Raw genomic sequence first — 41038 nt, 5'->3', positions numbered from 1 at the left:
TTACATACTCTTATGTTGGAGAAGCTTTAGAAGTAGATCTGAGCAAAGATCTTTAGTCTTTTTGTTTGTCTTTTCTTAACAATCCTTTTAAATAATTAAGTTTCATCATTGCTTCAATAGGAGTGAGTGCATTGATATCAATTTTGTCAAGCTCATTTTTTACCCTTTCATAAATTGGATCACTGGTGTCGAACATTTTTAGTTGGATGTTTACTGGCGCGTTAGAAGGTAGGCCTTCTCCATTTTGCATTCCAGTTCTTTGCTTTTCCAATTCTTCAAGAATTTCATTTGCACGAGAAACAACATCCTTTGGAATACCTGCTAAATGGGCTACATTTATTCCAAAGCTATGTTCGCTTCCTCCGGGTTTTAGTTTTCTCAGAAAAATTATCTTGCCTTTATGTTCTTTTACACTTACATTAAAATTTTTAACTCTTTTCAGTGAATTGGCAATTTCATTCAATTCGTGATAATGAGTAGCAAATATTGTTTTAGGCTTGAATTTATTGTGATGAAGGAATTCGGTGATAGCCCATGCTATTGAAATTCCATCATAAGTACTGGTTCCTCTACCAATTTCATCAAGCACAATCAGGCTTCTGTTCGAAATATTATTCAGAATACTTGCTGTTTCTATCATTTCCACCATAAAGGTAGATTCACCTAAAGCAAGATTGTCGGAAGCACCAACTCGGGTAAATATTTTATCAATTATACCAATACGCGCTGAGCTTGCAGGAACATAACATCCTATTTGAGCCATCAGTACAATTAAAGCTGTTTGACGCAATACAGCAGATTTACCAGACATATTTGGACCAGTAAGTATGACAACCTGTTGGTTGTTGTTGTTTAAGTAGATGTCGTTTGGGATGTACTCCTCTCCTTCTTTTAAACTTTTTTCAATAACTGGGTGTCGGCCATCTCTAATATCAATCACAAAGCTTTCATCAATATCCGGGCGCGAGTAATTATTTTTTTTCGCAAGTGTTGAAAAGGAAAGCAAGCAATCCAAATTAGCAATCAAATATGAATTTTGTTGTATAGCCTGAATATAATCAGAGAGTTCGAAAACCAATTTCTGGTAAATATCTTGCTCAATTGCCAGGATTTTTTCTTCAGCATTCAGGATTTTTTCTTCATAAACCTTCAGCTCTTCTGTAATGTATCGTTCAGCATTCACCAGAGTTTGCTTTCGATGCCATTCTTCAGGAACCTTGTCTTTATGCGAATTTGTTACCTCGAGATAGTACCCAAAAACATTATTAAAGCCAATTTTCAAAGAACTTATTCCTGTTTTGGCAAGCTCTCTTTCTCTAATCTTTACCAAGTAATCCTTTCCTGATTTTTTTAATTCTTTCAGTTCATCCAGATTTTCAGAAACCCCCTTACGAATTAAATCTCCTTTATTAATTTGAGCAGGAGGTTCATCTTCAAGTGTTTCATGTATTTTCTTTCTTATTTCTAAACATGGATTTAACTTGTCTGAAATCTTTTTGAGTGGGCTGGAATTAGTCTTTTTTAGCAAAGAAATAATTTGTTCAACTCCCTCTAGTGACTTTTCGATATGCAAAATTTCTCTGGGATTTACTTTTCGTAGAGCAACTCTTGATATGAGCCTTTCCAAATCACCCATTTTTGAGAGAATTTCACTAAGGTTACTTGATAAATCTTCTTTTTTAAGCAGAATCTTAACGATTTCTTGCCGATCCTTAATGGCGTGAATATCCTTTAATGGCATAACCATCCATTTTCGAAGCAAGCGCCCTCCCATTGGTGTTAGGCTTTGATCTAAAACTTCAAAAAGAGATTTTCCTCCTACTTGGATGCTTGTCAAAAGTTCAAGATTTTGAATTGAGAAACGGTCTAGCCAAACAAAACGATCCCTTTCAATCCTACTTATTTGGTTTATATGCTTGAGGTGATCATGTTTATTTTCAGATAAATAATGAAGAATTACTCCGGCTGCACAAACACCATTTCGAAGATTGTCAATTCCAAATCCTTTTAAGCTTTTTGTTTTGAAATGATTGAGCAATTTTTCTTCAGCAAAATCAAAACTAAAAAGCCAGTCCTCGAGTAAAAAAGTAAATCTTTTTGAATTAAAAAGCTGCTTATAAACCTCCTGTTTGCTCTTTGAATAAATAATTTCAGAAGGATTAAAGGTGTTAACCATGTTTTCAACATAATCAGCATCCCCTTCAGTTAGCAAGAATTCACCGGTTGAGAGGTCAACAAATGCCAGTCCGATTGTACCTTGTGAGAAGCTAATAGATGCTAAGAAATTATTCTCCTTATTCTCCAGAATTTTGTCACTGATCGAAGTTCCCGGTGTAACCATTTCAGTAACACCACGTTTCACAATTTTTTTAGTTGTTTTCGGATCTTCAAGCTGTTCACAAATCGCTACCCGATGCCCCGACTTGATTAGTTTCGGTAAATAGACATCAACGCTATGATGTGGGAAGCCAGCAAGCTCAACATGGCTGGAACCATTCGCTCTTTTTGTTAAAACAATCCCAAGAATTTTTGAAGCCTTAATTGCATCTTCACCAAAAGTCTCATAGAAGTCGCCAACTCGAAAAAGAAGAATTGCATCTGGGTGTTTTGCTTTAATGGCAAAATATTGCTTCATAAGAGGTGTTTCCTCAATCTTCTTTTTTGCTCCCAAGTGAATTATTTTTTATACTACTTTTGCTTAAAGAATTTCAAAATTAAAATAATAAAGCTGAATGAAAAAGCTGAAAACAACAGAACTGAAAAGACCGAGCATTGGAGACTATAAATTAAGGAGAAAATTGCCTGTTGTGATCATTATGGACAACATTCGTAGCATGCACAATGTTGGATCTATATTCCGAACATCGGATGCTTTTCTTATTGAAAAAATTATTCTCTGCGGTATTACACCACAGCCTCCGCATCGGGATATTCAGAAAACAGCTTTAGGCGCAACGGAATCGGTTTTTTGGGAGTATTCAAAAGATATTTATCAAACAATATTAAATCTTAAAGAAGATAATTACCATATTGTTGGATTGGAGCAAGCTGACAAACAAATTCAAATTGAAGATTTTATTCCAAATCAGAACATAAAATATGCAATAATTCTTGGCAATGAAGTTTCGGGAATTAGTGACAATATAATGAACTTACTTGATTTGTGTGTAGAAATACCACAGGAAGGCACCAAACATTCTTTAAATGTAAGTGTAGCAGCAGGCATCATGATTTATCATGTTTACCAACATCTCAAAAAAAAGGCCTTCACAAAGGAAGGCCTGTAATTATTTGTTTAATTTGATATTATTCAGTAGGTACTTCTTCAAAATCATCAATTGATTCTTCCATGTCAGTATCGACTGGAGGTTCAATGGAACCGCTAATAATTTCAAACTGGACTCTTCTATTCAATCTATTGGCATCAGCAGATCTGACATCTGTTAAAGGCTCTGTTGCTCCCTTGCTAACAGCTTCGAATCGAGAAGCATCAACACCCTGCAAACTGAGCAAATTAATAACAGCCTGAGCTCTTCTTAGTCCTAAGGAATGATTGTAATCTGCAGAACCAACAGGATCAGTATAGCCAATAACACGTAAGTTAGCACCAGTATTATTCTTCATTGCTTCAGCAACCAGACTCAAGTGGGAAAGGAATTCTGTTTTAACAGAAGCATTGTCAAATGAAAAGAATATGGCAGGTAAAAATCCCAAAGATCCACCACGGATACCAGACATTGAGCCTTTACCTCCAATGGGTACACCCTGGAAATTCACAAGCATATCTTTGTCAGTATTTGGATCCAGGTCACGATGATCAGGAACACCATCTTCATCGGTGTCAATTGAAATCCCCTCTTCATTAACAATTGCGCCTACATCTGAAAATGGTTCTTTGTCGAGATAATCAGCAATACCATCTCCATCAGTATCTAAAGCTTTTCCATTTACATCAACCTTCACTCCTTCTGGAGTTTCAAGATCTTTGTCAAAATAGTCGGAAACACCATCATTGTCAATATCACTGCTAAGCAAAGAAATTTTTCTTTTATTTTCAAGAGTCACTTTATAATGCATGGCAGCAGGGTTGTCAAACCAATAAACATTGTTCAAGGCACCTAGTCTAATATTGATTCCTAGTGTGGTAAAAAGTAAAATGTCGTTATTAGCTGATAAACCATAAGTTAACCTGTCAAACCTCTGTCCATCTAACAAATCATTGTCGCAAAAAGAAGCCTTGGATTCTAAGGATAAATCTATTCTGCTCCCCAATTTGAATCGTACACCTATTCCACCATTGATATTGGCCAACATAGTATGACTTAAAAATTGTGGATCTGGTGCAAATCCGTTTCCATCAGGATTGCCATCAGCTGCTGTTTCGTATTCACGATCCAACATGGCAGATACTCTGTCCTGAGATTCAGATTGATTAATATTTCCCGCTACATAATCATTGTATACTGTGCTAAAACTATATAGAGAGCCAAAACTGTTAAGTTGGTCTGTATATGTTTTGAACATGAGCCCACCAGCCCCTATAAATAGAAAATAATTAACACGAGGGTCTTCTTTCATGCGAAAATCGTTGAAAGCAAAATTGTAGACAACATGAAAGTTTGCTTCGTAAAATGTCATCTTATAATTGTAGTAAGTGTATGCTGGTGTAGGGGGATTGTTGAAAAAATTAATAGCTGCATCATTAACCCCATTTAATGCAGGATTGCTCTGAATCATATTGGCATTGGCGTATTTTCTGTCGACACCAAAAGCAAATCCATTGGATGCTTGAAAACGCAATTCCAGGTTATTGCTAACCGCCTTTTTGATATTAATACCGTAGCCATAAGCCATGTATTCGGGATTCACATCGCCAAAAACAATTGGAACACCACCAAATACACCAATTGACCAGGATTTATTAATTGCTGTTTTTTGGCTTACAGTTTTCTTTTTAATCTTTCCTGGCTTCTCATCTTCCTGAGCTATGACAATAAATGATGTCATCAGAATTGCCATGAGACAAAGTAATGTTTTTGTTTTCATTTTGTTCTCTTTTTTAATTATCAAATTATTACACTTATTAACAAGAAATTCACTATATCATTAAGTATAAAAAACATACGTGCAACTTGCCATCACAATAAGTGTGGATAACTATTTCTACCAAATTATTATTCAAAAGGGAATTGAATAATAATTCAATATTACAAATAATTTAATATAAAGCGCGTATTCCGCTTATTTTTAATTCTTATGGCGCTTTTCGAATATTAACTTTGAAATAAATAATTCTTATGATCTTTGCAGCAAGAAATAGATCATGGAATATCCCTCAAATATAATCAAGGAACTAGTAGATGCTTTTGTAAAATTACCCGGAATTGGCAAAAGGACTGCATTACGAATGGTATTAAGTCTTTTAAAGCAAGAAGAAGAGGATGTTAAAAAATTGGGAGAACTTGTTCTTCGAATGAAAACAGATATTCAGTTTTGCCAAAAATGTCATACTATTTCAGATAATAAATTGTGCCATATTTGTAGTGATAATAATAGAGAAAGTAATGTAATTTGCATAATTGAAGATCATAGGGACTTAATTGCAATCGAGAATACTAAGCAATTTAATGGTCTTTATCACGTTTTAGGTGGAGTTGTTTCACCAATTGATGGAATTGGGCCTGAAGATTTAAAGATTGACTCTTTTGTAGATCGAGTTAGAAAAGATAAACCAAAAGAAGTTGTTTTTGCTTTAAGAGCGACTATGGAAGGCGACACAACTATGTATTATATTTCCAATTTATTAAAAGAATTAAACATCAAGGTGTCAGCAATTTCCAGGGGTATTTCAATTGGTGGAGAATTGGAATTTGCAGATGAAGTAACACTCGGCAGATCAATTGTTAACAGAACAAACTATACTTTATAGACCAAATGAAGCTATCCGTAATCATCGTTAATTATAATGTAAAGTTTTTTCTGGAGCAATGCCTTCTCTCAGTCAGAAAAGCTTGTGAACAATTGGCAACCATAAACGAAAATTTCTCATCTGAGGTTTATGTTGTCGACAATAACTCTGTAGACTCTTCGATATCCATGCTTGAGGAAAAGTTTCCAGAGGTCATACTCCTTAAAAATGATGTAAATAAAGGTTTTTCTGCAGCAAACAATCAGGCATTGGAAGTTGCAAAAGGCGAATACCTGCTGTTATTGAATCCTGATACAGTAATTGAAGAGACTACTTTTTCTGAAATTATTACCTTCATGGATCAGCACCCAGATGCAGGAGGACTAGGCGTTAAAATGATAGATGGATCTGGAGCCTTTCTTCCGGAATCGAAGAGAGGACTTCCAAACCCGAAGACGGCTTTTTATAAAATATTTGGCTTATCGGCACTTTTCCCTAAATCTCGCAAATTTGGAAAATATCATTTGGGTTATCTTGATAAAAATGAGATAAATGAAGTTGAGGTGCTGTCGGGTGCATTTATGCTACTTAGAAAATCAGTAATTGATAAGATCGGATTTTTAGACGAGTCGTTCTTTATGTATGGAGAGGACATTGATTTATCTTATCGGATAATTAAAGCAGGTTATAAAAATTACTATTTCCCACTTACTCAGATCATACATTATAAGGGAGAAAGCACAAAAAAAAGTAGTGTAAACTACGTTTTTACCTTTTATCGAGCCATGATAATTTTTGCCAGCAAGCACTTCTCCAGTAAAAATGCAAAGCTGTTTTCTTTTTTAATCAATTTGGCCATTTACTTTAGGGCCTCAATTTCAATATTCAGACGCGTTTTGCAAAAGGCAGCTCTGCCAATTGCTGATTTTATAACCATCTTTGGTGGTCTTTACATTGTTAAACTGATCTGGGAATCGAATTTAAAGTTTGGCCATGGAAGGCCATACCCCAAAGAACTGGTTTTATATATTTTCCCCATCTACATATTAATCTGGATGTTAAGCCTCCTTTCAACAAAAGCATATCGAAAGCCTTTTTTTCCAAAGAATATTTTAAGAGGAGTGTTGCTTGGAACCTTAACAATATCAGCTTTTTATGCGTTTTTTGAAGAGTCTTTTCGATTTTCAAGAGCGATAATAATTTTAGGGACATTCACCTCATTTATTATTACCTATATCAACCGTATTGTTGCATCATATATTGAAAACAAAAACGTTAACCTAACCTTTACCAGAGAAAATAGAATTGTAATTATAGGTTCAGTTAAAGAGGGAGAACGCGTACATAACCTTCTCCAGAAAAGCAGCCTGCAACATCGATTTGTTGGTTTTGTATATCCTGTTTTTAATGACAAGAAAGGGCTAAATTACTTGGGCAACATTGAGCAAATTAATGAAATCGTTAAAATTCATAAGGTCGATGAATTGATTTTCTGCGGGAAAGACATTCCGTCTTCTCGAATAATTAAAACGATGTCGTTGTTGGAGAATAAAGATGTTGTCTATAAAATAGCACCTGATGAAAGCTATTTTATTATTGGGAGTCACAGCAAGAATAATTCAGGAGACCTTTATACGATTGATATTCGATTGGAATTGGCCACTCGAAGGAGTAAAGTGAATAAGCGCTTTTTTGATATCGGATTTTCCTTTCTTCTTCTAATTGGCTCTGTATTTTTTATATTGAAGCAGCAAAATAAGAAAGCGTTTTTCAAGAATATATTCAATGTATTAATAGGCAGGAAAACCATTGTTGGATATACTACCAATGCTAGAATTGTTGATCTTCCGGCTTTAAAACCTTCAATTCTAACAACAGCTTTCTTGAAATCAAATACAACTTTGTCAAGCGAAGACTTGAATGAACTGAACTTACTTTATGCCAGAGACTATTCTGTCAAAAAAGACCTGATTATTCTCAAAAGGGGAATAAAAAAACTCGGAAACTAAATAGTATCCGAGTTCATAAAATATAATTCGCTGATTATTATCCTAAATAAGCTTTCAGGATTTTGCTTTTTGTTGATTTCCTAAGTTTCTTCAACGCTTTTTCTTTGATTTGTCTAACGCGCTCACGGGTTAGTTTTACTTTGTCACTAATATCTTCATATGAATGAGGTGGGTTTCCTTCTAAACCGAAATACAGTTTAACAATTTCTCTTTCCTTCTCAGATAAAATGGAAACAACTCTTGAAATCTCTGTTTGCAACGATTCATGAATCAAACCTTTGTCTGGTTCAGGCTCATGGTCATTTGGAAGAATGGTTAATAAACTTGCATCTTCTTCTTCATTAATAGGTGCATCTATTGACAAATGCTTGCTTGATGACGAAAGTGTTGAAGCAACTTCCTGTGGAGTTAATTCCAACTGATCGGCAATTTCAAAATCAGTTACCTTTCTTTCAAATTTTTGCTCTAATGCAACAGATGTTGCTGAAATCTTACTTAATGATCCAACTTTATTCAGTGGCAAGCGAACCAACCTGGATTGATCAGCCAAAGCTTGCAGTATAGATTGACGAATCCACCATACGGCATAAGATATAAATTTAAAACCACGGGTTTCGTCAAAACGTTGAGCGGCTTTAATTAAGCCCATATTCCCTTCATTAATCAGATCACCTAAAGTTAAACCTTGGTTTTGATATTGTTTTGCAACCGATACAACAAAACGTAAATTAGCATTTACAAGCTTTTCCAAAGCCCTCTGATCTCCTTTTTTGATACGTATAGCTAATTCCACCTCTTCAGTTGGTGTAATCATCTCGACTTTCGAAATCTCATTGAGATATTTATCTAAAGACTTATTTTCGCGGTTTGTAAATTGTTTGCTAATTTTTAATTGTCTCATATTATATCCTTAAATTACAAATTAAATGATTGATGGGATTTTTGCTCTGATTTACAAGCAAAAATTCTTCCAATTAATACAGTTTTACTTAGTGTGGGGAAATAAATTATGCGGATATTGCTAGTTATTTTATTCATATAGCAAATTGAAAAGGGCTGCAAATATATAAATAGTTTTCATTTATACAAATAAAGAATTTAATAAATAATGATTGAGCAGATAAAAGTATTAGTAAAACAAGTCGAAACGTTCGAGCCAAAGGAGATGTCTGAAATAGAGGCTTTTCGCATAGAATACTTGGGTAGAAAAGGAATTATTCAAGATTTATTTCAAAAATTCAAAAATTTAGATGCTGATATTAAGCGAGAAATTGGGAAACCGCTCAATGAACTTAAACAATTAGTTACTTTAAAAATTGATGAGTTTCAGGAGAAGTTGAAAGATAATGAGCAAGAAGATACGTATAATAATATAGATATTTCTTTGGATGGTCCAGCTATTAAGTTGGGTTCGCGGCATCCGGTTTCTATTGTTAAAAACCAAATAGTGGATATATTTTCCCGAATTGGGTTTACACAATCTGTTGGTCCTGAGGTTGTGGATGACTGGCACAATTTTACCGCACTCAATTTTCCGGCAGATCATCCCGCAAAAGATATGCAGGACACTTTTTTCATTCAAAGGGATCCCGATTTTTTATTGCGCACACATACATCTTCAGTTCAGGTTCAAGAAATGCAAAGGTATAAACCACCTATTCGAACAATTTCAATTGGTCGGGTTTACAGAAATGAGACGATATCCTATAAATCGCATGTACAGTTTCACCAAATTGAGGGACTTTATATAGAGAAGAAGGTTTCCTTTTCAGATTTGAAACAAGTATTGTATTATTTTGTTAAGCAATTCTTTGGTGATAGCTTTGAAGTTCGATTCAGACCTTCTTTTTTCCCTTTTACAGAGCCCAGTGCTGAAATGGATATTCGGGCAAAAAATGGAGATGGCAAATGGATGGAAATTCTTGGCTGTGGAATGGTTGATCCTAATGTGTTATCAAATTGTGGAATTGATCAAGAAATTTATACTGGATATGCATTTGGAATGGGCATCGAGCGAATGTCGATGTTAAAATATGGCATAAAAGATATTCGTGTGCTCTATGAAAATGATATTCGGTTTTTGGAACAGTTTATAGCAGAAAGATAAATGAAAGCAGTATTTCTTACAAAATATGGGAATTCCTCAGATGTTTTTGAAATCAGAGAAACGGCTATTCCTGAGCCAAAAGGAACAGAGGTATTGGTAAAGGTAGAAACATTCGGACTCAATTTTGCCGATGTGATTGCCAGAAGAGGCATGTATGGGGAAGCGCCAGCAAATCCATGCATATTAGGCTATGAGGTGGTTGGTCATATTGAGAAATTAGGGACTGAGGTTACTACATTGAAAGTTGGGCAAAAAGTTGTTGGATTAACTCGTTTTGGAGGTTATGCTGAATATGCTTTAACAGAAGAAATGGCTGCTGTTGTAATTCCAGAAGAAATGGATAATGGAGTTGCTACTTGTTTAGCCACTCAATATGCAACAGCTTATTATTCTGCCTATATTTTGGGAAATTTACAGGAAAACGACCACGTATTGATTCATGCTGCAGCAGGAGGTGTAGGCATTGCTCTTACACAGCTTGCAAAGCTTAGAGGTTGTGTTACATATGGAACTACCAGCTCCGCTGAAAAGATAGCGTTTATTAAAAAATCGGGCATTGACTTTCCAATAAATTACAAAGACCATCTATTTGAGGAAGAGGTTTTAAAGCTTAATATTAACAGAAAGCTAGATGTGATTTTTGATCCAATTGGAGGCAAAAATTTCAAGAAAAGCAAGTCGGTTTTGGCAAATGGAGGAAGAATAATTACCTATGGAGCCTCTGATCAACTGAAGGGAAAAAAGGGTTTTCTGAATAACATGCGTTTGCTATTTGGATTTGGATTTCTTCATCCCGTTTTTTTAATCATGTCGTCAAAGTCGGTTTTGGGCGTCAATTTGCTTCGCATTGCTGAAAATAGACCTGACCTTTTGAATAAAAGCATGAATGCAGTGGTTAATCTTGTAAAAGAGAAAAAATTGAGTCCGCATGTTGGAGCAAGTTATCATATAAATGATATTGCTATTGCTCACGATTTATTAGAAAGTCGGAAGTCAATAGGTAAGGTGGTTGTAAATTGGTCAATATGAAAGAAGAGGGATTTCCAAAAAGTTTTATCAAAAGGATGACGCTCAAATTAGATAAGGAGTTTCCATCTTTTTTAGAATCATTAAGTCAAGAGTCCATTATTTCAGTTCGCACAAATCCCCAAAAACCAACAAATCAGTTTGCTCAAGAAGAAAAAATTCCCTGGAATGAACACGGCTATTTCCTAAACAAAAGACCTGAGTTTGTATTTGATCCATTGATTCACGGTGGTGCATATTATGTGCAGGAATCTTCTTCAATGCTTTTTGCTCATGCAATAGATTTTTCCAAAGATTTAAAAATCTTGGACTTATGTGCTTCACCTGGTGGAAAAAGCACTTTATTGCTTTCAAAAATGTCTAAGAATAGTGTTCTTTTCAGTAATGAATTGGTTGGGAAAAGAGCTGAAATATTAAAAGAGAATCTGATTAAATGGGGGAATTCAAATATTGTTGTCACTTCAAACAGGTCTGCATCATATGCATCATTCAACGCTTTTTTTGATATTGTTTTAGTAGATGCGCCCTGTTCGGGCGAAGGGATGTTTAGAAAGAATAATAGAGCCTTACAGGAGTGGTCTGAAAATAAGGCATTTGTATGTTCTATTGGCCAAAAAGATATTTTGGATGAAGCCATTAAACTAGTCAGAAATAATGGTCTATTAATTTATTCAACATGCACCTATTCTGAAGAGGAAAATGATCAGATTGTCAAATGGTTTTATAAGAAATACAAATCAATTATACAGCCTATAACTATTCAATTGAAAGATGAATGGGGTGTCGTGAAGGAAAATGTACTTCATTTTGACGAGAAAAATCAAGAAGTGTATCGTTGCTATCCTCACAAAATCAGGGGTGAAGGGATGTTTATTGCTGCTTTTAAAGTAAGTAGTCGAATGCAATCTGATTTGCCCAAACAAAAAAGAAATAGCCAACTCTTTAAAGGCTTGTCAAATATTGATCAGAAAAAAGTAAATGTTTTTGTTAAACCTAATAAGGATTTTCAAATTCGGCAACATTTGGATAGAATTTATGCATTACCAACGCGTTATTTAAATGAAATTGGACTTGCTGCATATAAACTGAATATTGTTTTACAAGGAACATATATCGGCAGTTTTAACAAGAAATCTGGTGATTTTATCCCAAGTCATGATTTGGCAATGAGTAATTTAATGAAGGAGGATTTTCCCTTTGTTGAATTAGAATTGAAAGATGCCTTGCATTACTTAAAAAAGATGGAGACAAGCATTAATCCGAACAACTTACCACTGGGTTGGATTATAGCCAAGTATAAAGGCTGCAACTTGGGTTTTTTAAAAAATAATAAAAGCAGACTAAGTAACTTCTACCCAAAAGAGTGGTCAATTCGAAAAAATCTTCCCAATTGGGAATTAATGAAAAAGTGAAAAATTCATACTTTTGTAGTCAAAATTAAGAAAAGTGTTTAAAGTTCTTCTAACCATACTATCCATTTGGGTTATTTACCGTTTCGCAAAAGCGATACTTGTTCTATTACAATTTAAGAATTCGCAAAGAGTAGATCAAAATAGATCGAGAAAGCAAAAAGGGGATACCTTCATTAAATATGTTCCCAAAAACAAAAATAGTAGTCAGGGAGGTAAAAATAAAATTGAATACACTGATTACGAAGAGGTAGACTAGGGTTTGTTAACCATAAAGAATCGGAGCTCACGATCTGTTTCAGTTTCTATCTCTAGTGCATACATTCCATTTTTAAAAGCTGAAAGATCAATCTGAACTGGGTTTATGTTGTTCACAGAAATATTTAATAACATTTGGCCTATTGTGCTCATTATACGAATTCTTTTTATATCCTGTCCTGAGACATAAAGCTTGGATGATGCAGGATTGGGATAGACTCTTATCTCTGTTTGGTCTTTTGTCAAGTTTTCAATACTATTAAAAACCTGTCCGCCTTGAGTCAAGGTGTAAATCTCATTTACATTAAGATTATCAAAACGTTCCTTAATGGGAGGCTGTGTTGGCCATGTGACCATTATTGAATCGATAGTAGGGTTATAACCTAAACCAAAATGTAGACGATAAGGTTTTTGCATTTTTTGACCCCTACCAGCACAAACTTCCTGTGTTAATATTTTACCATCAACATATACACTGGCACGAGCCCCTATTGAATATTTATTTGCTGTTTTACTTTTTAGATCCAATTCAATCCATCGTCTACTATTGTATTGGTTGTTTTTAAAAAGCCTGAATTTTCCTGCAATTGCACCAGCCAGGTCAAGTCGTCCATCATTATCGTAATCCAACCAAACCAAATCTGTTCCGGTGTTAATGCCCGACAAGCCATATTTAAAAGTTTCTAATTTAAATGAATTGTCTTCTTGCTGCTCATACATATCAATGTATCGGCAACCATAAAATACGGTGAGCAAAACATCGGCAAGGCCATCGTTGTTAACATCTCCCCAGGCTCCTCCAGCATGTGTTTCTTCCAGCTCAAAGCCAATATCTGATTTCAAGCCGGAGTAATTATTATATTGTCCAATCAAATCAGTAAACTCAAAATCTGGCGCACCCTTGTTACGATAAATTGTGGTGCCACGATGGTCATAATCGCCAATAAATCTGGGGTGAGCAAATTGGGGTAATAATAGGTCTAGATTGCCATCGTTATCAAAGTCATACCAGTCAACTCCAGTTCCATGATTTGAGCCGGTATTGTTTTTATCAATTCCCTTAACCTGACAGATATCAGTAAAACTCCCATCACCATTGTTTCTATAAAACTCATCCGGTTGAAGGAAATAATTGGTAACAAACAAATCAAGATCGCCATCATTATCGAAATCTATCCACTGAGACCCCCTGCTATTGCGGTTTCTTTCTACAACATAATTGGCAGGATCCCATGTACGGCCAGGCCAGTTCCAGTTTCCATCATATTCAGGGTAAATGACATTCGTATTATCTGTGAAATTGTTGCTTCCTGTATTATAAAAGAAATAGTTAAGCTCTGGTTCTGGATATGTTTTCCAAAGTTGTGAAACAAATAGGTCAGGATAGTTGTCGTTGTTAATGTCAGCAAAGCTGAAGGAAAGAAAAGCTTTAAATTCAGGAAAATTGAGAATTATTTCAGTAAATATATTTCCATTATTAATAAGCAATACGGAGGTATCTGAACCAAAAAGAAAAATATCTAAATCGCCATCATTGTCGTTGTCAACAAATGCATTTGCCACAACCGCAGAATAGGGATTAACTATTCCAAGCTGATGGGAAACATCTTCAAAATTTCCATTTTTTAAGTTCTTATATAGCCTGCCCCTGATCAGTAAATCAACAAACCCATCATCATTGTAATCCGCAGCAGCAATAGTTGAATTAGAAAGATTTTCGTCAATTCCAGCTGTTAAGGTAACATCCAGGAATATTTGCTGTGATTCTTTATCTGGATATTCCAAAATTACATCAATTGCAAATGCCCGATTAAAATTTGAAAGTAAACGATATTCACCGGCATTATTTATCCCATACTGATAGTAATAATCTCCACCTGAACTTGACTTGCAACTATAAGGATGATTGGTTCTGTCGGTTACAATACCGGCTCCATTAAAAGCATTAAAAAGCAAGAAGAACTGTGTGTTATTCATTTTTATGAACGGACTATCCAAAGCAACATAAACCTGTTCTTTGCCATCTTGCAACTTTGTAACAGTGATTGTAGGAACAATATTGTTTTTCAAACTAATCAAAGCCACCCCACCTTCGTGGCCTAAAAAATTCAGATTTACTGTTGATCCTGCCTCACCCATTAAGGTTATTTCAAAACCTTTAATTATTGCAGGTTTGGGGAGGTCAAATCGGGCTAGCTGATTGGGATGGGTTGTTGTATTATAATAGTTCGTTAAAACATTTTCAGGATCGTGCATCCGTAAAGTGTCATTATTAGCTTGTAAACTTCCATGTATTAGAAGTGTCAATAATGAAATAACAAATAAGCCTGATTTCATGGCTATTATTTTTCGTTAAGCTTTAAAAGCACCTTCGTTTTAATTTCTTCAAATAATTCAGGATTGTCTTTCAACAGGCTCACAACACTATCGCGCCCTTGCCCCAGTTTTGTTTCTCCATAGCTATACCAAGAACCGCTTTTCTTAACAACATCAAAATCTGCAGCGAGGTCAACTATTTCCCCTTCTCTGGAAATTCCTTCTCCATAAATAATGTCGAATTCAGCGAGTCTGAATGGTGGTGCAACTTTGTTTTTTGCAACCTTTACACGCGTTCTATTTCCTAAAAATGCATCTCCAGATTTTAGGGTTGCAATCCTTCGTATATCCAGGCGAACTGATGCATAAAACTTTAGTGCATTACCGCCCGTGGTTGTTTCGGGATTACCATAAACAACTCCAATTTTGTCACGTAGCTGATTAATAAAAATGCAAATACATTTTGTTTTGCTTATTGAAGCCGTTAGTTTTCGTAAAGCCTGCGACATCAAGCGAGCTTGTAAACCCATTCGAGAATCGCCCATATCTCCTTCTACTTCTGCTTTGGGTACCAAGGCAGCTACAGAGTCAATTACGATAATATCGATGGCTCCTGAGCGGATTAAATGATCCGTAATATCAAGTGCTTGCTCTCCATTATCTGGTTGGGAGATTAATAGATTATCAATATCAATTCCTAAATTTTCTGCATAAATTTTATCAAATGCATGTTCTGCATCAATGAAAGCTGCTAAACCACCTTTTTTTTGTGTTTCAGAAATAGCATGCATAGCCAGCGTTGTTTTTCCTGATGACTCGGGGCCATATATTTCAACGACTCTTCCCCTGGGCAAACCACCCACACCTAGTGCGATATCAAGACCCAAAGAGCCAGTTGAGATCGCTTCAACTTTCGTAATAGCATCATCACTCAGTTTCATAACAATACCTTTACCATATTGTTTTTCTAAAGAGGATATTGTAAGATTTAATGCCTTTTCTTTTCCTGAATTGTCAGTTGTCATATTTATATTTTTTGCTATTTCGAATTAATATTGAGTTGCAGTAGCTGAAAGCTTAAACCGCTAAATTACAATTTTTTATGATAAACTATTGAAGAGGAGTTCGAAAAAAAACGAAAGCTTTGGCAGGATTAACGTTCGACAAAAATCTGACAGATAAGTTAGATGTGTTTATTTTTGAAATACTTACAAACTGGGGTAGCAGGACAGTGCTCGCATTTGGGTTTTCTTGCCTGACAAATATAACGCCCATGTAGAATTAACCAATGATGGTAGTCATGTAGCTTTTCAGTTGGAATTATTTCAAGCAATTGTTCTTCAACTTGTAATGGTGTTTTTGATGCTTTGACCAAACCAATTCGTTGAGCAACGCGAAAGACATGTGTGTCAACAGGCATTGTCGGAATATCAAAAGCTACAGAGGCAACTACATTTGCTGTTTTGCGGCCCACACCAGGCAATTTTTGCAAATCAACAAGCGATTTAGGAATCTCTCCATTAAAACTATCCATAACAGTTTTTGCCATTCCAACTAAATGCTTGGCTTTGTTATTAGGATAACTACAACTTTTAATAAAGAAAAAGACTTCTTCAACCTTTGCATTTGCCATGCTCTCAAGAGTTGGGAAATGGTCAAATAATGCAGGGGTAATCAGATTCACTCTTTTATCGGTACACTGTGCCGACAAAATTACGGCAACTACAAGCTCATAAGGATTAACATAATCCAGTTCCGTTTCAGGAACCGGATCATGCTTCTCAAATATGTCTATTAGCTTTAATGCAAGTTCTTTCCGTTTTTGCATAGAATATAGCTAACGTGTTTGGTCAAACTAATGATTTATTTTTCAGGAATAGCTTCAAGAGTAGCGACTAAGAAATTCCAGAATTTTCCTACTGTCTCAATATTTACCTTCTCATCAGGTGAGTGTGGGAAACGAATGGTTGGGCCAAATGAAATCATATCCCAATTTGGATAACCATCTCCTAGAATACCACATTCCAAACCAGCATGAATAACTTTTACTTCAGGAATTTTACCATAATTTTTGTTATAAACATCACTCATCGTTTTGAGAATAGGAGAATCCATATTGGGTTTCCAACCTGGATATTCGCCTTTAAGTGTTACCGCTGCTCCAGCTAATTCAAATAAGGCAGTCATGCGTTGTGCCAAGTCTTTTTTGGCTGAATCTACTGAACTTCTCATGAGGTTCATTACCTCTGCTTTACCACTACCGATATTGTAAATTGCCATATTGGTTGACGTTTCAGGAACACCAACACCATCACTCATTCTTATAACACCATGAGGGCAGGCGTATACAGCATTTAAAATTCTGCTTTGGTCGGCATCTGCCATCACTTTTGCAGGCATATCTGTAGCTATTAATTCAAGACTCATATTTGGCTCAGTGACTGAAAGTTCAGCTTTTGCTGTAACGCTATATTTTTCGAAACAAACCTTAACATCTTCAACTTTGTCAGATGGCACTACAACTATAGCGAATGATTCTCTTGGTATAGCATTTCTAAGGCTTCCACCTGTAACCGTTGCGACTTTTAAGCCATGCTCTCTTTGTGCATGCCACAAGAAACGGTTTAATACTTTATTTGAATTGCCTCGACCTAATGGAATATCCATTCCTGAATGTCCACCTTTAAGACCGGTAACTTTAATTTCAAAAGCAGTATATCCTGCAGGGACACTCTCTTCATTATATGTAAATTGAGCTTCACAATCTTCACCACCAGCGCAACCAACATACAGTTCGCCTTCGTCTTCTGAGTCCATATTGATGAGAATATCACCAGCTAAAATACCAGGTTCTAATCCAAAAGCACCTGTCATGCCTGTTTCTTCATCAATTGTAAATAAGGCTTCAATAGCAGGATGTACTAAGTCAGTTGCTTCTAAAACAGCCATTGCAGCAGCAACACCCATTCCGTTGTCAGAGCCCAATGTGGTTCCATTTGCAGTTACCCAACCATCTTCAATCATTGTTTCGATTGGATCAGTTTCGAAGTCGTGATCTTTATCTGAGTTTTTTTGTGGAACCATATCGAGGTGGCCTTGTAAAACAACTACCTTTTTGCCTTCCATACCTGAGGTTGCAGGTTTTTTGATTATCACATTTCCCACCTTGTCAACAATTGTTTCAAGACCAAGGTCTTCACCAAATTTCTTCATGAATTCAATGATGCGTTCTTCTTTTTTAGAAGGACGAGGAATTTGAGTCAGGCTGTAAAAATGTTTCCAGATTGCCTTAGGCTCCAGATTTAATATTTCGTTACTCATATGCTATATTTTAAATGTTAGTGAGTTTATATTAAACAAAATACCTGCCTTTAATTAAAAGCAGGTATTTCAAATTATTTATTTCAAAAGCTATTTTTTAATATTCGGTAACTCTAAACCATAGCCTTTTCGTTTATCCTCTGCTTTAAGCCAGAATGCAATAAAAAGTGCTAAAAATGTTAGAGCAACAAAAATGGTCCAGGTTTTTTGATAATTATAGTTAAGCTTTATTTTGCTTTCCTTAACTATTTCCATACCCTTGCTAATAGCAACTTCTTCTAATTTATTCAAGGCTGCTAAATCTTTTTCATCAATTTCACTAATATCTGTAATATCCATTGTTGATACATACTCATTGACCACAAGTTCAATTTCAGTTGAAATTTTTTGTTTTAGTGCCTCTTTATCGTATTCTATGACTTCTTCCTGAGGTGATTCTGCAATTACCTTATCAACTAAATCTCCTCCAGATGATTTGGCTAATATTTTAATGGCAGCCAGATCAATTACATTTCCTTTTGCATCTGTTACTCCAATAAACGGACTGTCCTCCAAGGCAGTAGTGTAGGCTTCTGCATAGGTGTCAATAACCAGCGTTTTATCAGGAACAATGGTTGGGTTGGTAGAGTTTAAAACGATTCCTACTAATAATGGAATACCCCAAAGCCCAAAATTCTGAACCCAAAAGATTAGTGCAAATGCACTTCCCAATTGTTTTTCAGGAATAATTTTTGGAACTGATGGCCACATTGCTGATGGTACTAAAGAAAATGCAATTCCCAGTAGCAGAACATTAAAGAATGCAACAACAACACTGTCAACAAATGGAAGATAGAATATTGCGTGAACGACAATCAACAACACAGCACCAATAATCATTATTGTGGCGCCTTTCCCCTTTTTATCATAAATACTTCCAAAAAACGGAGTAAGCAACATGGTTCCAAAAGGAACAAGGCTAGGTAACAATCCTGCCCACTTAACTGAAACACCAAACTTGTTAACCATTAAATCGGGTCCGTATTTATAGAATGGAAAAACGGCAGAATAGAATAATACACAAAGTATTGCAATCAACCAGAAACCACGATTTTTAATAATCAATCCGAGATCAGAAATTTTAAAATCATCTTCTTTAGATTTAATTTTTCCAACATCAAGTTGCTTGTCAAGTTTTCTGTCGATAGTATTATAATAAATGAAGCCCATTAATCCAAGTATCAGGAAAATAATAACAATTAGTATTGTTGTAGGGACATCATATTTATAGGCGATTTTTGCGCCAAATGCTAAAGGTGCAAACGAACCTAAACGAGCAATAGCTACCTGCATTCCCATTGCAAGCGCCATTTCCTTTCCTTTAAACCACTTTGCAACAGACTTTGAAACTGTAATACCAGCGTATTCAACTCCAACCCCAAATAGAGCAAATCCAAATCCTGCCCAAAATACCTGTGTGGTTATTTCAAGTTTTAGAATCGACATGGTTACTTCTGTACTTCCAATTAATCCTTTAAAGGCAGCATATTTAATAATACCACCAGCAATCATTACAAGAACTGAAGCTATAGTGCTAAAGCGAATTCCAAACTTATCCAGTAAAATTCCTACAATGATAAGCATGAAAAGAAATACGTTGAATAATCCATATGCACTGGTAATAAAACCAAAGTCGGAACTATTAATTCCTGATCTCTCCAGAATTGGTTTAAGCGGAGAAATAACTTCGGTAAACATATAACCTGCGAACATGGTAAAAGATAGAATAATCAAAGCAGACCAACGGGCTGACTTAGAGTCTCTAAGTGTTTGTTTAATAATTTCAGTCATAAAGCTGTTTTATAGAATTGTTCTTAAAAAAAAGAAAGCGCTAAAATAAGATTAATAATTGACTCATTCGTTAAAATAGAAGTATTAATCGATCAGATTAGTATATATGTTGTTTTATAAAGTAAATCCGAAAACCATGTATATGCGTTCCCGCTTTGGATTCACAATAAGAGAGGAATAAACTGGCAATGAAAACTTGCCTGAAACAGGAATTTCTCGACTGGCTGTCAATCCAATATTTGTGAATCCGGGTCCATCCAAATAGAATCCTTCTCCTCCTCTCAATATGGCATCTTCAAAATTAACTCCATTGAGATTGAAGCCTGCAAATACATCAATAGTTGTTTTTTTTACTTCGAATGAATACGTTATTTCACAATAAGTTGAATAGCCATTTTTTGTATTCATTTGATGCACACTATCATTGAGATTCCATGTTGAGTCTGAAAATACTTTATCAGCACCATAAACAAATGTGTTTGCAGCAATTGCTATTGGAAATTTCGAAGACCCATTAAATGCCAAATTTGCTTCTAAAACATGTCCTGTGTTATTATTCCAGTTAAAATATCCCTGATCAATACTTGCCATATCGGGAAAGAAATAGTCGGTAATTCCTATGCTAAAAAGCTCATCTAAAAATGAGTAAGAAATATACAAATCAGCTTCCTGATAGCTTCCTGAAACAGCATATGCACCCCAAAATCCAAACTCAAGATTGCCATTTTGAAAAGTTAAACTTGGTTGTATAGATGGAGATCCTCCGAAATCAATTCCTCGCCAAACATATCGACTTACAATATCTGCAGATGGATTAATGTCCCATTTGCTTGAGTCTTGTGCCTGACTGACTGTAGAAAAAGCGAGAAAAATGATTAATAAATTCAGTTTCATGAACCTGATTAATTAAGTGAATCAAGGATGTTTTCATCAACTATGTTGGGTACTGTAACTTTCAAATCTGGATTCAATTCCATAGCTCTTTTTATGGCGAAAATAGCGCCTTCATTTCTGGCCCAACTTCGTCTCGAAATACCATTATTTACATCCCAGAAAAGCATGTTTTTAAGTCTTCTGTCTGCATCTTTACTTCCATCGAGTAGCATTCCAAACCCACCATTGATCACTTCACCCCAACCAACTCCACCACCGTTGTGAATAGAAACCCAAGTTGCACCTCTAAATGAATCGCCAATCACATTTTGGATAGCCATATCGGCTGTAAAACTTGAGCCGTCATAAATATTTGATGTTTCCCTGAAAGGAGAATCGGTTCCAGACACATCATGATGATCGCGACCCAATACAATAGGTGCTGTAATATCACCTGCTTGAATGGCATTATTAAATGCTTCAGCAATTTTCATTCGGCCTTCTGCATCTGCATATAGAATTCGGGCTTGTGAGCCAACTACAAGTTTGTTTTCCTGTGCTCCTCTAATCCACTGAATATTATCAGCCATTTGCTGCTGAATATCTACTGGAGAGTTCTTCATAATTTCTTCTAAAACTTCACAGGCAATACTATCTGATTTTTGAAGATCCTCTGGTTTACCAGAAGTACAAACCCAACGGAAAGGCCCAAATCCATAATCAAAACACATGGGACCCATTATATCCTGAACATAAGAAGGATATTTAAAAGTGATTCCATCCTCAGCCATGATATCTGCACCAGCACGGGATGCTTCCAGTAAAAATGCATTTCCATAATCGAAGAAATAGCTTCCTTTTGCCGTATGTTTATTAATGGCATCTGCATGACGCCTTAAACTTTCCTGTACTTTTTCTTTGAAAAGTGATGGATTTTCAGCCATCATTTTGTTTGATTCTTCGAGGCTTAATCCGGCAGGATAATAACCACCATCCCATGGATTGTGCAGGGATGTTTGATCTGATCCCAATTCAACATATATATTTTCCTGATCAAATTTTTCCCAAACATCGACTATGTTTCCGTTATAGGCTATTGAAACAACCTCTTTTTCCTCTTTTGCTTTTGTAACTCTAATGCAAAGCTCATCAAGGTCTGAAATAACTTCATCAACCCATCCCTGCTCATGGCGTTTCCATGTGGCATCTGGATTTACTTCGGCCGTAACAGAAACAACGCCTGCTATATTTCCTGCTTTGGGTTGAGCTCCACTCATGCCGCCCAATCCAGCGGTTAAAAATAACTTCCCATAGGTTCCCTTATCATCAATTTTCCTACATGCATTCAAAACAGTAATGGTAGTTCCATGAACAATTCCCTGAGGTCCGATATACATATATGAGCCCGCAGTCATTTGTCCGTATTGTGAAACGCCTAATGCATTGAATTTATGCCAATGTTCAGGTTTAGAGTAATTTGGAATCACCATTCCATTTGTTACGACAACCCGAGGAGCATCTTTGTGTGAAGGAAACAAACCCATTGGATGACCAGAATACATGGTTAACGTTTGCTCTTCTGTCATTTCAGCCAGATATTTCATGGTGAGTAGGTATTGCGCCCAATTCTGAAAAACAGCCCCATTGCCTCCATAGGTAATGAGTTCGTTGGGATGCTGTGCAACCGCATAATCAAGATTGTTGTTGATCATGAGCATAATGGCTGCAGCTTGTTGGCATTTTGCAGGATAATCTCCTATGGGTCTGGCTTTTATCTCGTAGGTTGGACGAAAACGATACATATAAATGCGACCATAATTTTTCAATTCTTCTGCAAATTCCTTGGCCAATATTTCGTGATGTTTTGCTGGAAAATAGCGTAATGCATTTTTTAATGCCAGTATTTTTTCTGTATCTGATAAATAGTCAGGACGGTTTGGTGCATGGCTAACCTTTTCATCAATTCCCGGATGTGTTGGTAATTCCTCTGGAATTCCTGTTAGAATTGCTTGCTGAAACTTACTCAAATTCATCTTCTTTTATTTAAAACCGATTCATTTTTCAGGACGAATTTAAATAACTAATCATGTAATAATGAAAGCATTTGCTAATTTTGAAAGACTTTTAATCAACATTTATAGCAGGTCAATGAGCAAAAAGAAAAAGAACAAATCCAAACCTCTGGGAGGAATTATGTATTCAACAGATCCTGATTTTGAATATGATAATTTGAATGAGGAAGACGAGGAAACACTTGCACCTCAACAACAAAATTTAAAAGTTCTGCTTGATAGGAAACAAAGGGGAGGCAAGGTTGTTACACTTGTAACGGGCTTTATTGGCAGCGAAGATGATTTGACCGATTTAGGAAAAACGCTCAAAAGCAAATGTGGAACAGGCGGTAGTGTGAAAGATGGAGAGATACTGGTACAGGGTGAAAAGCGTGACAAGGTAATGCAGTTACTTTTGGATATGGGCTTTAAGGTGAAAAAGGCTGGAGGGTAAATTGTCTTAAACTATGATTATTATGATTGAATGAATACTATGATTAAAAAGGAATATCCTGATAGTGACTTGACAGGTAAAATCATTGGTTGTGCAATGGAAGTTCACAAAACTCTTGGAAATGGTTTTCAAGAAGTTATTTACCAAAGGGCATTGGTGATTGAAATGGCTGAGCAAGGATTGGAATTTGAGCGTGAGTTTGAAATGGATATTAATTATAAAGGTGAACATATCGGTACCAGAAGAGTCGATTTTTTTGTTGAGGGGAAAATCATGGTAGAGTTAAAAGCAGTAATTCAGCTTGAAGATGTGCACTTGGCTCAAGCAATTAATTATCTTGAGGCTTATGGGATGAGTATTGGCTTGCTTATTAATTTCAGCAGCAGGAGTTTGCAGTTTAAGCGGGTTATGAAGCCAGGCAAAACATCTAAACTATAATTTTAATGATTGAATGAATACTATGATTATTAAACCATGATATACACTAATTCATGGACGATCTGAAATGACAAATTATTCGAAAACTGCTATTGAAGCAGTTATTTTTAATGAATAATAAGAATCATAGCTCATCAAATAATCATGTAAATCATAGTATAAGACAAAAGGGAAAATCAGTCTCTTTTATACATATGATGCTGATCAACAGTGGCTTTATAAATAGCGTGTGTAAGTAATTCAATTTCGAGTTTTGAAAGCACTTTTTTCAAATCTTTATACGAAACCCAGAATAAATCAATTTCTCCTTTGGTATATAATTTTTCTCGTAATGCCAGAGCATTAAGCTCTGATGTATAAGAAAAGTCTTGTTTATTAAAATGCAAAGTTTCTGATATTGAATTTAGTTTTAATTCAGCATTATGATTTGTAGTGACTAATGTCGAATCAATTTCATCATTGAGGTGTTCTGGAATACGATATCCATAAACGTCTTCCGTTCCCCGATAAAATAACTCCATTGCAGTATAAACAGAATCGAGATCAACGGAAGTATATGCTGGACATTTTAGCTTGAATGCTGCGCTGTAAATCAGCAAGTTCTGGTCGAAAAGGGTGTTTGTTCCAATATAATCTTCTAAATCAATCTTTCTTTTCGTTCTAGAACTTAAAACTTTTGAATCGGAGTAAACATATTGGGTTTCCTTAAAAATGGCTTGCTTGAATAGTATTATTTCAGAATTGTTGAGTACTTTGTTGAGCTCTCTTAAATTTATCCAGAATAGTGGTTTTGTCCCCAAATTCTGTCCAGCAATTATAAGGTTACAAGCAGGAGCAAAAGCATAAAAATTAGCTCCAAATTGATTCTTTTTTGTATTCAACCACCATTGTTCTGCAATGTAGCTTCCACGAATCTGTTCTGTGCTAAAAGGATTAAGCAGGATTGAATCGTAGCAATAATCTGGATTTTCTTGATCAGGACAAATTTCGACAATGCATTCAACTCCACCAGCACCCTTTCGTTCTTCTGGTGAATAGGTTTCGATTAATTTTTCGGTTTTGTATGCATTAATTTTTCCTGAAATAGCAGCATAATAAATACGTGTGTTGAATTCATCTATTGTTTTTCGACCAAGAAAATCGTCTAAGTTTATTTTTCGTGAGCTTAGTTGCTGGGCAACAAGGTTATTGCATAAAAAAACTAAAACAAGCTGGAGGACAATTGCCTTAAAAATGAAGCTGTATTTTAATTTATGAATGTGCATACTTTATTTTCAGAATTAGTCTTTATGAAATTTATGCTGATCAACAGTTGCATTGTAAATAGCTTTTGTGAGTCCGCTTATTTCATACTTTTTAAGTGCTTTTTTCAAATCAGTATAAGCGAAATAACAAATATCAATTTGTATATCTGGAGTTACATACAGTAATCCAATAGAACGAATGTTGTATTTATAAGAAAACCTTATCTTATCAAAGATAATCTGCTCAGAAATTATAAATGATTCTATTTCTTTTGGATTCCAAAATTTAGTATATAAAGTGTCAAATCCATAATCTGGATATTCAGGATCGGGATAAAATCTGTCGTATTCCTTGCTACCCCTGTTTTTCAGCGCTTTTATATCATACGCAGAATCAAGAGCAATAGTTTTATAGGAAGGAATATCTTGGTTAAGTGCTGCAGAGTAAAGGCTTGAATTATATTCCTGAAAAGTAAATTTGCCAATATAGTCATTAGGCGAAAGGAGTCTTTTTGTTATTGCGCTATTTTCGTCAAAATCATTGTAAAAGGAAAGTGTTTCATTAAACAATGCATCCATGAACAGTTTGAGCTCATCAGGATTCAATATTTTAGCCAGGTCATCTAAATCTATCCAGAACAATGGTTGTTCTCCTAAAGCATATCCTGCATAGGTTAAATTATGCATAAGTGCAAAAGAGTGGTATTCAACAAATATTTGTTTTTTCTTTAAATCAAATGCCCATTTCTCGGCAATGAGGTTTCCAATTAAATCATCTGTCCTAAACTCATTGACTATTGTTGAATCATAGCAATCATTCGGATATTTTGGCTCTGGACAAACTTCTATCCAATCTGTCCATTCACCCAAGCTATTAAGTTCTTCGATCGTATAACTATTGACAAGCGTGTCCGTTTTGTAGGCCTTTATTTTTCCTGACAAGGCTTCATGATAAATAAGTGTATTGAGTTCATCAACTGTTTTTTGGCCGAGATAATCATTCAAATTAATTTTTCTGTATGTTAATTCCTGGGCAGTAAGCTGATTAATAAACAAATGGAGTATAAGTAGAAAAGCGAATTTTCGGAACATATTTTATTTTTCTAAACGCTTGATATGAAAAAATGGTATATTTTAATCCAATAAATATATAATAAAACACAAAACAAACGTTATAAAAGCATCAAAATAAATCTGGATTCGTGAAAAACTACCTGGCTTTTGTTTTAATTCTATTCTTGTTTAGTCCATCTCATGCACAAACTGCAGATTCGTTTTTCATTCCACCACCTGTAATTTCAGTCAAACTGCTTAATTTAGTTTATCTGGATATCGATAATCCTATTTCAATAGCTGTAATGGGAGTTCTTCCTGAGCATATCATTGCAGAATCGTCCATAGGAATATTAAAAGGAGAAAAAGGGGAATATTCGCTTCATATAAAAGATGATGGTCAGGTTTTTTCTAAAGTTGAAATCAAGGTTTATGTGACAACAGCAAACAATATTAAATATGTGTGCTCAAAGTATTTCAGGATAAGGCCAATTCCAAAGCCTACAATTTATTTTGGCTCAACATATCCATATTCTGGAGAAATTCGAATAAGAAATTTTGTTGCCCTTCGTTTAGAAGATTTCCCATTTGATCTAAGTTTTATGGTAGATAAGTTTGAATTTATTTATCAACCTAAAAATGGGTTTGCAAGCATATACAAAAGCAAAAGTCACATGCTTACCGATGAAATGAAAAAATCATTTGACAATCCTAAAAGAGGCGATAAATACATAATTGCCAATGTTTGGTATTCGGCCCCGGGGTTGCCAAGCAGACTTATTCGCGAGCCACATATTATAGAAGTGCGATGAGATCTCTGGTTTGTTATATTGTCCTTACTGCTTTAATTATCGGAAATAGTTATGCTCAGGAACTGGATTCCTCAGTAAGTTATAGTTGTGTAGTTTCTGCTTCTAAAATGAATGCAGTTTATCTCGGCCTTGATAATACTTTGTCAGTCAGTGTTCCAGGATATTCAAATGATCAGATAAAAGTGAAAACTAATCAAGGAACATTGACAGGAGAGAATGGCCAATATATTCTTAAAGTTAAAGATACAAGAGGGAAGGTTAGAGAGGCTGTATTAAGTGTTTATGTAAATATAAACGACAGTTTTTATTTTGCAGGAAATAGCTCTTTTAAAATTAAAAAAGTATTGCACCCATATCCTTGTTTTGGTTCAAAAAGTGGAGGAACAATAAGCCCCGAGGAAGTTAAAACAGTAAAAGAAATCACTATTAAACCTGATTATGTTTTGGATGGAATAACCTATACCGTTGATAAATTTAAATTTGTTATTCAACCTGTTGAAGGCCTTGCCCAGTTTATTCCTTGTGATAGCGCTGCAATATCAGAAGAAATTATTGCAGTACTCTCAAATGTTAAAAAAGGGGATATTTTGATATTCTCTAACATTTATGCGCATTATAATAACAACTCAACAAAACAATTGCCAGGAGCTATTGTATTAACCGTAGAATGAAAAGCATCTGTTTATACGAATAACCCAATTTAAACGTTATTTTTTGTATATTTACATATTAAAAATTTGTAAAGGTTTGTGTGAACTAAATACACGATTATGAAAAAGTTATTTCTTGCCTTACTCACATTCATTCTGTTTTCTTCTGTAATTTTTGCCCAACCAGCTTTAGCACCAAAAGCAGTAATTGCGGCAGAAGCTGTTAGCATTGTTTATATTGGTTTGGAAAACCCCATCAATGTATCAGTTCCGGGCTATCAGTTTGATCAAATTGAACTGAAAACAGATTTTGGACTGCTAACAAAAAAAGATGGACAGTATTTTTTGTCTGTAAAAGATTCGAGACAGAAAATTTGGAAACTGACCATTTCTGTATTTATTAAAGAAGACTTAAAGTTAACTCCTGCTGGGAAAAAAGAGTTTAATATTCTCCGGGTTCCAAATCCAACACCTGTTTTGAATGGCTATGCTGGTGGAGAAATCAGACAAGCCAAATTGAAGGATATGGATTCAGTATATGTGGACATGGATTGGTTCTATTATAGAGATATCCTTTTTCAAGTAACATCATTTGAAATCATTATACAAAAGACAGATAATACAAGTACATCCTACCAGCATAAAGGAACTCAATTGTCACAAGAAGTCAAGGAAGTTATTTATGGGCTTGAAGCCGGATCAGTGATTATTGTCAGTAGAATATTTGCAGATATTGCAACCAAAGGAAACAGGCAACTTCCCGGCTCAATTGTGTTATCAGTTGTCGAATAAAAATTACAATTATGAAAAAGATACTATTTGCTTTAATCGCCTTTTCTCTGGTTTTTTCAAGTGCTAATGCACAGTTTAAGGGAAAGTCCAGAATTATTAATCATAGCGGAGATGCGCTTTATGTTGGATGGAACAACAAGCTGGAACTCAAAAACAAGAAAATCAATGCAGCAAATGTAAAAGTCATTTGCAATCAGGGAAAAGTCACATTTGAGAAAGGGCTTTTTGTCATTCATATTCCCAAGACGAAGGAGAACCAGAAAAAAGTGGCAATAATTACTTTTTTCAAAGTCAAAAATGACAAAAATATTATTATTTGTCGAGTAAAATACCCTATTAAAAACATTTCAGGTCCAACTGTAACTTTTGGTGGAGAGTCAAAGGGGGAGCTTAGTATCGACAATGTTAAAAATGTGACTGAATTAACCGTTAACCTAGAAGGCCCGAAAGATTTAAACTATAAAATCTCGAAATATAAATTCGTTTATCAACCTAAGGAAGGACCAGCATCATTTTATCCATGTAGTAGTGCAAAGTTGCATAAATCAGCTCTTAACATGCTCAAGGAGCCCAAAGTTGGAGATATAATTATTTGCGCAAACATTTATGTTGAAGTACCAGAAGGTGGGAGCAAGCAATTACCTGGCGCTATCGTTTTGACAGTAAAAGAATAAAAAAAGCCCCATCTACTAAAAGATGGAGCTTAGTTTATTTGAGTTAAAAAACTTTTATTTTATCGGATAATAAACTTCTGTCATCCATTTACTTGGATCAGGTTCTTTACCTGGATCAGTTAAATAAACTTCCCAAGGACCGCCAATTATTTCCAAAGCATTTTCAGCAATATAATCTTCTATTGCATAGTAAACAGGTCCAATTTTTTCGTATGCACCAAAGTGCATGGCTGCTGCCACTTTGCTAGCTTCAATTTGCCCGAAATAGACATTTTCGTCTCCTTTACCAATGTCAGCAACAGGAAGGCAACTTTCAAAAATAATGGTGTCACCATCTTTATCGCTCCATTGTAAATAACGGGAAAATGGAGCGCCTGCCATTTCAATTTTATGAATCGCCATAAACGCCATCATAACTTGAAAATCTTGCCCCATAACTTGGCCAAAAGTATTTTTATCTGTTAATGCATGTTTGATTCCGATGTAGTTAATACCTTCAAAATCTTTTGTTTCAACAGTAACAACTACTGCCTTTTCTTTTGGTTTTGCCTCACACAGTGCCTGAAGGTTATTCAAGCCATTTTCAAAGGATTTTTTCATTTGTCCTTTTGCTAATAGCATCCAATATCTGGCAATCGGATTAAAACCTACATCGCCTTCAATTGACCAAGTTGCTTTTGTTCCTCCTTCTACTTCTTCCAATACAAATTTATTAAAAGCATGATTATCCATTCCTTCGAACATCAGCTTGCCTTTGCTTAGCTCATTTTCTACAAGCTCAAGTGTTTCCATTGATCCATTTCCCTGACTTTCACTAACCCAGCTTCTCACTTGTCCAACGCCCATTTCGCCAACTACTGTACTTTGCATATTTGTGTCAGCAGCATTCCATGGATCCCATTTTGGCCAGTTGTTATAGTCGGCAACTTCCTCAAATACAGACCATGTGGGAGCATCAATTACTTTTGATTTCTCCGTGTAATAATCACTCGGTAAAAATAAAGAAACAACGAAGAGAATGGCAATAAGTAGTATTAAAACAATTCCAATCCATTTTAACGCTTTCATGTTTGATGATTTTAGTGTTTGATTAATAGTATTGATAAATAATGATTTCTTAATAAAGCAAACTAATATATCCTTTTTCTGAAATAACCTGATCTTCAAATGTTTTTACAGTAACCAGATAAATATAGGTTTCCATATTTTGTAATTTTCCTTTGTAATAACCATCCCATCCAATTTCAGGATCGCTTGTTTCAAAAACAACCTCCCCAAAACGGTTGAATATCTGAAATCCAAGTAACTCTTTAAATCGAACGCCATAGCCTTCAACTTTAACCTGATCGTTTTTTCCATCCCCATTGGGTGTAAATGCGCTTGGAAAATCAACCAAGGCTTCAAGAGGATCAATAACTATTAATTTGGTAATACTATCCAAACAGCCAAAGTCGTTTTGAACGATTAAGGAAACCAGATAATCTCCTGCCATTTTATAATAATGAGCAGCATCTTCGCTCATGGTATCTGCTCCTTCTCCAAAATTCCAAATCCATGAAATAGCATTTGTTGATGAAAAATTTGTGAAATCGATAAGCAGAGGAACAGTTCCGTTGGTATCACTTGGTTGAAAATCAGCTATTACTTGTGAAACAAAAACAAGATCATCCGCTGATTTACGACATGTGCCAGTTGAATCTTCATAGATAAGCTTAGGAAAAAACACACCACCTCTTGAATATGTATGAAGGATAGAATCGATCTGACCGGTTTCAACATAGCCATCGCCAAAATCCCATTCAAACAACTTCACATTTTCTTTTTGTATAAGTGTGAATTTAACAAATTCATAGGTGCAAATTGTATCTGGATCGACCTCAAAATCGGCTAGTGGGCCTTTTACCGTAATATATTTTGTTTTAGAAATGGTATCCACACAGGCAAAAGATGTTATAATATTCAACTGCACATCATATGTGCCCGGCAACTGATAATTATGTGCTGGGTTTTGAATAAAAGAAAGGGCTGTATTATCTCCAAAATCCCATTCCCAATAGATAATATTTGAGGCTATTGACTGATCAGAAAATTTTACCAACAAGGGGTAACAGTTAGAAAATATAGTATCAGCAAAGAAATTCGCAATTACAGAATCTTCAACTTGAATATAATTATTAACAGTTGCTGTATCCTTACACCCTGCAGTATCTGTAACTATTAAGCGAATGCTATATTGCCCTGCTTTTGAATAGATATGCCCAGGAACAATATCTTTTGAACTGCTTCCATCTCCAAATGTCCAATCATAATCTGATAGTATTCCACTTGAGGTATTCACAAATACGGCAGAATCGTGTAAACATAGTGAGTTATCAAGTGTATAAAAACCTGCTGTTGGTTTGCTTGCAAAAATACTGGCAGTTTTCATGATGGTGTCAGCACAACCAGCAGCATTAACAACAATTAAACGTGGGCTAAAAGTTCCACTCTGTACATAGTTATGTGTTGGGTTTTGATTGGTGGAATATTGCCCATTTCCAAAATGCCAATTCCAACTAACAATAGTCGTATCGGAACTGCTTAAATCCGTAAATACAACTTGATCTGGAACACAAATAAAACTATCAGCCTGATAATCGGCTGTGATGCTGGAAACTGTTATAAATTTGGATACACTATCTCGGCAACCGCTAAAATCAATAGCTAACAGATCAACACGATAGGTGCCGGGTTTATTATAGGCATATAAGGGCAAGTAATCGGATGAGGTATTTCCATTTCCAAATTTCCAGTATGTGTTGAAGTTACTACCTGTTTTTAAAACAAATAATATACTATCTCCTACACAAGGAGTTGAATCTGAGAACATAAAATCAGCATCCAGATGACCTATATTGACATCAATTTCATTGGGCCAGGTACATCCTGTGCTGTCATTGTAAGCTTTAGTTTTAACCTTGTAATTGCCATATGCTCCATATGTGTGAGTTAAGGTGTCATTGGTTAAATGATCGAGCTTTAATCCATCGCCAAAGTCAATTTCCCAATGATCAACACCTTTTGGTATTTGAATAAAAGTATAATTAAATGGAGAATCACAAGCAAAGAATGGTAATACAATGGAAACCGGAGCCAATACATAGTTGGAACTATCAACAATCAAGGTATCATAACATCCGTTTTGGCCAACTATAAGCATGGTTTTCATATAGCCTGTATCTACATGCATGTGGTACACGTTTGCCCCTGATCCTGTCATCATATCTCCGAAAGTCCAAAGCCATTCATCATTTGGCTTTCCATTTGGATTTGTTGACATATCGGCAAATAGAACTGAGTCGTGAGCACAATTTGAATCAGGCATTACAATAAAATCAATAATAGGTTTTAATCCTACTTCAATTATTTTATACGTAAAGCTGACGCAACCAGAGTCGTTTTCAATAAATAATGTTGCCTGATATGTAGTATCATCATAAAATGTGTGTGTTGGATTTTGCAGATGTGAAGAATCGCCATCACTGAAATACCATTTCCAACTGATTATAGTCTCGTTTGAAAAACTTTTGTCAGTAAAATTAACCGTTAATGGGGCACAACCACGCATCGTATCGCCTATGAATTCTGCCACAGGTGGTTCGATGTTTACCTGTTTTTTAAATGCAAAAGAATCTGTACATCCGGCTGCTGATTTTACAACCAGGCTTGTTTGGTGTGACCCTACTGTCTGATAACTATAGGTTGGATTCTGGCTATGAGAAGTATCTCCATTGCCAAAATAATATACCCAACTGACTGCGTTTTTTGAAAGATCTGTAAAATCAACTTCAAATGGAATATGACATGTTTGCAAAGGAAACGCACTGTAACCAGCCTCAATATCATCCACTAATATGGTTTTGCTAATGCTATCCTTGCAATTGCCGGTATTTTCAACCTTTAACTTAACAACATAGGTTCCGGGATTAAAATAGATATACTTTGGGTTTGGAACAGTGGTTGTATTTCCATCACCAAAACTCCAAAAATAACTATTTGCACCATTTGATGCATCATTCATAGCAACCAATACGCCTGGGCAAATCGAGTCGTTATCGGGTTTAAAACTAGCTTTGATACTATTTATTTTTACAAAACTATTTTCAATAATTGAGTCTGAACATCCATTCTGATCAGTTACGACCAGTTTAACGTTATAAGTTCCTGAAGTTAAATAGGTATAGGTTGTGTCTTTGCTATTAGCGGTGTTTCCATCACCAAAGTCCCATCGATATGTTAATGTTCCATTGCCTGTGGAAGAATTTGTAAAAGTAACGGCAGCAGGAATACTGCAATATGTGCTTGTGTTGACACTAAACTGGGGTTTTGGCTTTGAATTAACAGTAATATAGCTTGTATAAACCCGTGTGTCTGAACAGCCATTAATATCCACAACATGCAAAGAAACATTATATACACCCGATGTACTATAGGTATAGGTCGGGTTTTTAGCAGCTGAAATTCCGCCATCGCCAAAATCCCATGTCCATTTCGATACTACACCATCTCCTTCAATGCTTTGATCAGAAAAACCAATGGTAAAAGGAACACAACCATTTGTAGCAGAAGTTGCGGTTAGATTGGCTGTAGGGTTTTTGAAAACAGTTATATATGCAGTTTTTGATATTGTATTTGATCCACTGGAATTTGTTGCTTTTAAAGAGACTGTATAGCTTCCACTCACGGTATAAGATACTTGTGGATTTTGAAGGGTGGAGGTGTTTCCATTGCCAAAATCCCAAAACCAAGTAGTTGGCCCACCAGTTGATTGATCTGTAAATGAAACAACAATAGGATTACATCCGGAAACGATATCTGAAGTAAATTTAGCAATGGGCTGAGCTTGGACAATACTAACTTGCAAAATAACAATACAAGAAATAACTATTCTTGTGTAAAAAATACTTTTTTTATTTTGCATTGTTGAAAAGCTGAAAATTGATGAAAGCCTGAGATTATCTATATTTGTATAACAAATATACTAAATTATTGAGATACCGAATTCATATCATATCTATCAGTTTGTTGGCATTATTGGCATTTAGTGTTCGATCTCAGGATGTTCATTTTTCTCAATTCTATGCTTCTCCATTGGTTGTTAATCCAGCAAATTCTGGTCATTATCAGGGTGAACTTCGATTAGCCGATATATATCGTACTCAATGGTTTACTATGCCTATTCCCTATAGCACAAATGCGATCTCCCTCGATAAAGCAATTTACCTTCGAAAAGAGAAATTTGGAATTGGTTTATTACTCGTAAACGATAAGTCAGGTGATGCTGAATTGGCTGTTAATAAATTGTTTTTAAACTTGGCCTATCATAAATTAGTTCAAAGACAAGAATTTCATATTGGCATTCAAGCCGGAATGGTGAATAAAAATATTTCAGCAAATGCTTTAACTTTTCCTGATCAATATAATAAACTCACCGGTTTTTATGACCCTACTTTTCCCTCTTCCGATACAGGTTCTCCAACAACAATCTATTATCCAGATATTAATGCAGGTATTCTTTGGACTGGTAGCTTTGGGGATTTTAAGCCTGAAGTTGGTGTTAGTTTGTATCACTTAAACACACCGGGAGAAAGTTTTTTTGGAACAGGAAATCAATTGAAGGTTAGGAAATCCTATTACACAATTGCTCGTTTTGATTTGAAAGGCAGACTGGATATTGCACCAACCATACTATTTACTGAACATGCACTGGCATCAGAACTTATTATAGGTATGGGCTTAACCTATGAAATTGGTAAAACAATGGGTGGTTTTCAGCATGTATATGGAGGATTATATTCTAGAAATGGAATTAAAAGAAATTTCGATGCTGCAATTATTCAGACCGGCATCTCATTAAGACATTTTGATATTGGTTTAAGCTATGATTTGAATGTATCAGAATTGAGTACAAGCACACATAATCAGGGGGCAATTGAATTTTCACTGGTTTATAAGAAAATAAGTTCGTTGGCATTTCAGAAATCTATTCCATGCGAACGCTTTTAATATTATTATCAATTGATTATTAATAAGAACATATCTGTTGCGTGGCTGTCAATTATTATTCTATGCATGTCTTTTTCTTCATTTGCACAGGAAAAACCGTCTAAGCTGAAGAAGAAAGCCTTGCTCTATGAAAGGTATGGAGATGTGTATGCCGCCATTGAAAATTATGAAAAATATATTCAACAATCTCCTAACAGGCCCTATACTAGTTTTCATTTAGCCCAACTATACGAAAGAATTCGAGATTATGAGAAAGCCAAAGAATATTATAAGATTGCTTATGATTTAAAGCCAAAGAAATATGCTAAATCATTGTTTCATTATGGTGTTATGTTAAAAATGAATGGTGAGTATGAACTTGCAAAAGAAACCTTGACAAAAGCACGGAAAAAACTAAAAGGAAAAGGCGAAAATGCTCTTTACCGTAAACTTGCACGTAAAGAAATTGATGGCTGTGATTTAGCTCTTGAACAGCTCGAAAAGCCATTAAATGTCCATATCAACAAATTAAATGAAACTGTAAATTTTGATCATATAGACTATTCCCCATTTCCCTTGAATGATTCGCTAATGATTTTTGCATCAGTTCGGGTAAATGAAGTAATTAGGTATTTAGATGATCAAACGAAGGAAAAAGAAATAAGCAGTTCGTTTTATCATGCCAAAAAGATCAATGATATCTGGCAAGGAGGATTTGAAATTAGCGACTCATTCAATATTCCTGGAGCTGATGTTGGCAATGGCGTGCTTTGCCCGCATGGGAATCGATTTTACTTTACAGTATGTAACCAAAATAGTGACAGCAAAAATAGCTGTGCAATTTATTATTCTGAAAAGAAAAAAGGGAAATGGCAATCTCCTAAAATGATCGAAAAACCGATCAATCTGAGGTATTACACATCCACACAACCTGCCGTTGCAATAGAGTCAAAAAGAGGTTATGAAGTGCTCTATTTTGCTTCCGATCGACCGGGAGGTAAAGGGGGCATGGATTTATGGTATAGCGTATTTAGCACCAAAACAAATGCTTTTTCAGCACCAAAAAATATGGGTGGTAAAATCAATAGCCCAGGTGATGAAACAACACCATTTTACGATCTGGAAAATCATCGATTATATTATAGTTCGAATGGTAAAACAAATATTGGTGGACTAGATGTTTTTAAATCAACCGGAGAGCTGAAACGCTGGGAAGAACCGGTTAATTTGGGTTATCCAATTAATTCCTGTGCCGATGATATTTATTATGTGCTGAATCCAGATAATAAATCGGAAGGCTTTTTGGTGTCCAATCGTACAGGAAGCAATATACTACAGAAAATAAGCTGTTGTGATGATATCTACTCATTCAATTATCCTGATTTTATCAATATTATTTTAAAAGGAAATGTAGTTGCAATTGAAGATACCGCAAAGGTTCAATACATAGAAAATCTGATTTCTGAAAGCCCTGATGCCGATATAATGACTGGAGTTCCTGCATTTCAAGCAGTGGTTAGCTTGTATCTAATAAGTCCCGATGAAGAAAATGTTGAGTTTTTAATTAAAAGTGATACCACTGATTTTGAAGGAGCCTACAGTTTTAAATTAGAAAATGGGAATAAGTATAAGATCAGGGTTTCAAAAGATGACTATTTCAGTCGCCAAAGGCAAGTTGAAACATATGAAATTACGCAGACTGACACATTAATTCGAGACTTGTATATTATTAAAATACCCGAGAAGCCATTGGTTATCAGAAATATTTACTATCCTTTCGACAAAAGCTACTTAACGGATAGTGCCAAATCTATTATTGATTCAACCATTCTTATTTTAATGCAGGATAATCCCAAAATTATTGCAGAAATAAGTTCGCATACCGATAGCAAAGGTGCACTTTCATATAATGAAAGATTAAGCCAACGAAGAGCCCAAAGTGTAGTTGACTATCTCATTAAAAATGGAATTGCCAAGGAAAGATTGCAAGCTAAGGGATATGGCGAAACTCAGTCCATCGCGCCAAATGAAAATCCCGATGGCAGCGATAATCCTAAAGGAAGGCAGAAAAACAGGCGCACAGAATTTCGCGTGATTGGTCTACTGCCCGAGTATTCTGAAATAATTTATGAGGAATAGAACGAGTTAATTGTCTCAGATCAAAATACCTGCGTGCACAATTCATTTCATTTTCGTTTAAATTCATATCTTTAGTTCCGTTTGAATATGAACTTAATTGAGTAAAATGAAAAAAATAGTCTTTATTAGTATTGCCTTAATTTTGTCAGTAAGCCTTTATGCATTGAAACCGGAAAGAGAATATGCAGTAACTCCAGCTGATTATGGCATGGATTATAATAATCTGAAAATTAAAACGTCAGATGGAATGATGTTACAAGCCTGGTTATTCAATGCAACAGATAAGCAGTCCAGAAAAGTGATTATTCTCAGTGATGATGGTGATGGAAACATGGCCGATTTAATTGAATTAGCCAGTAACTTTTTATCATTAGGGTATAATGTAGTAACCTACGATTATCGAGGATATGGATCGAGCGATGATTTCCAGATAAATACTAAATTCTTTTTGTATAGCCAGTTTCAAAAAGATCTGGAAGGAGTTATCGACTATATGAGAAGACATTATCCTTCCTTTAAAACAACACATCTTTTTGGCGTTGGACTCGGAGGAGGACTTTCACTGGGTATTGGAGCCAATCGGCCCGAAGTAAGTAAAATAATTGCCGATTCTCCATACATTACTTTTGAACTAACCGAAAAGAGATATATGGAGGTTTATGGCCAAAAAGTGATGATGCCATTAGGTTTTGACAAAACCTGGATGGAACCACTTTATGCATTAGAAGCAAAAGCAAGTGGCCTCACAGGTATTTTTCTCATTAGTGGAGAACTGGACGAATTATTCCAACCTGATGATATGAAAAGCCTGTATAAATTGCGCAAAAGCATCACAAAAATGTATGAAGTGCCAGGCGCTAAAAGAACAACCACCTTTGTTTCAGATAAAGGAGCCTATTTCAAGGAAATTCAGAAGTTTTTAGGATTGTAATAATTCCTACAATTTGATTGAAATAACAGGATTGGATATCGCGCTTTTTGTGATGGGTGGATTATTATTTTCCATCTTTAGTCTGATTGCTATTTTTTCAGCCATTGAAAACGAGTCAAGAGCTCGAAACAGATCTCTTATAATCGCTTTTTCATTATCAGCTATATTTGTTACTGCTGCCTTTCTTGATTCCTCTCCTTATTTTATAATAAGCTGGGCGCTATTGTCTTTGGTTATTCTTTCAGGGATATTGTTTACTGCACCTATTGATAAAAAACACAAAACAACTCCTGATTCTCCCTCTACCAGATATGATGAACGAGATTTGGTTTTTAGTCGTATGAATCTTGAAAAAGGGGATGGCAAATATGAGTCATACTATCAGAATAACCCCAAAAGCAAAACGCTAGATGATCATTGGAGAGAATTACCACCGCTTTTGTCTCCCCAAACAGCTTTTTTCCATTCGTTTTACTCAACAAGGGGAAGAGAAATTTTTGATGAAGTTGATTTGCTTTATGATAAAGTTGATGGAGACATTAGTCATGTCAAACAAAATTTAGACATTGATGAAATAACAAAGGAAGTGCATAAGTATGCCAAAAGGTTGGGAGCAAACCATGTGGCGGTAACAAATCTGAAAGATTATCACCTGTACAGCACCAAGGGAAGAGGTGAGAATTATGGAAAGGAAATACAAAGGCAACATGAGTATGCCATTGTTATGACCGTTGAAATGGACAGAACTTTAAACAAAACAGCGCCTCATGCCCCTACTGTTTATGAATCAGCCAAACGCTATTTGCAATCGGGAGAAATTGCAGTTGCAGTGGCTTCCTATATCAGGCAATTAGGCTATTCAGCACGAGCCCATATTGATGCAAACTATGAATTATTATGCCCTTTGGTTGGGCGTGATGCTGGTCTTGGAGAAATAGGAAGAATGGGTATTTTGATGTCCCCACAATTAGGTCCTCGTATGCGTATTTCTGTGGTCACAACATCTTTGGGTATAAAACCGAATAAACGAAAACGAGATCTGAGCATGTTGGAGTTTTGCCGCTATTGTAAAAAATGCGCTACAAATTGTCCTGCCAATGCAATTCCCCATACCGATATGAAGCAAATAGATGGTGTGAATAGATGGAAAATCAATCAGGATTCCTGTTTCTCATATTGGAAAAAAGTTGGAACTGATTGTGGAAAATGCATGGCTGTTTGTCCGTATTCGCATCCTGACAACTCTTTTCATAGAATGGTGAAGAGATTGATCAGGCGTAATATACTATTTCGTCAAATAGCTGTTTATATGGATGACTTTTTTTATGGGAAATACCCAAAACCCTATCCTATTGAAAAGCTTCCACAGGCATAATTACATTTAGTTTTAACTCCACACTCAACTTCCTATATTTGTATAAAATTAATTTATGAAAAGGCTATTTACATTAGCAGCACTTGCTTATTTCGTGTTTGGAATCTTTGTTTTATTTAGTAGTAAAGAACATGTACATAAAGGAATTGCTTTTGATGCATTGGAATCAGATGTGAATTTACAAGATAGAGTTAGCTGGGAATTGAATCGCTTAATTGATCCTTCCACAGGAAAAATACCTGCGAACATGACATTTAGAGAGATGAAGTTTGCAGAGCAATTACCCAAAAACTATGGAATTGGAACCTATAGAGGAGACGTCTGGGTAAATCGCGGGCCATTCAATATTGGTGGACGCACACGAGCCGCAGCATTGGATATTGAAAACGAAAACATTCTATTTGCTGGTGGTGTATCGGGAGGATTGTGGCGCTCAATTGATGCTGGATCAAGTTGGAGTAAGATTACACCTTCCAACCAATTTTTAAGTATAAGCTCTTTAGCTCAAGACAAAAGAATAGGAAAAACCAACACTTGGTATTATGGAACAGGCGAAGCTTATGGAAATTCAGCTAGTGGATCAGGTGCATATTTTTATGGGAATGGTGTTTATAAATCGATTGACAAAGGATTGACATGGACACAATTGGAATCAACAGTTTCAAATAACACCACTGATTTTGATCCGTGGGATATTACATGGAGAATTCAAACTGATCAATCAAATGATACTCAGGATGTGGTTTATGTCGCAGCGCTAAGACGACTTTATAAAAGTATTGATGGTGGTCAAAACTGGAATTTAGAATTAGGAGGTGCTTCAGGTTCATATTTTACAGATGTTGCTGTTAGTTCAACAGGAGTTGTTTATGCAACGATGAGTAGCGATGGAAACCAAAAGGGAATTTGGCGGTCGGAAGATTGTAGTAATTGGGTGAATATTTTGCCTTTAGATACATTTCCTGCCGAATATGAACGCATTGTTTTAGAAATTGATCCGAATAATGAAAATGTGGTTTATTTTTTAGCCCATACTCCTGGTTTTGGCAAGTTGTCGCTTAACTATAGGGGAAATGAAGACTGGAATAGCTTATGGAAATATCGATACATCCGTGGAAATGGAGCTGATAGCAATGCTATTTGGGAAAATCTTTCGGAGAATATTCCTTCAACAGGCACGGCTAGTTTCGATAATTTCAATGCACAAGGCTCTTATAACTTGGTAGTTAGAGTAAAACCAGACGATTCAAATATGGTGTTTATTGCTGGGACCAATATTTATCGATCTTCAGATGCTTTTACAACGTCTAATCATACGGTTCAATTGGGAGGCTATGGTGTTCA

At 35.5% G+C, this 41038-nt stretch carries 32 protein-coding genes; 18 read left to right on the top strand and 14 right to left on the bottom strand.

Features of this window, described 5'->3' with window-relative positions; translation table 11 throughout:
- Positions 1-52: 52 nt before the first annotated feature.
- Complete coding sequence (mutS, locus tag HOG71_08505) at positions 53-2635, bottom strand: DNA mismatch repair protein MutS (GenBank protein ID MBT5990884.1); 2583 nt, start codon at positions 2633-2635, stop codon at positions 53-55.
- A 97-nt stretch (positions 2636-2732) separates the two neighbouring features.
- On the opposite strand from mutS, the gene HOG71_08500 reads away from it, so the two are divergent.
- Entirely contained in the window at positions 2733-3287 is a 555-nt protein-coding gene (locus HOG71_08500) for an RNA methyltransferase (GenBank protein MBT5990883.1), read from the top strand.
- Positions 3288-3306: 19 nt separating this feature from the next.
- Here HOG71_08500 and HOG71_08495 read toward each other — a convergent pair whose 3' ends face one another.
- Positions 3307-5046 carry an OmpA family protein gene (locus HOG71_08495; protein ID MBT5990882.1) on the bottom strand — a complete coding sequence of 580 codons (1740 nt, stop codon included), beginning with the start codon at positions 5044-5046 and terminating at the stop codon, positions 3307-3309.
- A 277-nt stretch (positions 5047-5323) separates the two neighbouring features.
- On the opposite strand from HOG71_08495, the gene recR reads away from it, so the two are divergent.
- Together recR and HOG71_08485 are read left to right on the top strand one after the other, a co-directional pair.
- Positions 5324-5929 carry a recombination protein RecR gene (gene recR / locus HOG71_08490; GenBank protein ID MBT5990881.1) on the top strand — a complete coding sequence of 202 codons (606 nt, stop codon included), beginning with the start codon at positions 5324-5326 and terminating at the stop codon, positions 5927-5929.
- A 5-nt stretch (positions 5930-5934) separates the two neighbouring features.
- Entirely contained in the window at positions 5935-7917 is a 1983-nt protein-coding gene (locus tag HOG71_08485; protein MBT5990880.1) for a glycosyltransferase, read from the top strand.
- A gap of 37 nt (positions 7918-7954) precedes the next feature.
- Here the strand turns inward: HOG71_08485 and HOG71_08480 are convergent, their stop codons facing one another.
- Entirely contained in the window at positions 7955-8818 is an 864-nt protein-coding gene (locus HOG71_08480) for an RNA polymerase sigma factor RpoD/SigA (GenBank protein ID MBT5990879.1), read from the bottom strand.
- 207 nt (positions 8819-9025) lie between these two features.
- Here HOG71_08480 and pheS point away from each other — a divergent pair, with 207 nt between their 5' ends.
- The 4 genes from pheS to HOG71_08460 are packed head-to-tail and all read left to right on the top strand — an operon-like array spanning position 9026 to position 12718.
- Positions 9026-10024: a phenylalanine--tRNA ligase subunit alpha gene (gene pheS / locus HOG71_08475; GenBank protein MBT5990878.1), complete on the top strand. Its 999-nt coding sequence runs from the start codon at positions 9026-9028 to the stop codon at positions 10022-10024.
- Positions 10025-11053 (top strand): zinc-binding dehydrogenase, encoded by a 1029-nt coding sequence (locus tag HOG71_08470; protein ID MBT5990877.1) that lies wholly within the window; start codon positions 10025-10027, stop codon positions 11051-11053. It begins immediately after the preceding gene.
- Positions 11050-12462: a hypothetical protein gene (locus HOG71_08465; GenBank protein MBT5990876.1), complete on the top strand. Its 1413-nt coding sequence runs from the start codon at positions 11050-11052 to the stop codon at positions 12460-12462. The genes HOG71_08470 and HOG71_08465 overlap by 4 nt, the downstream gene beginning before the upstream one ends.
- A 34-nt stretch (positions 12463-12496) precedes the next feature.
- Positions 12497-12718, top strand: a complete 222-nt coding sequence (locus HOG71_08460) for a hypothetical protein (protein MBT5990875.1) — start codon at positions 12497-12499, stop codon at positions 12716-12718.
- On the opposite strand, the gene HOG71_08455 is transcribed toward HOG71_08460, so the two are convergent.
- From HOG71_08455 to HOG71_08425, 7 genes are all read right to left on the bottom strand, one after another.
- Positions 12715-15054: a T9SS type A sorting domain-containing protein gene (locus HOG71_08455; protein ID MBT5990874.1), complete on the bottom strand. Its 2340-nt coding sequence runs from the start codon at positions 15052-15054 to the stop codon at positions 12715-12717. The two genes, HOG71_08460 and HOG71_08455, sit on opposite strands and share 4 nt — an antisense overlap.
- Before the next feature lie 5 nt (positions 15055-15059).
- On the bottom strand, positions 15060-16058 hold the full coding sequence (recA, locus tag HOG71_08450) for a recombinase RecA (protein MBT5990873.1): 999 nt from the start codon (positions 16056-16058) through the stop codon (positions 15060-15062).
- Between the two features lie 158 nt (positions 16059-16216).
- Positions 16217-16861: an endonuclease III gene (gene nth / locus HOG71_08445; protein MBT5990872.1), complete on the bottom strand. Its 645-nt coding sequence runs from the start codon at positions 16859-16861 to the stop codon at positions 16217-16219.
- A 35-nt stretch (positions 16862-16896) separates the two neighbouring features.
- A complete protein-coding gene (locus HOG71_08440; protein MBT5990871.1) occupies positions 16897-18354 on the bottom strand; it encodes an aminoacyl-histidine dipeptidase in 1458 nt (485 codons plus the stop codon).
- Positions 18355-18444: 90 nt separating this feature from the next.
- Positions 18445-20184: an MFS transporter gene (locus HOG71_08435; GenBank protein ID MBT5990870.1), complete on the bottom strand. Its 1740-nt coding sequence runs from the start codon at positions 20182-20184 to the stop codon at positions 18445-18447.
- A gap of 114 nt (positions 20185-20298) precedes the next feature.
- Entirely contained in the window at positions 20299-21078 is a 780-nt protein-coding gene (locus tag HOG71_08430; GenBank protein MBT5990869.1) for a hypothetical protein, read from the bottom strand.
- 8 nt (positions 21079-21086) lie between these two features.
- Positions 21087-23090 (bottom strand): urocanate hydratase, encoded by a 2004-nt coding sequence (locus HOG71_08425; GenBank protein ID MBT5990868.1) that lies wholly within the window; start codon positions 23088-23090, stop codon positions 21087-21089.
- A gap of 115 nt (positions 23091-23205) precedes the next feature.
- Between HOG71_08425 and HOG71_08420 the strand changes: the two genes are divergently transcribed.
- Together HOG71_08420 and HOG71_08415 are read left to right on the top strand one after the other, a co-directional pair.
- Entirely contained in the window at positions 23206-23562 is a 357-nt protein-coding gene (locus tag HOG71_08420) for a translation initiation factor (GenBank protein ID MBT5990867.1), read from the top strand.
- Between the two features lie 30 nt (positions 23563-23592).
- Positions 23593-24000, top strand: a complete 408-nt coding sequence (locus HOG71_08415) for a GxxExxY protein (GenBank protein MBT5990866.1) — start codon at positions 23593-23595, stop codon at positions 23998-24000.
- Positions 24001-24176: 176 nt separating this feature from the next.
- Here the strand turns inward: HOG71_08415 and HOG71_08410 are convergent, their stop codons facing one another.
- Both HOG71_08410 and HOG71_08405 read right to left on the bottom strand, forming a co-directional pair.
- Positions 24177-25265: a hypothetical protein gene (locus tag HOG71_08410; GenBank protein ID MBT5990865.1), complete on the bottom strand. Its 1089-nt coding sequence runs from the start codon at positions 25263-25265 to the stop codon at positions 24177-24179.
- A gap of 15 nt (positions 25266-25280) precedes the next feature.
- On the bottom strand, positions 25281-26336 hold the full coding sequence (locus HOG71_08405; GenBank protein MBT5990864.1) for a hypothetical protein: 1056 nt from the start codon (positions 26334-26336) through the stop codon (positions 25281-25283).
- A 110-nt stretch (positions 26337-26446) separates the two neighbouring features.
- Here HOG71_08405 and HOG71_08400 point away from each other — a divergent pair, with 110 nt between their 5' ends.
- From HOG71_08400 to HOG71_08385, 4 genes are all read left to right on the top strand, one after another.
- Entirely contained in the window at positions 26447-27109 is a 663-nt protein-coding gene (locus tag HOG71_08400) for a hypothetical protein (protein MBT5990863.1), read from the top strand.
- Positions 27106-27780, top strand: coding sequence for a hypothetical protein (locus tag HOG71_08395; GenBank protein ID MBT5990862.1), 675 nt, complete (start codon positions 27106-27108; stop codon positions 27778-27780). Before HOG71_08400 ends, HOG71_08395 begins: the two co-directional genes overlap by 4 nt.
- A 99-nt stretch (positions 27781-27879) precedes the next feature.
- Positions 27880-28551: a hypothetical protein gene (locus tag HOG71_08390; protein MBT5990861.1), complete on the top strand. Its 672-nt coding sequence runs from the start codon at positions 27880-27882 to the stop codon at positions 28549-28551.
- Between the two features lie 11 nt (positions 28552-28562).
- Positions 28563-29225: a hypothetical protein gene (locus HOG71_08385; GenBank protein MBT5990860.1), complete on the top strand. Its 663-nt coding sequence runs from the start codon at positions 28563-28565 to the stop codon at positions 29223-29225.
- A gap of 54 nt (positions 29226-29279) precedes the next feature.
- On the opposite strand, the gene HOG71_08380 is transcribed toward HOG71_08385, so the two are convergent.
- Positions 29280-30293 carry a hypothetical protein gene (locus HOG71_08380; protein MBT5990859.1) on the bottom strand — a complete coding sequence of 338 codons (1014 nt, stop codon included), beginning with the start codon at positions 30291-30293 and terminating at the stop codon, positions 29280-29282.
- Positions 30294-30342: 49 nt separating this feature from the next.
- A complete protein-coding gene (locus HOG71_08375) occupies positions 30343-34185 on the bottom strand; it encodes a PKD domain-containing protein (protein ID MBT5990858.1) in 3843 nt (1280 codons plus the stop codon).
- A 68-nt stretch (positions 34186-34253) separates the two neighbouring features.
- Here HOG71_08375 and HOG71_08370 point away from each other — a divergent pair, with 68 nt between their 5' ends.
- The 5 genes from HOG71_08370 to HOG71_08350 form a co-directional block, all read left to right on the top strand.
- Positions 34254-35270, top strand: a complete 1017-nt coding sequence (locus HOG71_08370; GenBank protein MBT5990857.1) for a PorP/SprF family type IX secretion system membrane protein — start codon at positions 34254-34256, stop codon at positions 35268-35270.
- Positions 35271-35336: 66 nt separating this feature from the next.
- Entirely contained in the window at positions 35337-37388 is a 2052-nt protein-coding gene (locus HOG71_08365) for an OmpA family protein (GenBank protein MBT5990856.1), read from the top strand.
- Positions 37389-37494: 106 nt separating this feature from the next.
- Positions 37495-38319, top strand: coding sequence for a hypothetical protein (locus HOG71_08360; GenBank protein MBT5990855.1), 825 nt, complete (start codon positions 37495-37497; stop codon positions 38317-38319).
- Positions 38320-38332: 13 nt separating this feature from the next.
- A complete protein-coding gene (locus HOG71_08355; protein ID MBT5990854.1) occupies positions 38333-39694 on the top strand; it encodes a 4Fe-4S dicluster domain-containing protein in 1362 nt (453 codons plus the stop codon).
- A gap of 55 nt (positions 39695-39749) precedes the next feature.
- Positions 39750-41038: hypothetical protein (locus HOG71_08350; GenBank protein ID MBT5990853.1), on the top strand; the 1289-nt coding region annotated here is incomplete at its 3' end.

It is taken from the genome of Bacteroidota bacterium, from assembly GCA_018698135.1.
Lineage (GTDB): Bacteria > Bacteroidota > Bacteroidia > CAILMK01 > JAAYUY01 > JABINZ01.
Note: the sequence above shows the minus strand (reverse complement) of the source record. Positions and strands in the feature narration are given on the sequence as shown.

Bases quoted from the DNA above. Each gene is read 5' to 3' on its own strand.
- mutS (MBT5990884.1), bottom strand. From the start codon at position 2,635: ATGAAGCAATATTTTGCCATTAAAGCAAAACACCCAGATGCAATTCTT.
- HOG71_08500 (MBT5990883.1), top strand. From the start codon at position 2,733: ATGAAAAAGCTGAAAACAACAGAACTGAAAAGACCGAGCATTGGAGAC.
- HOG71_08495 (MBT5990882.1), bottom strand. From the start codon at position 5,046: ATGAAAACAAAAACATTACTTTGTCTCATGGCAATTCTGATGACATCA.
- recR (MBT5990881.1), top strand. From the start codon at position 5,324: ATGGAATATCCCTCAAATATAATCAAGGAACTAGTAGATGCTTTTGTA.
- HOG71_08485 (MBT5990880.1), top strand. From the start codon at position 5,935: ATGAAGCTATCCGTAATCATCGTTAATTATAATGTAAAGTTTTTTCTG.
- HOG71_08480 (MBT5990879.1), bottom strand. From the start codon at position 8,818: ATGAGACAATTAAAAATTAGCAAACAATTTACAAACCGCGAAAATAAG.
- pheS (MBT5990878.1), top strand. From the start codon at position 9,026: ATGATTGAGCAGATAAAAGTATTAGTAAAACAAGTCGAAACGTTCGAG.
- HOG71_08470 (MBT5990877.1), top strand. From the start codon at position 10,025: ATGAAAGCAGTATTTCTTACAAAATATGGGAATTCCTCAGATGTTTTT.
- HOG71_08465 (MBT5990876.1), top strand. From the start codon at position 11,050: ATGAAAGAAGAGGGATTTCCAAAAAGTTTTATCAAAAGGATGACGCTC.
- HOG71_08455 (MBT5990874.1), bottom strand. From the start codon at position 15,054: ATGAAATCAGGCTTATTTGTTATTTCATTATTGACACTTCTAATACAT.
- recA (MBT5990873.1), bottom strand. From the start codon at position 16,058: ATGACAACTGACAATTCAGGAAAAGAAAAGGCATTAAATCTTACAATA.
- nth (MBT5990872.1), bottom strand. From the start codon at position 16,861: ATGCAAAAACGGAAAGAACTTGCATTAAAGCTAATAGACATATTTGAG.
- HOG71_08440 (MBT5990871.1), bottom strand. From the start codon at position 18,354: ATGAGTAACGAAATATTAAATCTGGAGCCTAAGGCAATCTGGAAACAT.
- HOG71_08435 (MBT5990870.1), bottom strand. From the start codon at position 20,184: ATGACTGAAATTATTAAACAAACACTTAGAGACTCTAAGTCAGCCCGT.
- HOG71_08430 (MBT5990869.1), bottom strand. From the start codon at position 21,078: ATGAAACTGAATTTATTAATCATTTTTCTCGCTTTTTCTACAGTCAGT.
- HOG71_08425 (MBT5990868.1), bottom strand. From the start codon at position 23,090: ATGAATTTGAGTAAGTTTCAGCAAGCAATTCTAACAGGAATTCCAGAG.
- HOG71_08420 (MBT5990867.1), top strand. From the start codon at position 23,206: ATGAGCAAAAAGAAAAAGAACAAATCCAAACCTCTGGGAGGAATTATG.
- HOG71_08415 (MBT5990866.1), top strand. From the start codon at position 23,593: ATGAATACTATGATTAAAAAGGAATATCCTGATAGTGACTTGACAGGT.
- HOG71_08410 (MBT5990865.1), bottom strand. From the start codon at position 25,265: ATGCACATTCATAAATTAAAATACAGCTTCATTTTTAAGGCAATTGTC.
- HOG71_08405 (MBT5990864.1), bottom strand. From the start codon at position 26,336: ATGTTCCGAAAATTCGCTTTTCTACTTATACTCCATTTGTTTATTAAT.
- HOG71_08395 (MBT5990862.1), top strand. From the start codon at position 27,106: ATGAGATCTCTGGTTTGTTATATTGTCCTTACTGCTTTAATTATCGGA.
- HOG71_08390 (MBT5990861.1), top strand. From the start codon at position 27,880: ATGAAAAAGTTATTTCTTGCCTTACTCACATTCATTCTGTTTTCTTCT.
- HOG71_08385 (MBT5990860.1), top strand. From the start codon at position 28,563: ATGAAAAAGATACTATTTGCTTTAATCGCCTTTTCTCTGGTTTTTTCA.
- HOG71_08380 (MBT5990859.1), bottom strand. From the start codon at position 30,293: ATGAAAGCGTTAAAATGGATTGGAATTGTTTTAATACTACTTATTGCC.
- HOG71_08375 (MBT5990858.1), bottom strand. From the start codon at position 34,185: ATGCAAAATAAAAAAAGTATTTTTTACACAAGAATAGTTATTTCTTGT.
- HOG71_08365 (MBT5990856.1), top strand. From the start codon at position 35,337: ATGTCTTTTTCTTCATTTGCACAGGAAAAACCGTCTAAGCTGAAGAAG.
- HOG71_08360 (MBT5990855.1), top strand. From the start codon at position 37,495: ATGAAAAAAATAGTCTTTATTAGTATTGCCTTAATTTTGTCAGTAAGC.